Below are 57,435 nucleotides of genomic sequence, written 5' to 3'. Positions count from 1 at the left end.
TTGGGTCGAAGTGTTCAGCCAATCTGTACAGTTGCATGCCACGCCATTATCCGTGGCAGAAGGTTTCAGCAAGCAGCTTAATGCGCAGCCGCGCGCCTGGATATTTACCTCGGCCACATTGGCGGTGAAAAGCGATTTCAGCCATTACCTTGCGCAAATGGGCTTGCAGGAAGCTACCACCGGGCATTGGGATAGCCCATTCAACTATGGGCAGCAGGGCTTGTTTTATGCACCGCAAGGTATGCCGGAACCTAACAGCGCAGGCTATGCCGCTGCCGTGGCTGCCATGGCCCTGCCGGTGATCAAGGCTAGCCGTGGCCGTGCGTTTGTGCTGTGTACCAGCTTGCGTGCGATGCGTGAGCTGCATGCACTGCTGAAGGATGCCTTCTCCAGCGAGGGCCTGGAATATCCGCTGCTTATGCAGGGGGATACGGCACGTAGCGAGTTGCTGGAGCGCTTCCGTCAGCTCGGGAATGCCGTGCTAGTGGGCTCGCAGAGTTTCTGGGAGGGGGTTGATGTGCGCGGTGAGGCGCTTTCTGCTGTGATTATCGACAAGTTGCCGTTTGCGCCGCCGGATGACCCGGTGCTGTCTGCCCGCATTGATAAGATGAATGCCGAAGGCAAGAACGCCTTCATGGAATACCAGCTGCCCTATGCCGTGATCACCCTCAAGCAGGGCGCGGGGCGGTTGATCCGTGATGAGCGCGATAGGGGCGTGCTGATGATTTGCGATCCGCGCTTGATCACCAAGCCTTATGGCCGCCGCATCTGGCAGAGCCTGCCGCCCATGCGCCGGACGCGCAATGTGGAAGATGTAGTAGAATTCTTCACTTCTTCCCCAATAGATCCAGCCTGATATTCCGGCATGAACATTCTCGCCCTCGATACCTCTACCGAATACCTGTCCTTGGCCCTAATGCTTGATGGCAAGCTGTTGGAGCGTGAGCTGCTGGCTGGCCAGACGCACTCCCAGCGTATCCTGCCCTTGCTGCGCGAGCTGCTGGATGAAGCGGGAATAGCGTTGCGTGAGTTGGACGGTATCGCCTTTGGCGCAGGCCCAGGCTCATTCACCGGCTTGCGTATCGCTTGTGGTGTGGCGCAAGGCTTGGCCTTTGGCGCAAATCTGCCTGTGATCGGCGTCAGCACCTTGCTGGCGCTGGCTGAGGATGCGCAGGGTGCTGACAAAGTGATCGCCTGCCTGGATGCACGCATGGGCGAGGTATATCACGCAGCATATGAAAAGACCGCTACTGGCTGGCAAGAGGTGCTAGCTCCAGGCTTGTATGCCCCGGATGGCGTTCCTGCGATAGAAGGCCAGGGCTGGACAGGCATAGGCAGCGGCTGGAAGGCATATGTAGATAGCTTGGATCAACGCTACGGCGCGCAATTATTGCAGCGTTTTCCTGAGGCTTATCCACGGGCTGCCGCGATAGCGCGCCTGACTTTGCCTGGTTTTGAAGCGGGAGAGGGTCGTCCAGCGCATGAGGCTGCGCCGATCTACATCCGCAATAAAGTCGCGCTGACCACAAGCGAGCGCGCAGCCAAGGCGGGCGCATGAGTGCCGTGTTAAAGCCAGAGGCGAGCCTGCGGCCCATGCTGGCAGCCGACCTTGATGCTATCTGCCGCATAGAGCCGACTATTTTTCCTTATCCCTGGACTAGGGGTAATTTCGATGATTCGCTGAAGTCTGGCTACAGCTGCTGGGTGTATGAGCATGCTGGCGAAGTGTTGGGTTATGCTGTCCTGATGATGGTGCTGGATGAAGCGCATTTGCTCAATATCAGTATCGCTGCGCCTTGGCAGGGCAAAGGCTATGGACGTAGCCTGCTGGCGCATGTGATGGATATTGCCCGAGGCCATGGTGCATTGAACATGTTTCTCGAAGTCCGTCCTTCCAATCAGGCAGCGCTTGGCCTCTACGAAAGTATGGGTTTCAATGAAATGGCGATTCGCCGCGGTTATTACCCAGCGCCTAACGGGCGCGAGGATGCCGTGCTCATGGGGGTAGCGTTATGAGGGGCACTGCATGGGCTTGAGTCGTGACGATATGCTGCGCGAACTGGAGTTGTTGCCAGTGTGGCGCTTGCGTCATCCGCCAGCGTTGGCGGCGGAGGAACGTCAGGAGGTTGCTGAATCCAAGCCTGAGCAGCCAGCAGAGATCAAGATTGCGCTTGAGGTTGAAACTGCGGCCCCTGAGAGGGTAGTTGCCAGTGAGCCAGCCCAAGAGGTGGTTCCAGTACCAGTGCAGCAACCCGTTGACTCAATAGCAGTGGATTCAATAGCGCCACAGCAAGAGCCTGCCGAAGAAATGAGCGGTGTTTTGCATGACGCGATGCCGCTGGAAGCAGAATACTTTGAAGCCATGCAGTCATGGCCTGAGTTTGCTGATAGTGTCATGCCCGCTGACATGCAGGCTGAGGTGGCGGTTCCCCAGGGCGACAGGCGTACGGCGATCATGTCCCTGGATTGGCAGGGCTTGCAGCAGAATGTGCAGGAGTGTGAAGCCTGCAACCTGGCGCAGACGCGTACCCAGACGGTGTTTGGTGTTGGCGACCCCAATGCGGAGTGGTTGTTGATCGGCGAAGCGCCTGGCGCTGAGGAAGATAGGCGCGGTGAACCATTCGTTGGTCCCGCAGGTCAGTTGCTTGACAATATGTTGGCAGCGATCGCACTCAAGCGCGGCGAGAATGTCTATATCGCCAATGTGCTTAAGTGCCGCCCGCCTGCCAACCGTGACCCGCATGGCGAGGAGGTGGTGCAATGCGACCCTTACCTTAAGCGCCAGGTGGAGTTGATCAAGCCCAAGCTGATTGTGGCGCTAGGCAAGTTTGCAGCACAGTCATTATTGGCAAGCGATAGCAGCATTGCCAGCCTGCGTGGCAAGTTGCATGATTTTCATGGGGTGCCAGTGATTGTGACCTATCATCCGGCCTACCTGTTACGTAATCTGCCAGATAAAGCCAAGGCCTGGGATGACCTGTGTTTTGCGCGGGAAACCATGCATGGCTTGCAATCTGCGGCTGTGCCCCCATCTGGGACGTAGTTTGGTCATGGGCATGGTGCTCATGACGATCAATGATTGATATTGACTCTTTGGAATGGAGAGATTGAACATGCAAAAAATCTGGTTGAAGTTGGCTGCACTCATGATGGTGCTGAGCTTGAGTGGTTGTGGTTATAACACCTTCCAGACACTGGATGAGCAGGTGAAGGCCGACTGGTCTGAAGTGCTGAACCAATACCAGCGTCGTGCCGACTTGGTGCCTAACCTGGTGAATACAGTGAAAGGCTATGCTTCACACGAAAAGGAAGTGCTGACCCAGGTAGCGGATGCACGTTCCAAGGTTGGCAGTATCCAGGCAACGCCTGAGTTGCTTAATGATGAGCAGGCATTTGCACGCTTCCAGGCAGCACAAGGCCAGATGACCTCGGCGTTGTCCCGCTTGATGGCCGTGGCCGAGAATTATCCGCAACTCAAGGCTGACGCCAATTTCCGTGACTTACAGGCACAACTGGAAGGCACCGAGAACCGTGTGACCGTGGCACGTAACCGTTACATCAAATCTGTGCAGGCATATAACACTGCCGTACGTCAGTTCCCCAATAACCTGACTGCCAAGATGTTTGATTACCAACCCAAGCCCAACTTCTCGGTAGAAAACGAGAGCGAGATTTCCAAGGCGCCTGCCGTCAGTTTCGATAAGTAACAGGGCGTTGGTTGGGTTGTGTTAAATCAACATACATACACTAGGTGGCTGGCGCCCTTGATGATGCTATGGCTGGCATTCGCCAGCCTGGCTCATGCTGATGAAGTGGCGGTGCCGCAGCTGACGGCAAGGGTGACTGACCTCACTGCTACCTTGAGCCAGCAGGAGCAGGCCGCGCTGGAAACCAAGCTTGCACAATTCGAGCAGGAAAAAGGTAGCCAGATTGCCATCCTCCTGGTGCCAACCACGGCACCGGAGGTAATCGAGCAATATTCCCTGCGCGTGGTAGAGGCGTGGAAGCTGGGTCGTGGCAAGGTCGATGATGGCGTGCTGGTACTGGTGGCCAAGGACGATCGCAAGATGCGCATCGAGGTCGGTTATGGCCTTGAAGGCGCAATTCCCGATGTGATTGCCAAGCGCATCGTCTCCGATGTGATGGCGCCTGCATTTCGCCAGGGTAACTTTTATGGTGGCATTGATGCAGCTGTTGGCTATCTCACGCGGCTGATTGCTGGCGAGGGCTTGCCGGCACCACCGCCGCGCAAGGGAGGTCAAGGTGAAGCAGGTTTCGGTGAGATGCTGCCTTTGCTTTTGTTCGGTGGCTTGATCGTGGGTGGCGTGTTGCGTGCCATCTTTGGCAATTTCCTCGGCAGTGCCATTAATGGCAGCTTGATTGGTGGCGCTGTCATGTTGTTTGGCGGCGGCCTGTTGTTTGCCGCTGCATTAGGTTTTGTGGCGTTTTTTATTACCATGGTTGGCTCGGCCATGGGCGGGATTCCTATCGGTGGGGGTGGCTTTGGCGGCGGACGCGGCGGCTGGGGTGGTGGCGGATTCTCCGGCGGTGGCGGTGGTTTTGGAGGAGGAGGCGCCTCTGGCGACTGGTAAAGCATGAAGAAGCGTCATACATTCCTGCGCTTGCTTGCGCATATTTTCAGCACTCCCTGGCATGTGCGTCGGCATTTCTCCAAGGCTGCATTGCACCGTATCGAGCAGGCGATCACTGCCAGCGAGAAAACCCATGATGGTGAAATCCGTTTTGTCGTGGAGGGCGATTTGCATCCCTTGGCGATATTGCGCGGTGTTACCCCACGCCATCGTGCCATTCAGTTGTTTTCACAATTCGGTATCTGGGATACCGAGCAAAACAATGGTGTATTGATCTATTTGCTGATGGCAGACCATGATGTCGAAATACTGGCTGACCGTGGAATCAATCGTCATCTCGGCCAACATGGTTGGGACTGCATTATCAAGGTGATGCAGGAGAAGTTCCGCCAAGGACAGTTTGAGGAAGGTGTCTTGTATGGCATTGCCGAAATCGGCAAGTCATTGCAGCAGCATTTTCCCGCTACGGCAGACGACAAGAACGAATTGCCCAATAAGCCTATCGTCCTGTAAGGCACGATAGGCTTATTAAGTAGCTTAGGTGTAGTTGAGCACTTCGCCGCGCAGTGTATAGCTGGCAACACGGCAGGCTTCCACAATCGGGCGCCATGAGCGCCCATAAATCTCGCTGCATGGTACATGGTCGATATGGTGCTTCATATCCGCAGGCTCTGGCGCAAGCAGGTTGTTTGCGGCCTCGATTTGCGAGAAGATGATCATGACCTGCTCAACGGCGGTAATGGTGCCGAGGTTGTGCAGTGGAATCGCATGCAGTGCTTGCTCAAGGCGTCCTAGCTTGCTGCGGTTGAAGTCACGCATCTGCCGGGTTTCGTTTTTTAAAGGATTGCTGCGCAACTGTTCGATGCTGTGCAGTGTCAAATAAATATCATAGGCAAGTTTGTGGGTCACTGACATCAGCCGTTTGGAGTAGCCGCGTTGCTCCATGCTGCGGCGCCGAGTATCCACATAGTTTTGCCAGGCAGAAATGCCGATGGCAGCGAAAATGGCAATGACGGAGCCGATAGCCTGAGTCCAAGCGGCCCATTCAGATGAGGTAAGTGTTGTCATAGCGGTACGGCGTCAATCTTTCAATGTTATTGGTGCGTACATGCAATAGTCATGCGGCAATAAGGGTATAACAGTTTCTTGTGATTGTGGTGAGTACCCATCAAAAAACAGCAGATAGTAAAAGTGCTGTGGGTTGGTGGGAATGGGCGGATCAAGACCAAAAGTCGAGAGCGCCAGCATGCTGTCTTCAGTTTTTGCAGTGGCATGCCGATATATTAAATGGATACCATCCATAGAAAGGCAATAAAATGAAAGCCTTATTTAGAGGTAGTGTCATCAAGGGAATGAGGCTGGTCGGCGTTTACGAAGACGAAGACCAGGCTGTGATCGAAGAGTACCTGGACCGCGTGGATGGTCCCGTTACTGACAATGCTGAAAAGCAGTTCCACCAGTTTGTCGATCTCATCCCGTCTTCACAATCAACGCAATATGGCGATATTCCCCCGCAGTCTCGCGTGGTGTTGGTATCTGGTAGCCTGACGCGTGGCATCATTGCGCGCGGTCCTTTCCCGGCGCGCTCCATTGCGCTTGGCTATGCCGTGAATCTCAGCTTTGGCCAGACTGCGAATTATTATGTGGTCGACCTTGATCCGGAGTTCGTGCCTTTAAGGGATAAGCTATATAGCTTGGTCGAAAAGACTGCAGCTGTCGCTTGAAGTCATGCATGGCGGCTGACGCGGCGCACGTTTCCCGATAGAATTCGCAGCATCCGAAATTTTGAAGAAGCAATTACATGCGAGCGTCACAGTTTTTCATAGCAACACAAAAAGAAGCACCGCAAGAGGCAGAGCTTCCTAGCCATAAGCTTATGCTGCGTGCCGGCATGATCAAGCGCTTGGGCTCAGGCTTGTATAGCTGGATGCCTTTGGGTCTGCGTGTATTGCGCAAGGTTGAGGCGGTTGTGCGCGAGGAAATGAATCGTGCGGGAGCACTGGAGTTGCTCATGCCGGCTGTACAGCCTAAGGAGTTGTGGGAAGAAACGGGCCGTTGGGCGGTATTTGGCCCACAAATGCTGAAAATCCGTGATCGTCATGAGCGTGATTTTTGCTTTGGCCCTACCCATGAAGAAGTGATCACGGATATTGCGCGCCGCGAGATTCGCTCCTACAAGCAATTGCCGCTGAATTTCTATCAAGTTCAGACCAAGTTCCGCGACGAAATCCGCCCACGGTTTGGCGTGATGCGTGCGCGAGAATTTGTCATGAAGGATGCCTATTCCTTCCATACTAGCCTCGAGTCGCTGCAAGATACCTACGAAACCATGTACCAAGCGTACAGCAATGTTTTTAATCGCTTGGGCTTGAAGTTCCGTGCGGTGCGTGCTGATACCGGTGCGATCGGTGGAGATGGTTCGCATGAGTTCCATGTGTTGGCTGATTCTGGTGAGGATGCGCTGGCGTATTCCGAGAGCTCGGATTTTGCCGCTAACGTCGAGTTGGCTGAGGCATTGGCCCCTGTGGCTGCGCGTGGTGCAGCCAATGAAACCATGCGCGAGGTGGATACTCCCAAGCAGACCAGCTGTGAAGATGTGGCGGCCTTGCTGGGCATCACGCTACAGCAAACGGTGAAGTCGATCGCCGTGGTGGCGACTGATGAAGCAGGCAACACGCAGTTTTACTTGCTGCTGTTGCGTGGCGACCATGCATTGAATGAAATCAAGGCAGCCAAGGTGCCTGGTTTGGCCACCTTCCGCTTCGCTAGCGAGCAGGAGATTCGCGATGCCCTGAATTGCCCACCTGGCTTCATTGGCCCAGTGGGTGTGTCTGATCAGGTCAAGGTGGTGGCGGATCGTAGTGTTGCTGTCATGAGTGATTTTGTCTGTGGCGCGAACAAACCCAAGTTCCACCTGGCGGGTGTGAATTTCGGTCGTGATTTGCCAGAGCCTGTGGCTGTGGCTGATATTCGCAATGTGGTCGCAGGTGATCCCAGCCCCGATGGTAATGGTGTGATCAGCCTTTGTCGTGGTATCGAAGTCGGGCATATCTTCCAGTTGCGCACTAAATATGCGGCAGCCATGGAGGCGACCTATCTGGATGAAAACGGCCAGAAACAGGTCATGGAAATGGGTTGCTACGGTATCGGTGTTTCGCGCATTGTGGGTGCCGCCATTGAGCAGGGCAATGACGAGCGCGGCATTATCTTCCCGCCTGCCATGGCGCCTTTTGCCGTTGCCATTGCACCTATCGGTTATGACAAGAGCGAGGCCGTGCAATCTGCCGCTCATGCACTCTATGACGAACTGACAGCTGCAGGGATTGATGTGCTGCTGGATGATCGTGGTGAGCGCCCTGGCGTCATGTTTGCCGACCTGGAGCTGATCGGTATTCCCCACCGTATCGTCATCGGTGATCGCGGCCTGAAAGAAGGTCAGGTCGAATACCAGCCGCGTACGGCTTCTAGCGCCGAGACTGTCGCCTTGGCCAATATTGTCTCTGTCATCAGGCAGGCGCTGTAATGCGTTGGGCTGGCTTACTTTTGTCAGCCAGCCTGTTATGTATCAGTGTGCTTGCGCATGCTGGTGCACAGAGGGAAGAGCCTCTTGCCAACAGCGTGCGCTCCTTGATGCAGCGCTCTATCAGTGACAGTGCTGCCCCGAGACTAGTATTTGCCAGCCCGGATGAGGGCTTGGCCTGGTTGCAGACGATGTCTGGGCGGCTGCAGAAGCGTATCCCTGATGTGCAGATGCGCGAAGATTTCTTGCGTACCGTACATTATGAAGCAACGCGTGCCGGGCTGGATCCGCAGCTTGTCCTGGCCTTGATTCATGTCGAAAGTGCTTTCAATAAATATGCCGTGTCGTCTGTAGGTGCGCGTGGCTATATGCAGGTGATGCCATTTTGGGTCAAGGCGATTGGTGCAAGTGAGCATAACCTGTTCCATATGCGACTCAACCTTCGTTATGGTTGCACCATCCTGCGACATTACCTGGATATTGAAAAAGGCGATTTATATCGTGCCTTGGGCCGCTATAACGGCAGCCTAGGTAAGCCGGAGTACCCTAATCTCGTCGTCAATGCCTGGCGAAAATCCTGGACGTATCATCCCTCCGCTGTTGTGACGGTCACGGCAACAGCACTCAATTAGTCCCAATGATGGCTGTATCTCGCAGGCAACGTCTGCTGGTGTATATCTCTGGTCATGGCTTCGGGCATGTGGCGCAAATTGCGCCTGTGCTCAATCAATTGGCGCAGGAATATACCCAGCTCGACTTGGTAGTTGCCAGCGCAGTGAGCGAGGCGTTTCTACGATCGCGCATTCACGTGCCATTCTCGTATGTGCAACGACAGGCGGATTTTGGCATGTTGATGCGTTCTGCCTTGGAGGTTGATGTCGCCGCCAGCGTGACGGCTTATCTTGATTTTCATGCGAATTGGCAAGCGAGGGTGGCAGACGAAGCCGCGTGGATCGCCGCACAACATGCCGATGCTGTGTTTTGTAATGTGGCTTACTTGCCACTTGCGGCAGCGTCCATACTGGGCTTGCCCTCTCTGGCGATGTGCTCGCTGAATTGGGCCGATATTCTTCTGCATTATGCTGATGTGCCAGCACTCAACCATGTACAGCGCCAGATTCGTCAGGCTTACGAGAGTGCTCGTGGTTTTCTGCGCATCACACCTGCCATGCAGATGCCTTGGTTGGCGTGCCATGCGGTGGGGCCAGTGGCAGATATGGCGCAGTCGCAGCGAGCAGTCATCCTTGATCGTCTCGACGTGCAGGGCGGTGTTTCGACAAAGTTGGTGCTAGTGGGCATGGGGGGTATCAATACACAGATTAATCCCGCTCGGTTTCCATGCTTGCCAGATGTGCATTGGCTATTGCCTCAGGCTTGGATGCAAGGTGTGGAGCGCGCTGATTTTCATGCGCAAGAACCCTTGCAGCTGCATTTCTCCAGCTTGCTGGCGAGTAGCGACCTAGTATTGACCAAGCCTGGCTATGGCACGTTTGTGGAAGCTGCCTGCCATGGTGTGCCGGTGCTTTATGTGCCGCGCGATGGCTGGCCGGAGCAGGAGTGCCTGATTACATGGTTGCAACAGCATGGGTGTTGCCAGCAGGTGGCTGAAAACCAGTTGTCGAGCGGTGATTTTGCTAGTGAAATGTTGTCGATGCTTGACGCGCCTAAGCCAGCACCTGTGCAGCCACAGGGCAATCAGCAAGCTGCCTGCTGGATAGCCGGGCAGCTTGGTTGGGATATGAAAAACAGCTGAGTTGGTGGTGGATTAAATGAACTGCGAGAACAGCCAGTAAAGCGAGCCAGAAAGCAGCATCGCCATGGGTAGGGTCAGCACCCAGGCCATCAGCAGGTTTCGGATGGTGCCCATTTGCAGGCCAGAGCGATTTGCGGCCATGGTGCCGGCCACGCCAGAAGACAGGACTTGCGTGGTTGATACCGGCAGGCCATAGAGATCGGCAGCACCGATGGTGAGCATGGCGACGGTTTCTGCCGATGCACCTTGTGCGTAAGTCAGGTGGGTTTTGCCGATGCGCTCACCCACAGTGACCACGATGCGCTTCCAGCCCACCATGGTGCCCAGGCCAAGCGCGATGGCCACCGCAATCTTCACCCACAGCGGGATGAATTTGGTGGCCTTGTCGATTTCCTTCTTGAACGCCATGAGGTTGGCCTTGGTGTCGGCATCCAGTTGTATGGTTCCTGGGTTTTTGTCGATCAGGCGGATGGCTTCTGAAGTCAGGTACATATCATTACGCACGTTGGCAACTGCATCTGCCGGGACTTTGGCCAAGCTGCCGTAGCCTTTGACTTGCTGCCCAATACTGCCAGTCACCGCGGCCAATGCTGGCAGGAGCTCTGCTGTGACTTCCTTGGTGCGAATGTACGTGGACAGGGTGTCCAGCGGTTTTGCTGGTGCTGCACCAGGGGCGATCTGTTGCAAGGATGCCTGGGTAACTTGGGCCACTGCGGAAAACTGTATTGCCTGGTCGGCAGGCATGGCGCGGTTTAAAGCATATGCCATGGGAACGGTACCTACCAGGATCAGCATGATGAGGCCCATGCCCTTTTGTCCGTCATTAGAGCCATGTGCAAACGAAACGCCAGTACAGGTCAAGATCAAGATGCCACGGATCCAGGCTGGAGGCGGCTTATTGCCTTTGGGTTCGCGGAACAACTCACGGTTCTTGATGATAGTGCGTAGCGCCAACAACACGAGCGCCGCTGCAATAAAGCCGACCATGGGAGAGAGCAATAGCGAATAGCCCACCTTGCTGGCCTGCGCCCAATCTACGCCGCTGGTACCATCGCGGCCATGCATGAGGGCGTTGGCGACGCCAACACCAATAATGGAGCCAATCAATGTATGTGAGGATGAAGCAGGCAACCCAAGAAACCATGTGCCCAGGTTCCATAAAATGGCCGCAATCAACAATGAGAACACCATGGCGAAGCCAGCGGCAGAGCCGACTTGCAGGATAAGCTCTACCGGCAGCAGGGAGATGATGCCGAATGCCACCGCCCCGCTGGAGGCCATGACACCGAGAAAGTTGAAAAATCCAGACCAGACAACAGCAACATTGGCTGGCAGGGAGTGCGTATAGATGACGGTGGCAACGGCATTGGCGGTGTCATGAAAACCATTGACGAACTCGAACCCCAAGGCAATCAGTAGTGCCACCCCAAGCAGGATAAAGGGCAGCCAAGTGGTAGGCGATGAGTCGGTATTGCTGACATCGTGATTCAGGCTGGCAACAGTAAACAATAGCCCAGCGAGTAGGGTGCCAAAAAACAGGATTTGGGTAATGAGGCTGTGCTTTTTGCTCAGCTCTGGGCGACTACTAATTGATTTGCTTGAGTGTAACGCTTTGGTATTCATCAAGAATTTTGTTTTCGCTGGAAGAGCCAGCATTGTGCTGGTGCATTATGACATATTCGTGACATTCATGTGACATGAATGTCCTCCAGCTTGTTATCCTTAGTCCTGTCGTTCAATCAGCATGGCATCCCCATAGCTGAAAAAACGATAACGCGCAGTTACTGCATGGGCATATGCCTGACGAATGTGCTCTACCCCAGCAAATGCAGAAACCAACATCAACAAGGTACTCTTAGGTAAATGGAAGTTGGTGAGCAGGCGCTCGACAACCTGAAAGCGATAGCCGGGCGTAATGAAGATGTCGGTGTCGCCTTGTCCTGCAAGCAAGGCTCCGCTGCGGGCAGCACTTTCCAGGGCACGCAATGCGGTTGTTCCTACTGCAGTGACTTTTCCACCACGGGCGCGCGTTTGCTCAATGAGGTCCACTGTGGCTTGCGGCACGGAATAAAGCTCACTATGCATTTTGTGCTCGTTGATGTTATCTACCCGAACCGGCTGGAACGTACCTGCACCGACATGCAGGGTGACATAAGCGATGTTGATGCCGAGTTGTTTCAAGTGTTCCAGCATGTCATTGTCAAAATGCAGGCCTGCTGTTGGGGCGGCTACTGCACCGGGTTCGCGTGCATAGACCGTCTGGTAGCGCTCCTCATCAGTGCTTTCCGCATTGTGCGTGATATAAGGTGGTAAGGGTAGGTTGCCATATTGCTCTAGTAAGTCGAGCAAAGGGGTCTCACCGGTAATGCGCAAATGGAACAAGTCATCTTGTCGTCCAATCACTTCAACATTAAACGCATCGGCAAGGCGCAATAGGCTACCCGGTTTCGGGGAGCGTGAGGCGCGGACATGGGCTAGTGCCTCAAACTCGCCCAATACGCGCTCAATGAGCACTTCAACTTTACCGCCGCTGAGCTTTTCCCCATGCAGTCTGGCCTTGATGACACGGGTGTCGTTGAAAATGAAGAGGTCACCTGGTTGCACCAATGTAGGCAGGTCGAGAAACAGGCGGTCTTCCAGTTTTCCGCTATTGCCATCTAGATGAAGTAGGCGGCTGCCTCTGCGTTCCTTGGCTGGAAATTGGGCAATTAATTCGTCAGGTAAGAAAAAATCAAAATCAGTAGTGCGCATTGTCATAATGGTTGCTATAATGCACGCCTTGTTGCCGGGGTGGCGGAATTGGTAGACGCAGCGGACTCAAAATCCGCCGCCGCAAGGTGTGGGGGTTCGAGTCCCCCCCCCGGCACCAATCAGGCAATATTCTCCAAAAAATTCCCTTGTTGTTCCGTAAGTTAGGTATTCGTTTCCGTCCTGACATGCTTGATGTCTAACGGAGGCCGGATTATACCGGAGCTTGTGCTGACGTGCTCCGTTTTCATCTTATTTCCATTCTCTTCTTCGCTATTCTTTCGTTGACTCATGGCCTTATGGACAAGTCATATGCTGACTGTTCTATGTCTTGCTGGGGCTGGCTATAAGATTTTTCTCGGCCAAAGTCTGTTTTTTGAGTGAGATGGTGTTGGGCGTAGTGGAGTGGCAGGTACAGGTCAGTATGATGCCTATACCTGCCATGAGTATAAAAAGCATACCTGGAAAAACGGGGGAGGACGGACAACCCAGGTATGCGTGAGAAAGAGCTTAGTGGTGCATGATTTCCGGTGGAAAAAGCGATTTGCTCCATGCCAGGCTGGGAGCTAGCTCTTCATAGCGTACGATGCGGTTGCGGCCTAGGCGCTTGGCGGTGTAGAGCGCGAGATCGGCTTGGGAAAGTAGTTCACTGACCGAATGATTTTCACCAGGAGTTTCCCAAGTAGCATGGCCGATACTCACTGATACCTTGCCGTGGTCAAGTGATGGAATCTTGAGTTTCTGGATGGCCAAATGCAGTTTCCGCGCCATGGCATGACAACCTTCAGCTGCGGTATAAGGCAGCAACACCACGAATTCCTCCCCACCAAAGCGGGCGACAAAGTCTCCAGGGCGTTGCATCTCCGCCTGGATTGCTTGTGCGATTTTCTTCAGGCATTTGTCACCTTTCAGGTGGCCGTGCTGATCGTTGTATTCTTTGAAATGGTCGATGTCCAGCATCAGAATCGAGATGGAGCTATGGATGCGTTGTGCACGCCGCCATTCGATTTCTGCCATTTCATCAAAATAACCACGGTTATAGATGCCGGTCAGACCATCTTTGTTGGCCTTTTCCAGCAATGCCGAATGCGAAGCTGCTAAGTCACGCGAGAACTGGCTAAGTTGCAGGATCAGCACGGCAAGCAATGTGGTGGTGGAAAACAGGCTGAGTAGTTGTGCCATGTACCAGTTGCTACTAAATGGCGTACTGTCTATCAGCAAGTGCGAGACATGGCATAAGTGCGATAAGGCGGCGATCGACAGGAAAACTGTCACCAGCTTGTTGTCGCCGCCAATTGCACGCACCAGTGCAAATGTTGTGGCCGCCATGATCCAACTGCCCCAGCTTAGCGGTGATGTGACGATAGGGGCACTTGCCATGAGTGCTGAAAACAAGTTGCCTGAATTCAGTGCCAGCATGTAAAGGATGATGCCGATCAATGGCGTCAGCATAAAGGGCACGGTATTCTTGCCCAGGCTGATGCGGTTCAATTGCGGGAATGAGTGGGCAATCTTGCGGAACAGCAGTGCGATAATGATGAAAGCACAGAAACCAAATTGCCAGTATGTGCTCCAGTGGGACATGTTACTGGTAGCCATTGGTGCGCTATTGCCTGATGAGGCATGCAGCGAGATCAGGCTACTGACGGCAGCCAAGGCGTAGATCGCGTAGGCACCAGCCAGCGGCACCAGGAAGAATTGCTTCTGTATCTTAAATTGCAATAACAGGAGCAGTGCTGTGGTAGTTGTGCTCAGCACGACAACGGTCGCGACCACAGGTGCGAATGTGGCTAATTGCGGCCATGGCTGAGTGGCATGCATCATGGCCAGCAGGCTTGCCGCAACCATTAGCGACATCAGCACTCTTGTTATCCAGCTTAGCCGCAGTGATATTGTTTGATTCAGGATGTCGTCCATTGCATCCCCTCGTCTTTAATTTAGCTTTTTAGTCTGGCGCTATATTGCAATAGCGATTGACCTTGTCATAGCGATCTGACAATTGTTGACAATTGCTGGATCAGTTCAGGGCTTATGGTTGTCTGGGGACGAGGATGGAGAAGATGCTGCCTGTGCCGGGCGTACTACTGACGTTGACCTCGCCATGGTGTCGGCTAGCAACGGCGTGGACGAAGGCTAGGCCTAGGCCGGTACCTTCAATTTGAGGGTGGCTGTGCTGGTGGACGCGACTAAAGGACTGGAATAGTTGCGTTTGTGCTTCTGCACTGATGCCAATGCCGAAATCACGCACTGCAATATTCCAGTAGTCTCCCGCGGCGCAAATGCTGCATTCAATCATGGCGTGATCCGGACTGAACTTGATGGCATTGCTCAGCAAGTTCGCGATCGCGCGCTTGAACAGGGTTCTGTCAACCCAGCAATGCGCCTCTGGAGGTGTTTCTGTCATGGTGATGGTGATATCGCGCGTGTAGGCCAGAATCCATGCGTCATCCATGGCCTCATGCAGCAAGTCTGCCAGGTTGACTTCATCCAGCTGGTAATGCCCGGACTTTGCCCTCGTCAGCTGTACAAAGTCATCGGCGAGGGTCAGGGCGTTGTCAGCATGCTGCTCTATCATGCCTAGCCAGCGTTCCCCCATGGTTTCAGGGGAAAGTTTTTGTAGTTCGACCAGTGAAATAATGGATGATAAAGGGGCGCGGATATCATGCGTAATGAAGCGGAATGCTTCGTCACGATCTCGCTCTGCCTGCCATAGCTTGGAAACATCAATGATGCTCAATATCCAGCCGATATGTTGCTCTTTAGCGTCTTTGCATGGGGCGAGCTTTACCAATAGTTCGCGCTGTTTGTCATCACGGGCTTCTAGCTCAATTTCAAGCCCTGCTTGCAGGGTTTCAGTGTGGATGGCGGGTAGATTGTTCTGATGCTCATGGATGTGTTGTAGCAAGGGGATCAGCGGCTGCTGTATCAGGGCAGAGGGGGTGCTGGCACCAAAATAGGCGGCTGCTGCCTGGTTTGCAATGCGGATAATGCCATCGGGATCGCAAATCAGGGTGGGGTCAGGCAGCCCATCCACACTGTCGCTGATGAAGCGGTGCATGCTTTGCAATTGATGGGTGGCTTCATGCAGCGCATTGATGCGTTTATCCAGAAAATCATGAAATGCGGTGGTGGATTGAGGCGTCGACAGCATGGGAAAGTCACGCTTGAAAGACTCAAATTCTGATGTGAGAAATCGGGCTGCAGTATCCAGCCGATGCCAGCTCCAAAGCGGATAGATCAGGATGAGCCCAAGTGCCCCTGCTGATGGGGCAAGCAAGATACCTGAGATAAGAGCCACGGCATAGGTCGTGGCGAGCAGCGCAATGAGGAGGGAAAAGCTGAGCAACAACGCTGACAGTGGGCTCAGTAACATAAAGCCCAGCAACGCCAGGCTGACAAAGGCGAGATTGAGCGTCATATTCTGCCATGCCTGGGCAAGTTGCAGAGTGCGCTGGTTCAATTGCCCTTCTAGTATGTTGGCGAGGATTTCAACGCCGGGCATTAATTGACCATCACGCGAGACCGGGGTGGCATACTGGTCGCCAATACCGGTGGCGGTAGCGCCGACCAGCACTAGGCGATCTGTAAAGATTTTGTCAGGAATCCTGCCCTCGATCACATCAACATAGGAGATGCGGGGAAAGTAGCCAGCCTTGCCTGCGTATGGAATGAGTTGGCTGTCGGTAGAGGGGGAAATCTCAAGTCTTGGTTGATCTGCTGCCTGTAATAAAGCGGTACTGAAGTGAACAAATGGTGTGTCATTGATGAATTGTTGCATGCGTGCAGATCTCACCACGCCATCGTCATCTACCTGGATATGAACATGCCCCAGTTGGGCGGCAGCTTGGGCGAGTGCCGGGGTTGGCGTTTGCACATACTGGGCTGGCCCGGCTTCATTAAAGACGATAGGCAGTGCTACTACACCACTTTGCAGGATGGCATTGGCCAGGAGCGCGTCATCATCAGGGCGTTGCAGATCAGCTTCGCTGAACAGGATATCCAGGCCAATGGCGGCCGGGTGTTGTTCGCTGATGCGTTTGACCAGTTCGGCATGCAGGTTACGACGCCAGGGCCAACGGCCAAAGTGGGCAATGCTGTCGTCGTCAATGGCGACAATCACTACCTTTCCAGTCAGCGGGTGTTGCTGGCTGGCAGTGATAAAGTCCTGGATCAGGTGGTCGACAATTGTCAGCGTACGCTGATGGGAAAGTGCCGCGATGAGGAGGAGTATCACCCCCGAAATCAGCAGCCATGGCAACTTGCTTTGCGAAGGGTAATGCGCAGCTGTTGGTGATGGCAGCGGTTTGGTCATGCGGTGCTTAACAATGCTCAGGACTTGGGTTTGTCAAACCAGGTGCGGTCAATAGCATCGTTTACCTGCTCAACTTCCAGGATGCGGGCATCGGAGAACGGTCCGGTGTATTGCTTGATCCGGGTGGCCAATCTCACGTAATAGCGCCCGGCCGGGAGTGCTTTGAGATCAATCTGGGGATGATCCAGCACTTGTTCTGCGACCAATGATTCAAATTGTGGAGAGCGGCTCACCTGCGCGACATACTGGATACCCTGTTGGGTACTGTTCCAATAAGCCTGGCCGGAGGTGGATCGTGCTGTGGCACCATTTTCATCAAGGATGATATTGGCCGGCTGGCTGTAAGGCCCATGCTGTGCAATACCGGATGCGCTGTCGGTAGTAATGCTGGCTACGCGCCAGTAATATTGCCCTGCTGGCAAGGATGCAAGCGAATATTGGCACTCTTGCAGCTGATCTGCATCTGCCACTACTTGCTGGAAGGCTTGATCGCTGGCGATTTGCAGGTGATAGCCTTGTGCGCCTGCTATGGGCGTACAAAGCAGTCGGCTGTTGCTGCCCACAATTTGTCCTTGCTGGGGGGCTAGTAGCCATGGGCTAGAAGGGTGACTGGCGATCTTGAAGCGGTGCTGGGCTTCATAGCCTGCAATGCCATGCATATCGAGCGCACGCACAGCAAGCAAATATTCTCCATCTTGCAGGCTGGGCAGCATGGCTTCGGCAGTATTGGAAGCCGCATTCCACAACACTTGCTCCATATTGGCATCTTGCGCAATCCGGTATTGATACTCACTGCTGCCATCCAAGGCTGGCCAGTTGAATTGCAAGAGCTCAGGTTCTGGGAGGTGGGTAGGCAGTTGCGATAGATCCGGTGCTGCCAACAATGTTTGCACTTCGCCCAGCCCATTGTCGCTGGCTGCAATACCTTGGCCTGCCTGTAGTACAGCGCCTGGCGCGCGTTTGGCTGGCTTGGCCTGCTTCATTTCCACCTGGCCTTGCGTCACGCTGGTGGTGGATATATTGCCAGTGCCTACACTAAAGCGGGTACCACGGACTGCGGCAACTGCTTGTGGCGTGATCACCCGGAAATGGTTTGGGTTGCGCTTAGGGGCGGGTGTCACGGAGACATCAATATCGCCTTGCTCCAGGTAAATGACACGTTGGCCTTGCGGTACCAAACTGCCCTCCTTGATGCGATCCAAGCGGATGCGAGTGTTGGAGAGAATGCGAGCAATGCTTTTATCGGAAAATTCCAGCGATAGATAACTATTTTCGCTGGTGCGGACAATGTCACCTTCTGCGAGTTGATCGCCATGGGTGATGGCCTTGATGGCATTGCCTGCCGCATCGATGAGGGATACTTCACCATGAACAAAGCTGGCAGTGACAGTGCTACTTACCTTGGGGATCAGCAGGTTAGTGCCTGGCGTTAGATAATGCGCATTGCGAATACGGTTGAGCTTCTGGATTTCGCGCCAGGCATGCGGATTGCCCATATAGTGTGCAGCCAGCTTGTAAAGGTTATCACCTGGTTCAACAGTATGGCTGATGGTATCAGCCTGGGCTGAAGCCTGGAGTGCCAGAGCAACTCCCATCACTAATGCCGGTTGCCAGTGAGGCCGTCCAGGTGATTTCTTCTGCTTGCAGACTGCGATCATGATGTCCCCGATAATGAAATTTAAGAATGTTCTTCCGCGAATGGCAATGCATCACTTTCGAGCCGATAACCCATGCCATAGACGGCAGTGAGTTTGTAGCCATTGTTGGGATGAAGCTTGAGCTTGGAGCGTATTGCTGAAATGTGCGTGTCCAATGTGCGTGTTTGCAAGTCTACTGATTGCATGCCCCATATTTGCTCCTGGATATGCTGTCGCGACAGCAATCGTCCTTGATTCTGGAACAAGAACAATGCCAGTTCGAATTCTTTGTGCTTGAGAGGAATAGCGACCCCATTATATTCAAAGCGTTGCTGAGCCACATGGCATGTGTAGTTGCCCCAGACGAATTCCTGCTGGGTTTGCTGTGGGTACAGCCGACGCAGGAGTGCATTGATCCGGGCATGCAACTCACGCACACGTACCGGCTTGCTCATGAAGTCATCGGCACCGGAGGTTAGGCCGTGCACAACATCTCGTTCGTCACTACGATTAGTGATCATGAGAACAGGGATGGCTTCTTTGAGGTTGGCGCGCACCCATTGCACGATTTCTGGCCCAGAAGTATCCGGTAATTCCCAATCCAGGATGAGAAAGTCGAAAGTTTCGTGCTGCAATGTGCGCAACAAGGACTTGCCATCACTGAACGTATGGCAGTCATGTCCCAATGATACGATGGTTTTCTCGATGAGCTCCAGTTCGGAGTGATTGTCATCCAGGGCGGCAAAACGCATTTATTCTCTTTCCTTTTTTTCATTATAGGCGCGCATGAGGGAAACATGCCAAGCCATTGCGGCAATATCACGCACCACCATAGTCAATCTTATATCGGTCTTGCCTGTATGAATTGTCAACAAATGTGAATCATTCCAGTAGGTAGTCATTGCACCTTGTTGGTGCATTGCGCTGATGTGGTGCATGTAAAACTGTCTGTGTGGTCTCTTGGTACTCTTGGTTTTTTGTAAGTGTCTGAAAATTAATTGTAATTAATGCTGGCACAAGAGTTGCTGAACATCGGCTGTTCTAATGAAACAAATGAATGTGCCAGTTCTCTGGCGATGATCAACAATCTTTGATGCAAGGAGCATGTATGAAATTCATATCCGCTATCATCAAGCCATTCAAGCTTGACGAGGTGCGGGAAGCTCTTTCCGCTATTGGCGTACAAGGCATTACCGTGACTGAAGTAAAAGGTTTCGGACGTCAAAAGGGGCATACCGAGCTTTACCGCGGCGCTGAATATGTGGTGGATTTTCTTCCCAAGGTCAAACTGGAAGTCGCCATTGAAGACAGTTTGCTGGATCAGGTAATTGACGCAATCGAGCAATCTGCCAGCACCGGTAAGATCGGCGATGGCAAGATTTTTGTCTTTGATCTTGAACAGGCTTATCGCATTCGCACCGGTGAAACCGGCGCTGATGCGCTTTAAGGGGAGGGCGTCATGAAGCGATTTTTATCCATTTCCACTTTGCTGGGCGGTATGTTGGCCGCAGGCTCCTGTATGGCAGAAGAAGTTGCCGCAGAAGCGCCAGCAGTCTTGAACAGCGGTGATACCGCCTGGATGATCGTGGCCACCGTGCTCGTCATCATCATGGCAGTGCCTGGCCTCGCGATCTTCTACGGCGGCATGGCACGTGCCAAGAATATGCTCTCGGTACTGATGCAGGTACTGGTCACATTCTCCCTGCTTTCCGTACTCTGGGCAGTCTATGGTTACAGCCTGGTGTTTACAGAAGGCAACGCCTTTATTGGCGGCCTGAGCAAGGCTTTCCTCGCGGGCATCACGCCTGATAGCCTGGAAGGCACTATTCCTGAACTGTTGTTCGTTACCTTCCAGATGACGTTTGCGGCCATTACTCCGGCCCTGATCGTCGGTGGTTTTGCCGAGCGTATCAAGTTCTCTGCCGTGCTGCTGTTCATGGCATTGTGGATGACATTCTCCTACCTGCCCATGGCGCACATGGTCTGGGGCGGTGGCTGGATCGGTGAAATGGGTGCAGCTGACTTTGCTGGCGGTACCGTGGTGCACATGAATGCCGGTATTGCGGCATTGGTTGCCGCAGTGGTACTCGGTAAGCGTATCGGCTTCGGCAAGGAAGCCATGCCTCCACATAACATGGTATTGACCATGGTGGGTGGTTCCCTATTGTGGGCTGGCTGGTTTGGCTTTAACGTCGGTAGCGAACTGGCTGCTGATGGCATGGCGGGCCTGGCTGTCGTCAACACACAACTGGCAACTGCGGCTGCGGTCGTGGGCTGGGTGGTCGTTGAATGGCTGAGCAAGGGCAAGCCTTCCATGCTGGGTGCCATCTCCGGTGCAATTGCTGGCCTGGTTGCCATTACGCCTGCTTGCGGCTTCGTTGGTCCGATGGGTGCAATCGTACTTGGCTTCATTGCCAGCATCATCAGCTACTGGGCTGTTACCAAGCTCAAGAACGCACTGGGTTACGATGACACCATGGATGTATTCGGTGTTCACGGTGTTGCCGGTATCATCGGCGCGCTGGGCACTGGCATCTTCATGGCACCATCCCTGGGCGGTGTCGGCTACGACGAAGGCGTGACCATGGGCCACCAGTTCTATGTACAAGCCGTATCAGTTGGTTTCACCATCGTTTACGTCAGTATCGTGACTTACATCATCCTCAAAGTCGTTGATCTGCTGGTTGGTCTGCGAGTCTCTGAAGAAGATGAGCGTGAAGGCCTGGATACTGCCTCCCACGGTGAGCGTGCTTACCACTCCTAAAAAACGCCTGATGTTTTAGGCAACAAAAAGCCCGGCGAAAGCCGGGCTTTGTTTTTTTATACTGCTGCTATGGAGCCCAAGATTAGGCACAGCTGATTGACTATGTACTTGTCTCGACATCTCCCGTTTGCAAGCGCCAGAGGTCGGCATAAATCCCGCCTGCTTGCAGCAGCGTGGCATGGTTGCCAGACTCCACAATGCGCCCGTGCTCCAGCACATGAATGCAATCTGCATGACGCACGGTGGATAGCCTGTGGGCGATGATAATGCTGGTGCGGCCTACAACCAGCTTGTTGAGGGATCGCTGGATGGCCGCTTCTGTTTCATTATCAACGGCGGAGGTAGCTTCATCAAGGATGAGCACGGGCGGGTTTTTGAGAATAGCGCGGGCCAAGGCCAAGCGTTGTCGCTGGCCACCAGATAGCTTCATGCCGCGTTCACCTACCTGGGTAGCATACCCATCGGGCAGACGCTCAATGAATTCATGCGCCTCGGCAGCTTTTGCGGCGGCGATGATGGCGCTCATATCTGGGTTGGCTTCACCATAAGCAATGTTTTCGGCAATGCTGGCATCGGTGAGGAAGGTATCTTGCGCGACATAGCCAATCGCGCGGCGTAGTTGTTGCAAATCTAGCGTGGCGATGTCATCACCATCCAGCAAGATTTGGCCTTGTTGCGGGTCATAAAAACGCAGCAGCAACTTGGTGATGGTGCTCTTGCCGCCGCCAGTGGCTCCTACCAGTGCGATGGTCTTGCCAGCGGGGATATCCAGATTAAATTGATCTAGTGCGGGTTGCCCTGATTGCGCATCATAGGCAAAGCGTACCTGGGTGAACTGGATATGCCCTTGCACCGAGGCTACGGGTAATGCCTTACCGCCATACTGGATAGCAAGCGGTGTATCCAACAGATTCATGACGCGTTGTATGGAGGCCATGGAGCGTTGGTAAAGGTCGGTCAGCTCTGCGAGGCCAGTCAGTGGCCACAGCAGGCGCTGTGTCAGGTAGACCAGTGCGGAGTAACTGCCAACGCCAAGTTCGCCGTTCAAGGTCATGAAGCCACCATAAAGCAGTGTTACGGTAAACCCGGCTAGAATCGCGATCCTGATCACCGGAGTAATAGCAGCCGAAAGCTTGATGGCCTGGGCGTTGTTCTCGCGGTAGCGATCTGATGCTTCACGGATGTGGTTAGATTCTACTTCTTCGGTGGCGTAAGCCTTGACTGTGGCAATGCCTTGCAGATTGTTGTTGATACGGGCGGTGAGGGCACCTGCCGCCTCGCGCACCGATGTATAACGTGTCGCCAGCCTGCTCTGGAACCAGAACGCGCCATAGAGGATAAATGGCACCGGGATCAAGGCCAGGAAGGCCAGCTCCTTGGTCAGGAAGAAAAACACTCCGCCGACCATGACCGAGCCGAAAAACACCTGGATCAAACTATTGAAGCCACCGTTGAAGAAGCGCTCCATCTGGTTAATATCCTCGTTGAGGATAGCCAACAGATTGCCGCTACGGTTGCGCTCGAAATAGGCCAGCTCCAGCTGTTGCACATGCTGGTAGGCCTCCATGCGCAAGTCGTGTTGCAGGCTCTGCGCCAGGTTGCGCCAACGTACGTCATAGAGATACTGGAACAGGGATTCGCCTAGCCAGATCAATACCGTGAGAATAGCCAGCAGAATCAGTTGATCCTTGGGCTCGACGATACCTAGTCCCGCGAGGAACGAGGCTTTCTGGTTGACGACTACATCGACAGCAACACCGATCAGGATCTCAGGCAAAACATCGAATATCTTGTTGAGCAGGGAGTAAAAGGAGGCAATCCATGCATCGCGGCGATATTGATGAGCATGGCGGAACAAGCGCTTGAGAGGATGCATAAAATCTTGCCAACATGGAGGAAACTGCGATTCTAATGACCCTGCCGCAAAATTTCAGCCATATTCTGACGATGGATTTGTGGGGCAGTAAACCACTGTGCGGAAGAGTAGCATGGCCAAGATCAAGACCAGGGTGAGCTTAGTCAGCCGTGATTTCAACCCCAGACATGATCTTGCGTGCTCCGGCAATGCTCAAGTGGTTATCGTCAAAATAGAGTGCTTGCCCATCTATCACTGCGGGACAGTCACCATGCTGGCATAAGCTGTCCAGAGGCTTGATCGCATGCAAGTGTTGTCCATAAGGCAGGCTGTCTAGCTTGCGCAGGATAAATGCGTGGCGAGCGAGATAAAAAGCTTCGCTGGTCATGCGATGCATGTCATGAGGAGCGCGGGTATGCAGAATGGAGAATGGCGTGATGGCCTTGATGATATCCATCGGTAATTCAGGGATGGGGTAGACAACGTGCACCTGCTTGCCAGCTGCGAGCATGCGTTCGATCAAGGTTTGCAGGTTGTACCAATATTGCTCACGCAACTCAGTTGGGGTTTTGCCTGCATCCGCCGCGGTGAATTTGTTGACCGGGTTTTTATCGGGCAAGGAGGGATAGTTTTCCAGATGGCCGAACAATGCCCGGGTATAGCTGAATCCAACCACAACGTGCTGGATGTCTTGCCGCTGTTCAAGGTAGGTCACGGCTTCTTTCAGCCATGCGCTACAACCAGGTTCTTTCGCCTCGAACAACAAGGCTGGTGGGCATCCACTGAAACTGAGGTGTAGCAGGCCTGCATCTTTCTGCTGTAATTTTTCGCCCAAGGCATAGGCCAACTCGACGGTATGGCTGTCTCCGAGTGAGGCCCAGGTAATACGGCTACCAAAGTATTCACATGATAGTGATGGCTTTAGGTAGTCGGTGCCGCTGGTGTGGCAGGAATCTCGCAGGGGGCTGCCGACAGTGCTTGCCATCAAGGTGGAGTCGACAAAACGTCCGGGAAAGCCTTGCCCTTGCATGCCAGCCAACCCCAGTGCGAGCATGAGGGTGAGCGTCATACCTGAGAGCTGGAAGATACGTCGCCTGGAAAAACGTTGTCGGTGGCGGAAGGGCTGTTCGATATACCAATAACTGAGTGTGGCGAGCAAGAAGGCGAGCGCAATCGTGACAGCAAAAATGATAGCGCTTGGCTGCTGCGTGGTTTTCATGCGCAGGAAGGCAAACAGGGGTTGGTGCCAGAGATAGAGCGAATAGGAAATTAGGCCGATGCCGACCATGGCACGATGTGAAAGCAGCTTGCCAGTGATGCTTGCTGGATCGCAAAAGGCGATGATGAGGCAAGCACCTAACACGGGAATCAGCGCATACAAACCCGGAAATGGGGTGGATTGATCTAGCAGGATGACTGCACCGATGATGAGCATCAATCCTAGCCATGCCAGGCCGTGACGCAGGCGAGCATTGAGGTGGCTCCAGCCTTCTGGCTTGAGCAGTGCCAGTAAGGATCCGGCCAGTAACTCCCAGGCACGACTGAAAATCAGGTAGAAGTTGGCGTCTATGGCCTGTTGGCTGAGCAGGTATTCAGAAAGCAGCAGTGATGCCACTGCCAAGCCCAGCATGACCCAGAAGATAGCAGCACGGCGGGCATACCACAGGCCAGCGAGCAGCAGCGGGAACAGTAGGTAATACTGCTCTTCCACTGCCAGGCTCCAGGTATGCAGCAGAGGCTTTTCTTCTGATGCGGTTGAGAAATAGCCGTTGCTGAAATAGAAATAAATGTTGGAGCCAAAGGCAACGACGGATACCAGGCTACGCGCATAATCGTGCAGCAGCGAAGGTGGCATGAGGAAAAAGGCGGCGATGCTGGTGGCAAGCAGTACCACGGTGAGGGCGGGCAGGATGCGGCGCGCCCGGCGCTCGTAGAATTGGATGATGGAAAAACGCTGCTTTTCTAGCTCGCTCTGCAGGATGGAAGTGATGAGGTAGCCGCTGATGACAAAGAACACATCAACACCAACATAACCCCCACTAAAACCAGAAAATCCAGCGTGGAAAAACACCACGGCCAGCACTGCCACTGCGCGTAACCCATCTATTTCTGGCCTGTATTTCAAATGACTCCCTGTTCACACTTGCTGTTATTACCCAGTGTGACAGTCAGCTGTGCTTGAAATTCAGCCCGATGTGGAACCCTACAAGTAAATGTTACGTGCCTGCAAGCGGGTTGTGTTCCAGCCCAGGTGGTCGTAATAAGCGATGGCGGGCTGGTTATCCATGTCTACCAGCAATTGGGCGCGGGTAGCACCTTGTGCCTTGGCCCAGGCGAGTACGCTATCCAGCAATTGCCTGCCCAAGCCTTTGCTACGATAGTTTGCCTCTACGACCATGTCTTCTATCCAGGCAGCCGGGGTACCTTGCGCGGTGGAAATCACCAATTGCGCACTGACCATACCAATTACCTTTCCACCACCCTGCTGCGCCACCAGGATGGCACCGCGTTCAGGCTGAGCCAGCAGTAACTGCAAACCGGCAGATTGCTTGGCCAGGTCGGGCGTGAAATCCTGCTCTATGCTGAAGAGTTGTTGCAGCAGCTCACACAAGGCGGGAATATCTTCAGCCTGGGCATGACGAATGCGGATAGCGGGATCAGTCATGCTCTACGGGTTCTTCTGCGTCGTAGTGGATGATGGCGAGAAAGCGTATCGGCAGCTTGGCGTGGACTTCCGGGCGGTGTGGAATCTCGCCGCGGAAAGTGAGCGCGTCACCAGGCTGCAGCATGTAGACCTCTTCACCTACGCGGTAGCCCAGCTCACCTTCCAGCATATAAAGAAATTCAGTGCCGCTATGCTCAAAGGAGGGAAACTCCTCACCAGGGTCTTCCAGTGTGATGAGGAAGGGCTCGAATAGCTTTTTTGGCCCTTGGTCATAGGCTAGCAGGTGATAGGTATGCCCATTGCGGGTGCCGCGTCGCACCACCTCCATACCTTGCCCATGCTTGACATGTTGCGCACCACCTTTGCGTTGGTTATAGCCCTGGAATAGGCGGGAGATAGTAACTCCCAGGCTATTGGCGAGTTGTTCCAATGTATCCAGGCTGGTGGAAACCAGGCCATTCTCGATCTTGCTCAGCATGCCGCGGCTGATATTGGCACGCTCAGCAACCTCTGCAATGGTCAGGCCGTGCTGCTGGCGGATATCCTTGATCACATTGCCCAGGTATCTGCCCAGTGATTTGCTCTCACTCTCGTTATTGGCTGGTACCAGCTTTTTCACATTGTCCGCCATACGTTGTCTTTCTCTCTTCTTAACAGCTTGCCTGCAATGTTTTTCAGTAAAGGTAATAAAAGTTTCTTGAAATTAAAAAAAGTTTATTAATAATATCTTCTGGCTGCTATTACAGCAAGGCAATCACTCAACATAACAGGATACAACGCATGAACCCCGTGATGATCGTGCAATTCAGCGCCTCCGAAGGGCCTGGCTACCTGGCGGATTTTCTGGCGAGCCAGCATATCCCATTCCATGTGCTCAGGATAGATAAGGGCGAAGTGCTACCCGCCACCTTGGAAGCATACAGTGGCCTTGCCATGATGGGTGGTACCATGAGCGCCAATGATGATTTGCCTTGGATCCCTCCTTTGCTGGACTTGATTCGCCAGGCCGTGGCTCAAGGCATACCCGTCATTGGTCATTGCCTGGGTGGCCAGCTGCTGGCTAAGGCCATGGGCGGTGCAGTGACGGATAGCCATTTCAGCGAGATCGGCTGGGTGCGTGGCTTGCCGCTTGATGTGCCCCAGGCAGCAGAGTGGCTGGGTTGCCATACTGAGCTGCCCTTGTTCCAGTGGCACTACCAGACATTCTCGATTCCTCCACGCGCAGTGCATATCTTGCGCAGTGAACATTGTGCCAATCAGGCGTATGTACTGGATGACCTGCATATCGGTTTTCAGTGCCATATCGAGATGAACCGCGAGTTGGTGCAGAGCTGGTGTGGTCTTTCGCCGGAGGAGTTAAAAGGCGGTAGCGAAGCCGATCCGGCGCAGCCCATGATTCAGTCTGCCGATGAAATCCTGACTACGTTGGATAAGCGCATCGCTGCACTCAATACCTGGGCCGGGCATGTCTATACTCGCTGGAGCCGAGGGCTGAAGCGGGCTTGAGCACACAAATGTGAGGCGGTCTATCTATACCACCTTGGGAGTACACCTTCGAGAGAATTTTCCCACGCGGGGGTTTTGACTATCGTTGACCTTGAAATGATCACTTTTTTTAAGGATACAGCATGTCAAGGAACTCGATTCTCAACGAACGCCACCGCGCCCTAGGCTCCAAGCTGGATGGGGATACCTGGAATGAGATGCCCATTCCCTGGAGCTATGATAGCGATGTGCATGACGAGGTCGTCGCTGTGCGCTCCCGGGCTGGCCTCTATGACGTATCTGCGTTGAATATCGTCAATGTCAGCGGCCCAGATGCAGAAAAGGCGCTGGATCAACTTGTCGCACGCGATATCACCAAGCTCAAGCCAGGACATTCCCTGCTGGCGGCCGAGGTGGATGAGGCCGGTGCCATCTGTGATGACATCATGGTAATTCGTGATTCCGCGACTGCATTCCGCGTCTCGCATGGCAGCGGCGCTACCAAGACCAATCTCGCCAAGATTGCGGCGGGGCTTAATGTCCAGGTTGAGCCTGATCTGGATGTGCATATTCTTTCCCTGCAAGGCCCGAAGTCGCTGGCAATACTTGATCCATTGCTGGATTTCGACCTGAAGTCGCTGGCGTATTTCCAGCACAAGGCCACCAAGTTATTTGGCAAGGATGTCTATATCGCTCGTGGTGGTTATTCCGGCGAGCTTGGCTATGAGGTGTATTGCAGCGCACAGGATGCTGTTTTGCTCTGGGACGAAATGCTCAAGGCAGGCAAGCCTTTGGGTGCTATCCCCGCCTCGTGGAATTCGCTGGAGCTGACCCGCATCGAAGCTGCATTGCTGTTTTTCCCATTTGAGATGATCGAGGGTGATACCACGCCGTGGGAGGTCAACATGGGCTGGGGCGTGGATATCGACAAACCCGGCGACTACATTGGCAAGGCAGCCGTGCTGGCATCAAAAGGCAAGGAACGTGTGCGCCAGGTAGGCCTGGTGTGCAAGGCTGCCACGGCTGTGGAAGCGGGAGCAGGCTTGTTCATCGATGGCAAGCAAGTGGGTGTGGTCACCAGTGCTGCCTATAGCCGCTATCTCATGCAATCCCTCGCGTTGGCACATATCGCCCCATCGCTGGCGGTTAATGGCACGGCGGTAGAGATCAGGGGCCAGGCCGCGAGCTGGCAGGCATATGTCGCGCCGACGCCTTTCTACGACCCTTTACGTTTGCGTACCCATCCACGGGAGGTCTGAGCCATGGAACACGGATACTGGATCAGGAGCAAGCCGGTCTATAGCAGCCTGGCCTGGCAATATCAGGCCCAGGCACATGTGGTGCTAGCACAAGGCGAGGCTGGGCGTGCCGTGCTGCGCCTCTTCCAGCAGCGCCCGCCTGAACAGGCGGTGACCGTGTTTTACCTGCCTGTGGAAGGCGCTGATTACACCGTGTCGATACAAGCGGTGGCAGGTGCCAGCATGCAGGTATTCAACACTGAGGCGGCGTTGTGGGCGGCGTTCGATGCCATGCTCTCACAAGCCTATATGGGGACGCGCTTGTATGCGGCAGGAGATGAAGAGTTTCTCTGGCAAGCATCTACGCTGGCGGCCAGTCATGGTGTGCTCAATGCCGACATCATGCGTGAGCAGCCTGCTTCGCTGTCGCGCCCGGTCTATTGTGTGCATTGCAAGACCATCACGCCGCATGTCACCACCAATATTGCCGTGTGCAGCGGTTGCCAACGCCACTTATTTGTTCGCGACCATTTCTCGCGCCGCCTCGGGGCCTATATGGGCTTGATGGTGGACGCCGAACAGCCTGGCCAGGTGCCAGCCGCTGAGGAGATTTATCCATGAGTACCTTGAAGGTCATTGTGTCCCATATCGCGGAGGTGGCTGAAGGCATACGCCACTTCACCCTAGTCGACGCCAGTGGCGGCGAGTTGCCGGGCTTCTCCGGTGGTAGCCATGTAGTGGTTTCCATGCCGGCTGGGCCTCGTACCTATCGCAATGCCTATTCGCTGTTGAGTTCGCCATCTGAGCGCAGGCATTACCAAATTGCCGTGCGTTTGCAGGAAAACTCTCGTGGCGGTTCCCGTTTTATGCACGAGCAGGTCACAGTCGGTACTGCGTTGGATATTACCTGGCCCGTCAACTTGTTCGCGATTGCCCGGCTGGGCCACAAGCATATCCTGGTCGCGGGCGGTATCGGCATTACGCCATTCATGTCGCAGGCGCATGAGCTCTTGCGTAGTGGTGCCAATTTCGAGCTGCATTATGGCATCCGTTCTCCGCGCCACGCTGGTTTTATCGATGAACTGCGCGCCCTACTGGGTGACAGGTTGCATTGTTACGACCAGAGCCAGGGGCAGGTGATCGACAGCCAGGCCTTGCTTGCTCGCCAGCCCTTGGGTACGCATGTCTATGTTTGTGGCCCCGCTGGTATGGTCGATGCCGTGGTCGGCAGTGCAAAACGCTTAGGTTGGCCCGACGCTCATGTCCATTATGAGCAATTCCTGGCCCCGCCAGTTGGCGAACCGTTCTCCATTCGCCTCAAGCAATCCGGGCTGGTGGTGGATGTTGCCGCCGAAGAAAGCATGCTGGAAGCGATGGAAGCGGCCAGCGTTGAGGTGCCACACTTGTGCCGTGGCGGAGCCTGTGGTCGGTGTGAGCTTGAAGTGTTGTCTACCGATGGCGTGATCGAACATCACGACCACTACCTCTCCGAGGATGAAAAACGCGCGGGCAACAAGATTTTGCCTTGCGTCTCCCGGGCCAAGTGCTCGTTTATTGAACTCAACCTGTGAGGTCCCATATGAATAACCTTGCCTACAAGCAGGAAACCTTCCGCGACGACTATACCTTCCGTAATTCGCCCGAGGCGATCCGTCGTTTTCCGTTTCCGTTCGACCAGGATCACTACATGTATTCGGTCAACATCGAACCGCATAAGCCTGGTGCGCCTGGCTCGGTTTATGAACATGCGTTCGATATTGACGAGCATTATGTGGCGGAGTGCAAGGACAAGGCGATCACCCTGACTCAGGACAAAAGCCGCTATGCCGCATTGCCACATATGATGGATGCACAATGGGATTTCCTGGAATTCACCATGGAAAGCCTGGCGCGCGATTATCCCGCGCAATTCAAGCTGAGCAAGCAAGGGGATCACTGGACCTGGATCAACTTGCCACTGGGCATTGAAGATAGCTTTGTTTTTGGCGATGTATCGACACTGCCGATGGAGCCGTTTGAATACATGGGCAGGCAAGTGCAGGGTGATTTCGTGTTGCTCGACCAACGCGAAGGTACCTTGTTTGCCGATGCTGGATTTGTCACTAGCCAGGCAGATTGGTCGCTGGCGTTTGATGCGGGCATGGCCTGGCATGAATGGCACGGCCCTGTGCCGCAGATGGAAAAAGTTGGCGTGATGGACCGGGCGCTGAAATTCCTCCTTAGCCTGCAACAAGGCAATCCGGTACGCAGGTTGAACTGGACCATGACCATCAATCCGCGCCTGGATACTTCGCCCGAGCATTATCCGCAATGGGGGCCGGATAGGTTGAAGGTGACCGCAGACAATGCTGGGCAAAAGGCTCACCTGCGTGTCGAGCTGCAGACCTTGTTCCGTCTGCCGCGCAGCAATGCCATCATGTTCAGCATCCGCTGCTACCTCCTCAGCCTGGAAGAAATGACCACCTTCCCGCGCTGGATCAAGCGCTTCCACCGGGTGATCCGCGATTTGCACCCTGACCTCTTGGAGTACAAGGGCATCAAGGTCTACCACGAGCCGCTACTGGCATGGCTGGCGCCGCAGGATGATGGTGAAGTGCTGCCGCCAGGTACCCGGCCAGAGTAGCCGACAGGGGCTAGGCAAGTATTGTGATGTGGAGCTTGCCTGTTAGCGATGCAACATAGGGCACCTGGCCAGTTTGACTGCGCCAGGTGTTTTATTGTGTGGGTTAATGTTCTAGCTGTTGCTGTAGTTGCATGAAAGTCTGAGCTGTATTGGCATGATCGTGACCAATAGCCGTGATAAAGCCTTCCACGGCCAGCAGTTCCCCGGTGCTGGCATAAATGCCATTACCGTGTTCCAGCACCCATTGATAGGAGCCATTCCGTGAATAGAGACGATAGACGGCCTGCAACGCGTGCTGCTGCACTAACTGCTCGCGTGCGTTTTCCCATACCAGGCGATCATCTGGATGCAGTAGCTTCTTAAAGCTGAGCACTGGGCTGGAGATTAACTCATGGGCACCGTAACCGGTCAGGGTGAGGCAACCATCGCTGACGAATTCAAAGTTCAGCCCTTGATCCGCCTTGCGTCGATAGATCATGCATGGCACGTTGTTGATGAGGCTGCTGAGCGAGTGGCGATTGCTTCTCAGGCTTGCCTCCACTTGGCGAGCCTCGGTGATGTCAGTGAGGGTGCCGAGCACGCTGGCGCCTTCGTTCTCCGCCATGGCCGAGCTACGCGCGCGAATGTTGACCCAGCATGGTTCGCCGTTGCGCTTGATGAGGCGTATCTGTTCGTTACAGCGCAGGCGTTTGCCGCGAGCGATCGAGTCCAGGCGCGCAATTGCCAGCGGTTTGTCTTCGGGGTGGATGAAGTCGATCAGCGATTTTCCCAGCGATTCCTCAATCGAATAATCCAGCAGGGTTTCCCAGCTCGGGTTGAGAAAGCTGAGGCGATTGGCGCGGTGCAACTCGAACACGACATCTTCCAGGCGGTTGATGAGGAGGTGGTAGTTGAACTGTTCGTTGAAGCGTACACCCGTGGCTGGGCCGCTGGAAATCAGTGAGAATTGCAGTAGCAGGCGCTGGTGGGTGGTGCCTTGACCCATGGGGGAAAGTGACAGTTTGCTGGGTAGCACGGTGCCATCCAAACAAAGCAGGCGCAAAGTGCTATCCTCCCGGGCGGGAGTATCGATGCTGGCGAGTAGTGAGGCCAGCAATTGGTGGTCTCCGGGGTAGATGACATTGGTGAGTGGCATGCCGACGATTTGGTCTGACATGCCTGCCATGCCCAGCTCGTTGAGAAAGGCCTGGTTAGCGAATACCACGGTATGGTTTTCAACTACCGCTGCGGGGGAGGAGAGGCGCGAGGATACTTCGTGCTCCCAGTTCAGGTTGCGCATGCGCGCTTGCATGCGACCCATGTTCTGGCGTGCCAGGATAGGAGCCAGGGCGGTCATCAACAGCAGGGTGCATAAGACACAGCTGACGATGAGTAGCCCGGTGAGGTGTGTGGTGAACGGTGCCCCTTCTGTCCACCAACTGCTGAATACCAGCAGGAAGATGACACTCAAGATAAGGGTACTGAAAAGATATAAGCTCATGGTAATGGATAAAGGCTAGATACACGTGCAATCGGGAATCACCAACACCAGGTCAGAACAATCGCTTAAGGCGTGGCGTGAGCGATTGTCGCGTCATGCACTTTATTTGCGCTTGGTCCTGCTGTTGTCCTGTGTCGCCATACTCGCCATCATCTTGCAAGCTGGCTCCTTGTTCTTGCTAGATTACATACCTGCCAGCCAATCCGCAATCCAGCAACTGGCGCAACGCAAGCTGGAGTGGAGTCAGTTGTCCGGGCATCCTGATAGTCAGCCACCAGCTATCTGGAGCATAGCTACCTTGATGGGGGATGATACGAATCATCGGTGGTATGCCGAGCAACAGTCGCGCAAGCTGGCAGGCCTGATTGTCAGGCTGCAACGTGATGAGGCGGCCTATGTGGTGGCTGAGCAAGGGCATGCTGCCTCGCTATTGCAAGTGATCCTGGACGACCACGATGTCTTGCTGGATGCCTTGCGTCGCGATGTGGAAGAAAGGCAGACCGTGTTGGTGATGCTGCAACTCATCGGGCTGGTGCTATTGCTGTGCTGCCTGGTGACGGTAGCGTTGATGATCAAGCAGATATTGATAGACCGCGTAGCAAGCCTGCTGGCGATGTTGCCGCGTGAGCAAGTGCTTGCTCAGGATGAGCGCGACTTGGATGAGCTATCGCAATTGGAAGGGATGGTGCAGGCTTTCTCGGCGCAGATGCAGGGCTTCAAATCTGAGTTCGAGTGGTTCAACCGCAACCGTAGCGAGCTGTTGCGTCGCTTGTTGCGTGCGCGTACCTTTATTCATGGGCTGGTGCTCTCGCTCAACGACAGCGTATTGAATGAATCCGTGCTCAAGACCATGCTGTATTCGATGGAAAGTAGCCTGGATTTGCGTAATGTCTCGCTGCGCTTTGTACTTGATGGCGGTGAGACCAAGGGCGAGCGCCTGTTGTTTTCGCAATATGCGCCTGCGGCCTTGCCGGAAGATGTGACGCGTGATCTGGTGACGCAGCGCTCGGCGAGCTTCACCCTGGAGAGTGGCGCAGGCTGTATTGCGGCAACATTTACTTGCCCGGGAGATAACTTCGGTACCCTGATACTGGAAGGCAAGCCCGGCCAGGAGCTTTACGAATCCGACATTACGCTGGCAGAAATCACCGCACAATTGCTATCGCTGGTGTTGGGGGCGCAGAGTCGGGAGGAGCAAGCGCGGCGGCTGGCATTGTTCGAGGAGCGTGCTGCGATTGCACGCGAATTGCACGACTCCCTGGCTCAGTCACTTTCCTATATGAAAATCCAGATCGCGCGGCTGCAAACGCATAAAAGTAGCGATCAAGGTGAGACCCACGAGATTACCAGTGAGCTGCGTGAGGGCTTGGACACGGCCTACCGCGAGTTGCGCGAATTGCTCTTTACCTTTCGCATGCACATGGATGTGCGCGGCTTGGGTTTTGCCATTGAGGCGGCGATTGAGGAGTTTTCCAATCGCTCCTCAGTCTCCATTACCCTCGATAACCGCCTGGTGAATTGCCGCCTCACCGTGAACGAAGAGTTCCACATCCTGCACGTTATCCGCGAGGCGCTTTCCAATATTATCCGCCACGCAGGCGCGCAGCATGTTGTCGTGGCGCTGGCCTATACACCCGGTAGCACTGTGGTCGTGACGATTGATGACGATGGTATCGGCATGCCTGCCAACCCCACTGAGGAGCCAGGGCATTATGGCCAGAGTATCATGCGTGATCGCGCCTATAGCCTGTGCGGTGATATCACCATTAGTGCCAGGCGCCAGGGTGGCACTCGCGTCCGGCTGATTTTTACCCCCAAGTTGTACCAATGACCACAATGTGACGTTTTTTCAAATATTTAGTACGAAAGTAAGTGAACACTATGCTCAAGGTATTCCTGATTGACGATCATGCCCTGTTCCGTAAAGGCGTGAGCCAGATGATAGGGGCCGACCCCATGTTCGAGGTTGTTGGCGAAGCCTCTTCGGGGCTGGAGGGCTTGGAACAGGCACCGATGCTGGCCCCAGACATTGTGCTGATTGATCTCAACATGAAGGGGGTTGATGGCCTGGAAACACTGCGCAGGTTCAAGGCGGGTGATCTCAAGGCGCGTTTCGTCGTGCTGACCGTTTCTGATGCCGAGGATGATTTGCTGGAAGCCTTGCGTGCCGGGGCAGATGGCTATTTGCTCAAGGACATGGAGCCCGAGCAATTATGTGACAGCCTGAAAAAGATTTCAGAAGGCGTAACCGTGATCCAGGATCGCCTCACCGAAGTACTCAAGCAGGCATTGCTGGAGCTTGGCAATAAGTCATCCCTGCCTGCGACACCGGAGCAGGTATCCCTGACTGATCGTGAGCAGGAGATCTTGCAATGCCTGGCAGATGGCCTCAGCAACAAGGCTATCGCGCGCAAGCTGGGAATTTCCGATACCACGGTGAAAGTCCACGTCAAGCACTTGCTGAGCAAGTTGCGGCTGACCAGCCGGCTCGAGGCGGCCGTTTGGGCGCATCGGCACAAATAGCCCGCCTGTCACTGCGCCGCATACTCCCAAAGAAGTAATCCATATTGGGAATTGTGGCGTCTAGCCTCGCTGTTATCCAATGTAGCCTGAAGAATCATGTTTCAGGAGACAATCAAGTGAGTACTACCTCAAGCCTGGATGCCACCTCGGCCCAGATGACCCCTAATGCTGCACAAGCACAGCCTGGCAGCCTGCAACGCAAGATAGGCTGGCAGGGTGCATTCTGGGTGGCTAGCGGCGTGCCAGCCCTGGTACTGTTTTCCATTGGCGCGATTGCCTCCACCGTAGGCAAGCCCGCCTGGCTTGCCTGGATGCTCTCGATAACCTTTGGCTTTATCCAGGCATTTACCTATGCCGAAATTGCCGGCATGTTCCCACATAAATCGGGTGGAGCGTCTGTCTATGGCGCCATCGCCTGGGTGCGCTATAGCAAGTTTGTTGCCCCGGTGTCGGTCTGGTGTAACTGGCTGGCCTGGACGCCGGTGCTGGCCATTGGTTCTGGCCTGGCGGCGGGTTATATTCTGCTAGCCACTTTCCCTGCCGATGCCGTCATCAACACCTGGCAGATTACCTTGATGGACCTTGATTTCATCAAGTCCGGCCTTAGCCTGCGCATCAATGCTACTTTTATTCTTGGGGCTGCCGTCCTGCTGGCAGTGTTCGGTATTCAGCACGGTGGCATATTGCGCTCCTCCCGCGTGACCATGATCCTTGGCCTGGCAGCGTTGATCCCGCTCATGTTGATCGGCCTGGTTCCTATCCTCACCGGTGACATCTCGGCAGCCAACTTCCTGCCGATTGCTCCGCTGGCCTATGATGATGTGGGCAATGTGGTGAATGGTGCCTGGAATATAGAAGGCTGGAAGCTGATGGCAGGTGGCATGTTCATTGCTGCTTGGTCAACCTATGCGTTCGAGACCTCGGTTTGCTACACACGCGAGTTCCGTAACCCCAAGACTGACACGTTCAAGGCTATTTTCTACTCCGGCTTATTATGCCTGGCAGTGTTCACTCTGGTGCCGATTGCCTTTCAGGCTGATCTTGGCCTGGGCCACCTGGTGACGCCTGCTGTGCTTGATGCCGCAGGTAATGAAATCAGCCCTGCGGTTTACGATGGCATGTTGGCGCCAGATATTTACAGCGGCATGGGTGTTGCCAGTGCGTTGGCTGCCATGCTGGGCGGCAGCCAGCAATTAAGTAGCATGATCGTCATCATGCTGGTTTTGGCCTTGTTGCTTTCCATCATGACTTCGATGGCGGGTTCGTCGCGTACCTTGTACCAAGGAGCAGTGGATGGCTGGCTGCCGAAGTATCTTTCTCATGCCAATGAGCACGGTGCGCCCACCACGGCCATGTGGACAGACTTGTGCTTCAATCTGGTGTTGTTGCTGATGTCTGACTATGTATTTGTGCTCGCTGTTTCCAATGTCTGCTACATCATGTTCAACTTCCTCAACCTTAACGCGGGCTGGATACACCGCCTGGATAGGCCAAATTGGGAGCGTCCATATAAGGCTCCGTTGATCCTCATCGTGCTTGGCACCATCCTCAGCTTCGTCAATGTCGCGCTGATGGGCTTGGGAGCAAATATCTGGGGTGAAGGTACCTTGTGGTCGGGTGTGGTCTGTGCGGCCTTCATCATCCCCGTGTTCTTGTATCGGCATTACGTGCAGGACAAAGGCGTGTTCCCCAAATCCATGGTGGAGGATATGCATATGGGCGATGAAAGCGGCGTGAAAAAGCGCGCAGGTATCATGCCGTTTGTCGCGATAGCCATTGCCGTACTGATCGTGATTTATATGCAGCACTTGTAAGGCATCAGATGTGCAATGCAAAAGGCCCCATTTATGGGGCCTTTTGCATTATTAAATATCAGATTGTTGAAAATTCAATATAGAAGTCGCGGATGCCAGATGCGAGGAACTGCACCGCCACGCAGGTGAGCAGGAAACCCATGATTTTGGTGATGGCTTGCATGCCGTGTTCACCCAGCAGTTTTTCGATATAACCTGCCGCTGACAATGCCACATAAGCTATCCCTGCTGTGATGGCGATGCCAGTAATGACGATGGCATCCCCCAGGATTAGTGAGCCTTCGGGGATTTGCGAGCCAAAGCTCATGATGACGGCAATGGAGCCAGGGCCTGCCAGGCTGGGCATGGCCAGTGGTGAGAAGGAATAATCAAGATTGGCATGCTTGATTTCGTCAGGCTCTGAGTCAACGCTGGAAGAGGTGTCGAAACCAGAGAAAATCATGCGTAGAGCCAGAATCAAGATAATAATGCCACCCGCGACACGTATGCCCGGCATGGAAATGCCGAATAGCGAGATGATGCCATTGCCCAGAAGCAGGAATGTTGTGAGTATGCAAAAGGCGTATAGACAGGCCTTGCGTGCCTGTACCTTACGGGTTTCTGGCGTCATGCGCTGGGTGAGTGCCATGTAAAGCGGGATGGTAGTGAGCGGGTTCATGATGGGTAAGAGGCCGAGGACGACGATGGAAACGTATTTGAGAGTTTCGAGTATGGTCAAGACTTAGTCCTTTCGTTGAATGGCCGATGGCATGGTGAATGTCAGGAGTATTGCTGACGATATAACATGACTTGGCCAAAATGTGACATTTGGCAATGTTATCAGGTAGAGTGCGTGAAAACGGTAGTGCACAAACGAACTTCATCATCAAGTGATGCCACTGAAGCCAATCCATGGGAATGACTTGAATTAAAAGGGGAGTGGATTGAGCGGGACTGATGTCGGCCCAGATGCGAATAAACCTGATGCTATGGCGATAGTCTCTGGTTCTGCTATGCATGGCGCGACGACTCCTGTGGCCCATCCTCCCTTGTTGCCATCTTTTTCCCGCGCATTGGTGTTCAGTGTGGTGGGGTTGCTGATTGGCCTAGGTGCAGTGTTGTTGTTTGCCATGACCTGGCAAGCTGTGGAGAGCACTGAAAGCGCGGCCAGGCAGGAAAGCCGTGAGTCACTCAAGCAAATATCACTGCGCTTGCAGCAATTGATCCAGGCCACGGAGATGACCGCACTTTCGTTAGAGCGGATTGTACGCATCCACGATGTACATCTCAGTGGAGCAACATTACGCCCCATGCTGGAGAACTCCCTGTCTGCGTTTGAGCAGCGTCCTGAATTAAGTTACCTCGGTATTGTGATCCCCAGCACAGGGGAATACGGCAATATGGAGCGGGTCAGCTCCAAAGATGTGGTGCTTTGGCAGTTTCCAGAGGTGAAGGCTAGTGCTGCAACAGCGCAGACCTTTAAGCTCACCACGGAGGGTTTTGTTCAGGACAAGGCATATCCTGTTGATGGTTATGACCCACGTCAGCGCCCCTTTTACCAATCAGCATTAAGTGCGCCTAGTGATGGTGCCTGGATGCCGACATATGCGTGGATCGTCCATTCACAGCTCAACACATCGTTGTGGGGGTTGAGCTATGTCAAAGCTATTCGCAATAACAGCGGAAAGCTGTTGGCTGTGATTGATGCAGATTTTGATATTCCTGCATTGAATCGTTTTCTATCGCCATTAATCACGGAATATCACACGGATATCCAAGTGGTTGAGCTAGGGCCGACACCTCGCTTGATTGCTGCATCTGATATCGGCAATACGCCTCTACCGGTTAGTGATGATTGGATGCCTGTGATCCAATTTTCAGGGGATGTATTTGTTGACCGCATGCAGGTGCAAGGAGAGCGCCGATGGGTCGCAGCGCAGCGTCTGCATCTGAAAGGCGGGCTGTCATGGATGGTGATTACGTCACGGCCAGCACCTCTCATTGATACTCCACTCAGGCACCAGTTGTTACAGGTGTTGGGAATGGGGGCTGCGATGGCTGTTGTGCTGGCCCTGGTTTCATTGCGTTTAGCACGCCGCTTTGGTCGGCCTTTAACTGGGCTGGAGCAGCGTGTTGCTCGTATCGGCCAGCCGCAGGCAGAAACACCCGCGGAGAGTATGGAGGAAGCTAGTCAAGGTTTCCGTGAAACCCAGCTACTGGGCACGGCCTTGGATCGCATGGAAGATGCCATCCATCAGCAGGTATTGGCAAAGGAGCAGCAGGCCGCTTCTATTCGCTTGAAGGGCGCGATCTTTGATTCCACTTCTGCTGCCATGTTCAGTCTGGACGAAACCATGGTGATTGTGGAGTGGAATGCCGCAGCTGAGCGTATGTTTGGATTGAGCCGGGATAAGGTGATAGGCCAACAGGTGCAGGAGATGTTGTTGTCCCCGGATGAACCACTGGATTGGACTGCAATCCTGGCGACAGAAGAGACCATGACACTGGAGTTCATCGGCATCGACGGTGCGTTTGATGCAGAACTGCGACAAGTGACCTTAAGTCAGGAGAGTCAGCGCATTCATACCCTGATCCTCAATGATATTACCGAGCGCAAGCAGTATGAGCAGTACATGCATCACTTGGCCATGTATGACGGCTTGACCGGCCTGCCCAATCGCAACTTAATCCGTGAGCGTATTACCAAGAGCATTGCTCAAGCGCAGGAGGATCATTGCCTGGTTTCCTTGCTTTATCTTGATCTCGGGCGCTTCAAGGTGATTAACGAAGGTTACGGTCACGTGTTTGGTAATAGCGTGTTGCGGGAAGTGGGTGTGCAATTGCTCCAATATGTGCGCGAAGGCGATACAGTAGCTCGCCTGAGTGGAGATGAGTTCCTGATCTTGCTGGCTGACGTGATTGCGCCAGTTGAAGTGGAAAGCGTGGCCCAGCGGGTCATTGAACGGTTTCACTCCCCCATTGTGGTGCAGGGGCGTGATATTCATCTCTCGGTCAGCATGGGCGTCAGTATCTTTCCACATGACGGTGAAAGTGCGGATGAACTGATTGATCGTGCCGATATGGCAATGTACCGGGCCAAAGAGCTTGGCCATAATGTGTGCCTGTTTTTTACCCGCGAAATGGGGCTGGCCATCCAGCGTCGCGTAGATATGGAAATCAAGCTGAGGCATGCGGTTGCTAACAATCAGTTGCACATGGTCTACCAGCCCAAGGTAAGCCTGGAAAGTGGTCGTATCAGTGGCTGTGAGGCGTTGTTACGCTGGCAGCATCCTGAGTTAGGTGCCGTGTCTCCCTGCCAGTTTATCCCCGTGGCGGAGGATTCAGGCCTAATTGTTCCTATTGGCGATTGGGTATTGCGTACGGCATGTACCCAGGCGCAAGCCTGGATAGAGGCTGGTTTGCCGCCGGTTTGTGTCGCAGTGAATATTTCTGTGCGTCAGTTCTTGCAGCAGGATGTGGTGGCATGGGTTGCCAATACTTTGCAGGAAACTGGTTTATCGCCTCAATGGCTGGAGCTAGAATTGACCGAAAGCCTGATTGCGCAGGATATCGAGAAGGTAACGGGAACGATCAATCAGTTGAAAGAGCTGGGTATCAAGCTGTCTATTGATGATTTCGGTACCGGCTACTCCAGCCTGAATTATTTGAAAAGCTTCCGGGTAGATACCTTGAAAATTGATCAATCTTTTGTGCGCAACATGCTGACAGAACGAGAGGACTCTGCGATTGTGCTGGCCGTGATTGCCTTGGCGCAGAGCCTGGGGTTCAAGGTGATTGCTGAGGGCGTGGAGGAGGAGGCGCATTGCCAATTCCTGCAACAGCATGCTTGCGATGAGATGCAGGGTTATTATTTCAGCAAGCCTGTGACGGCCGTAGAGTTTGGGTACATGTTGCGTGACGACAAGCGCCTGCCATCTTCTTATTCTTGATCCATTTCCTTATCAATGTCCCCCGCCGTACACAGTCCCTGGGCTGGTTGTTTGTGCAATCCTGCTTATTCACTATTTATCCGCGTATTTTCCTGATCCTCTGTTGCAATCCAGGCGCTCTCTTGCCTAGCTAGGGCAATGACTTAGCCGCTAAAAAGTCTGGCATATCCCGTGCTTGCCCTTGGGGCAATACTCCTGCATGACACATGGCGTTGTCGCTATCGACATGTGCAGATTTTTCCGCATACAAGCTGCTCTTTTTGTCGCGATCTACTCCCTTAGGAGTATTGACGGAAATTCAATGTTTCCTATTATGAAAAAAAGTTTCATAAATGTGTTGACGCTGTTTTTTTGCTTCGGTATAAATGCAATAAAGTTTCTTTTAAAGAAAAAAAGTTTACTTAAAGTGCAGTTTTTGGATGTGATGATTAATCCGTTGGAGCCACAATAAATGCCGTTGAGATTGCTGAAATACGCCTTGAGCAAGGAATATCCGGGAACACGGTTTTTCCAGGCGCATACCACGCCGAAGAAATCCTATGATGTCGTGATCATCGGCGGCGGTGGCCATGGCCTGGCGGCAGCGTATTACCTTGCCAAGCATCACGGCATCACTAATGTGGCGGTGCTGGAGAAAGGCTATATCGGCGGTGGCAATACCGGGCGTAACACCACCATCGTGCGTTCCAACTACCTGACACCAGAAGGCGTGAAGTTTTACGACGCCAGCGTCAAGATTTATGAAGATCTCTCCGAAGAGCTAGACCTTAACCTGTTCTACTCCACCCGCGGTCATTTCACGCTAGCACATACTGAATCTGCCATGCGCACCATGCGCTGGCGCGCCGAGGTCAATAAGCATGTGGGTGTGGAAAGTTATGTCGTGGGCCCGGATGAGATCGGCAAGGCCTGCCCGCAAATGGATCTGAGTTGTAGTGGCAAGGCGCCCATCGTTGGTGCGCTCTATCATGCGCCAGGCTCGGTGGCACGCCATGATGCCGTGGCCTGGGGCTATGCCCGTGGTGCGGATCGCCTGGGCGTGGAAATTTTCCAGAATACCGAAGTCACCGGCATTGATGTGCAAGGTGGCCAGGTGGTCGGCGTGAACACCAATAAAGGCTACATCGCGACTAATAATGTCTTGTCTGCCGTTGCTGGCTTCACACCAAGAATCTGCGAGATGGTCGGTGTAGAAACCCCTATCGTCATCCATCCGTTGCAAGCCTGTGTCACCGAGCCGATGAAGCCATGGCTGGACACCATCCTTGTTTCCGGCAGCTTGCATGTGTATGTCAGCCAGTCCTCACGTGGTGAGCTTGTCATGGGCTCCTCGCTCGACCCTTATGAGGTGCACTCCACACGCTCTACCCTGGATTTCGTTGAGGGCCTTACCTCGCACATGCTGGATATGTTCCCTTTCCTTTCCAATATCAAGGTGGTGCGTCAATGGGCGGGCATGGCGGATATGACGCCCGACTTTGCTCCCGTGATGGGCAAGACGCCAGTGAAGGGCTTTTACCTGGATGCGGGCTGGGGTACCTGGGGTTTCAAGGCAACGCCGATCAGCGGCAAGACCATGGCCGAGACCATTGCACGCGATCAGGCACCTGACCTCATCCATTCCTTCCGTCTGTCGCGTTTTGAGGATTACGAGCTGACCGGCGAAAAGGGTGCTGCCTCTGTCGGGCATTGAGCTAGGTAAATAAGGAATAAGCAATGAAATTACTGACCTGTCCCGTGAATGGAACAAGACCGCTAAGCGAGTTCACCTACGGTGGCGAATTACGCCCCCAGCCTGCTGCTGATTGCAGCGACAAGGAGTGGGCTGATTACGTGCATAACCGAAATGGTGCGCCTGGCCTTAAACAAGAGTGGTGGTACCACGGCCCTAGCGGCACCTGGTTCATCGCAGAGCGCAATACATTAACCGACCAAGTGATTCGTACATATCTGAAAGGGCAGGAGGGCAGCAAATGAGTGCACGTTTGACCAAACAAGCAGGTGAGTGGATCAACCGTGCCGCTGTCGTCAAGTTCAGCTTTGAGGGCAAGGATTACAGCGGTTTCGAGGGTGACACCATTACCAGCGCATTGTGGGCCAATGGCGAAAAAGTGCTGGGTCGCAGTTTCAAGTATCACCGCCCACGCGGCATCCTCAGCCTGGCCAACCATGACGTCAACGTCATGCTGACCGACGGCCTGGATACCAACATCCGCGGTGATGTGGTGCCCGTGAGCAATGGCGCAGTGCTTGAGGCGGTGAATACCGATGGCGGCGTGCGCAAGGACAAGAGCCGCATCATCGATAGCATCGCTCCGCTATTGCCTGTGGGCTTTTACTACAAGGCATTCCATACGCCCAAGAAAATTTTCCCGTTCTGGGAAAACGTCATCCGCAAGGCGGCTGGCCTGGGTGTGGTCAATTTCAACTATCCGCGTATTACCAAGCCCAAGCAGCATATCCACTGTGATGTGCTGGTGATCGGCGCAGGTGCATCTGGCTTGGCTGCGGCCATTGAGGCGGGCAAGCAGGGCTTGCGCGTGGTGCTGGTGGATGAGAATGCCGAGTTGGGTGGTAGCCTTGGCTTCGATTGGGGCGGTAGCCAGGAGTCCAGCAAACTGCTTGGCGACCTAGTGGCAGAAGTGCAGGCCTTACCGAATATTCAGGTGATCACTGGCGCTTATGCCGCTGGCTATTATCCTGATCACCTGATCCCCGTGGTGACCAAGGACGGTATGGTCAAGGTACGCGCCGGGGCCGTGGTGATGGCGAGCGGTGCTTTCGAGCAGCCGCCTGTGTTTCGCAACAACGATATTCCCGGTGTCATGCTCGGCTCTGCTGCGCAGCGTCTGCTGCATCGCTATGGCGTGAAGCCTTTCGAGCATGGCGTGGTATTTACTGCTAACGACTATGGTTATCGTGTCGCACACGATCTGCTGGAATCTGGCGTGAAAGTGGCGGCATTGATCGATTTGCGGGCGACAGCAGGTGATAGCACATTGCCAGCTGCACTGGCACGCCGTGGCGTGAAAACCCTGCATGGCAGCGCGATTTATGAAGTAGAGCACAGCCGCGACAAATTCAGCGTCAAGGCTGTGATCGTGGCACCGTATGATGCCGATAGCGCAGAGGCTGACTTGCGCGGCAAAACCCGCATCGAGTGCGATGGTGTGGCAATGTGTGCAGGCTGGGTGCCAGCCGCTAACCTGCTATACCAAGCAGGTACCGCCATGCGCTATGACTACAGCGTGCACCAGTTTGTCCCCAACAAATTGCCGTCTGGCATTTTTGCCGCAGGGCGCGTCAATGGTGTCTATGCCTTGGCCGATAAGCTGGCGGATGGCCAGCGTGCCGCGATTGCTGCCATGCGCCATATTGGCCGCGAGCTACCTGAGCCTGCGACTGTGGCGGTGAGCGCTAGCGCCCAAAGCCATGCGTATCCGATAGTCATGCATCCCAAGGGCAAGAACTTCGTCGATTTCGACGAGGATATCCAGGTGAAGGATTTCATCAATGCCGCGAAGGAAGGCTTCGACAACATCGAGTTGATGAAGCGCTTTACCACCGTGGGCATGGGTCCCAGCCAGGGCAAGCACTCCAACATGAATGCGATCCGTATCCTCGCGCGCTTGCGTGGCGTGCCGGTGGAGCAGATCGGCACGACGACTTCGCGCCCGTTCTTCCACCCCACGCCGATCGGGCATCTGGGTGGCCGTGGTTTCCATCCGCACCGCACGACGCCGCTGCATGATGTCAATGCAGCCTTGGGCGCGGTGTTTACCGATGTCGGCCCCTGGAAGCGTGCTGCCTACTATGCAGTGCAAGGCCAAAGCGTGCAGGACACTATCCTCGCCGAAGTCGAGGCCGTGCGTAGCAAGGCTGGCATTATCGACAGCAGCTCCTTCGGCAAGATTGAGGTGCGCGGCCCCGAGGCTGGCTTGTTCCTCGAACGCTTCTTCACTGGTCGTTATGCCGATCAGGCACTAGGCACATCACGTTACACCATGTTGCTGGATGAAGCTGGCGTAGTGGTAGATGACGGCCTGGCACATCGCCTGGGTGATGAACTCTTCTACCTGACTTCCGGCACCTCCAACGCTGCCGCAGTCTATCGCGAGATGCAGCGCTGGCAGCAAATCTGGCAGCTCGATATTGGCCTGGTCAATGCCACTGGCTCTTATGCCTCCATCAATGTGGCAGGCCCGCTGGCGCGCCAGGTATTGTCGGGCTTGCTTGATTTCAAGCTGGATGAGCAGGCGCCACATAGCGCGCGTGAGGCAATGCTGGCAGGTGTGCCTGTGCGCTTGCTGCGAGTGGCTTTTGTCTCTGATCACACTTATGAATTACATGTGCCTACGCCACAAGCCGCCTTCGTCTGGGAGCAAGTGATGCGTGCAGGCTCCAGCATGGGGCTCAAGCCTTTCGGCACCGATGCCCAGCGCATCTTGCGCCTGGAAATGGGCCATGCCATGCCTGGCATTGATACCGATGGTTTAACGAACCCCCTGGAAATTGGTGCAGAGCATGCCCTTGCCATGGATAAGCCTGATTTTATCGGTAAGCGCAGCTTGCAGATCATCGCCAAGCGTCCGCTGAAGAAATCCCTGGTGGCCTTTGTGCTTAATCCTAGCTATGCCGGTGAGATGCCGTTCGAGTGCAACCTGGTGATCCGCAACGGCGAGATCGAAGGCCGCGTCACCAGCATTGCCTACTCCAAGACGGTAGGCCGCGTGATCGGCTTTGCATATGTGGCACCGCAATATAGTGCCGTAGGGGCAGGCTTTGAAATCCGCACTGATAGCGGTGCCTTGGTACCCGCGACTGTAGTGCCTTCCCATTTCCTGGTTAGTCGATAGTGAGGCAATGAACGTGATGCAGACAGAACAGCCGATGTTCACAAAGTTAGTTACCCCAGTCGCGCATGCGCTCCATCATGAGCAGGGCGCTTGGGGCGTCATTGATCAGATGCAAGTCGTTACTCACTTTGCGGACAAGACCCTGGAAGAGGGCAGAAAAAAGAATTTGGGAATCGCTGATGCGAGCCTGCTGCGCAAGTTTGGCGTCAAGGGCCCACAGGCTGCCCAGTGGTTAGCCGAGCAAGGCGTGACTATTCCGCCGCGTGCCAATAGTTGGGTACGCAGTGAGGAGGGCAGCTTGGTGTTGCGGCTGGGCAATAGCGAATTCCTGATTGAGGATGCGCCGGGAGGCACAAGCTGTGAAAGGCTGGCACAAGCCTATGCAGGGGCCAAGGGTGTATATCCAGTACCGCATGTTGAAGCGTCATTCGCGATCAGCGGCGCTGCGGTGCAGGTGTTGTTTTCAGAAGTTTGTTCCATTGATTTAACTCGCGTAGCCCTAGGCGCACAAGACGTCGTCATGACGCAATTCGCCGGGGTCAGCGTAGTCCTGATGCACCAGGACCTGGAGGAGGAGAGCCATTTCAGGCTGTGGTGCGATAGTTCGTACGGTCCATATTTGTGGGAAGTGATTGCAGGCATCGCTCACGAGCACAACGGCGGACCCGTCGGGATAGGGCGCTATTTCGCGGCCTATCCATAAAATTCAATCGGACTCGGAGAGTTAGTTTATGAAGACAGTAGATGGAAAATTCACGTATCAGCCCAGCACGCCCGTGCAGGATTTGGCAGCTGCGAAGCAGTTCCTGGCTGATCACAACGTGAAATACGTGCTGGCGCAGTTCGTGGATATCCACGGGGTCGCCAAGGTGAAGTCGGTGCCTGCAGCCCATCTTGAATCCATCCTCAAAGGAGGCGCGGGGTTTGCTGGTGGTGCGATCTGGGGCATGGGCATCTTGCCGAACGGGCCGGATTACATGGCGGTGGGCGATTTATCTACCTTGAGCCTCATCCCCTGGCAGCCAGGCTATGCGCGCATTATTTGCGATGGTCATGTTGAGCAGAAGCCTTATGAATATGATTCGCGCGTGGTGCTCAAGAAGCAAGTCGAGCGCCTAGCCGCACATGGCTGGACGCTTTATACCGGTTTGGAGCCAGAATTCTCGTTACTCAAGCGTGATGACAAAGGTGGCTTGCACCCCTGTGACGAGAGCGATACCTTGCAAAAGCCTTGCTACGACTACAAGGGCATGACGCGTCAGGCGGTGTTCCTCGAGAAACTGACTGAAGCATTGATCGCGGCCGGGCTGGATGTGTACCAGATTGATCACGAGGATGCCAACGGCCAGTTCGAGATCAACTACACCTATGCCGATTGCCTCAAGAGTGCGGATGACTACATCCTGTTCAAGATGGCAGCCAGCCATATTGCCAACGAGCTTGGCATGACCTGTTCCTTTATGCCCAAGCCTTTTGGCAACCGTCCTGGCAACGGCATGCACATGCATATGTCGATCGGCGACGGTAAGAAAAGCTTGTTCCACGACGATGGCGATAGCACAGGTCATGGCCTTTCCCAGCTGGCGTATCACTTCCTGGGCGGCATCTTGCACCATGCCCCGGCATTGACTGCCCTTGCTGCGCCTACGGTGAATTCGTACAAACGCCTGGTAGTGAGCCAATCGCTCACGGGCTCTACTTGGGCACCTGCCTATATTTCCTACGGCAACAACAACCGCTCGACCATGGTACGCATTCCCTATGGTCGCCTGGAATTGCGCCTGCCTGATGGCAGCTGTAACCCGTACCTGACAACCGCTGCGGTGATCGCGGCTGGCCTGGATGGCGTGGAGCGCAAGCTTGACCCTGGCGCTGGTCATTCGAGCAACCTGTTCGACCTCAGCCTGGCCGAGATGAAGGAGCAAGGTATCGGCATCCTGCCGCAAAACCTCAACGAATCACTGGACAAGCTTGAGGCTAACCAGGTGTTACGCGATGCGTTGGGCCATGCGTTGACGGATGAATTCATCAAGCTCAAGCGTGCAGAGTGGATTGATTACCAGCGCCATGTCTCGGATTGGGAAATCAATCGCTATATCGAGTTCTTTTAAGCGAATTTTTAATGTGCATTGTAACCAGATGCTGAATTCTGGATTTTTGTAAGGAGAAACAACATGTGTGGAATCGTGGGATTACTGGTGAAGAACCAGAAAATGCGGGCCAATATCGGTGAGTTGATGCTGCCCATGCTGATCGGCATGACAGAGCGCGGCCCGGATTCCGCTGGCCTAGCGATTTTTGGCGCCCCGGTAGGGAGCAGCGAGCGCAAGTTCAGCCTCTATTGCGCTGCGCCTGAGTTTGACTGGGCCAAACTCAGTGTAGACCTCAACAACGGACTGAAGGCTGATGCCAAGGTGGAAGTGAAGGTGAACCACGCTGTGGTGACCACGGGTATTAGCCCAGACACACTCAAGGCTTGGCTCAAGGAGCATTACCCCCAGGTGCATTTGTTGTCTGTTGGTCAATTGATGGACATCTACAAGGACACCGGCACACCAGCCCAGGTTGCCAGCCGCTATGACTTCTCCAAGTTGTCCGGCAGCCACCTGGTTGGCCACACCCGTATGGCGACAGAGTCTGCGATTACCCCATCGCACGCTCACCCGTTCACTGCAGGTGAAGACTGGTGCCTGGTGCACAACGGCTCCCTTTCCAATGCGCATAGCATTCGCCGCAAGCTGGAGCACGAAGGCATCTCCTTCGAGACCGACAATGACACCGAAGCTGCTTGCCGCTTCCTGCAATGGCGCATGCGCGAGGGCGATGACCTCAAGACAGCGCTGGAACATGGTTTTGACGAGCTGGATGGTTTCTACACCCTGCTGATGGGTACCAAAGACCAACTGGCGCTGGTGCGCGACCCGTTTGCTTGTAAGCCAGCGATCGTAGCTGAGCATGATGACTATGTGGCGATTGCTTCCGAGTTCCGTTCTTTGGCTCACTTGCCTGATATCAAGAATGCCAAGGTATTCGAGCCTGCACCAAAGGAGATGTACGTATGGAAACTTTAACATTTGACCTGGAAAAAACCGCGCTACGCGAGGTAAACCAGTATCTGCATAGCGATGCAACCGAGCTGGATGGCAAGACAGTCACTATCACCAACCCGGGCGGCACCCACAATATCGCGGTTGGCCTCAAGGCCGACGTGAATGTGGTGATTGAAGGCCATGCGGGTTATTACGCAGCAGGCATGAACCAATTTGCTAATGTGGTGATTGAGGGCAGTGCTGGTACTGGTGTGGCTGAGAACATGATGTCTGGCCGCGTGCATGTGAAGGGCTTTGCCTCTAACGCTGCTGGGGCGACTGCCAATGGCGGCCTCTTGATCATTGATGGCGATGCAGGCTTGCGCTGCGGCATCTCCATGAAGGGTGTCAATATCGTAGTGGGTGGCTCAGTGGGTAGCTTCTCTGCTTTCATGGCACAAGCCGGTAATTTGGTGATTTTGGGCGATGCTGGCGAAGCGCTCGGTGATTCGCTCTACGAGGCCCGTATTTTCGTACGCGGCACTATCCAGAGCCTAGGTTCTGATTGCGAAGTGAAAACCATGGATGCCGAGGCGCGCCAGATATTGGTTGACCTGTTGAAAGAATCCGGTCATGCCGATGTTGACCCTGACAGTTTCACGCTGCTGGGCTCCGCCCGCAAGCTGTACAACTTCCACGTAGATAACGCAGGAGACTACTAATCATGAGCGATACGCCAAAAATCCCGCAAACTGAACCGCGTTTTTCTGCGACCTTTGACAAGAACACCATCTCGGAAATCCGCCGTGCCTCAGCTACCGGCATTTATGACATCCGTGGTGCTGGCACCAAGCGCAAGCTACCGCACTTTGATGACTTGCTGTTTCTCGGTGCTTCCATCAGCCGTTATCCGTTGGAAGGCTATCGCGAGAAATGTGGTACAGATGTCATTCTCGGCAACCGTTTTGCCAAGAAGCCTATCCACCTCAAGACGCCAGTGACCATCGCTGGCATGAGCTTCGGTGCCTTGTCCGGCCCCGCCAAGGAGGCCCTGGGCCGTGGTGCAAGCGCTGTAGGTACCAGCACAACGACGGGCGATGGCGGCATGACGCCAGAAGAGCGTGGTCAATCCTCCATTCTGGTGTATCAATACCTGCCGTCACGTTATGGCATGAACCCGGACGACCTGCGCAAGGCCGATGCCATCGAAGTGGTGATTGGCCAAGGTGCGAAACCAGGTGGCGGTGGCATGTTGCTGGGCCAGAAGATCAGTGATCGTGTTGCCAAGATGCGCTGCCTGCCTAAAGGCGTGGACCAGCGTTCCGCTTGTCGTCACCCTGATTGGACAGGCCCGGATGACCTGGAAATCAAGATCGCTGAAATCCGTGAAATCACCGATTGGGAAAAGCCTATCTACGTGAAGGTTGGCGCAACTCGTCCTTACTTCGACGTGGCTTTGGCGGTGAAGGCCGGTGCCGATGTTGTGGTGCTGGATGGCATGCAGGGCGGTACTGCGGCTACGCAGGAAGTATTCATCGAGCACGTGGGTATCCCCATCCTCGCAGCCATCCGCCCGGCGGTGCAGGCTTTGCAGGATCTAGGTATGCATCGCAAAGTGCAGCTGATCGTCTCAGGTGGTATCCGCAACGGTGCTGATGTGGCGAAAGCCCTGGCACTGGGTGCAGATGCTGTAGCCATCGGCACGGCGGCACTGATCGCGCTCGGTGATAACGATCCGCACCTGGAAGAGGAATACAACAAGCTAGGCACCACTGCTGGCGCTTATGACGATTGGCACGAAGGCAAGGACCCGGCTGGTATCACTACGCAGGACCCTGAGCTGATGAAGCGTGTTGATCCGGTCAAGGCAGGCCGCAGATTGGCGAATTACCTTTCCGTGATGACGATGGAAGCGCAAGTCATTGCACGCGCATGCGGAAAATCGCACCTGCACAACCTGGAGCCGGAAGATCTAGTGGCGCTGACGCTGGAGGCTTCTGCCATGGCCAAGGTGCCATTGGCAGGTACTAGCTGGATTCCTGGAGTCTCCCAGTTCTAGTTTCCCCCTTGTGTTGTACTGACGTGGTCCCTCGCCAGGCTTCATCACTCCCTGTGATGGCCTGGCATTTTTTATCAGCCGGTCTGATTGGCCGCGAAGGTGTTGTTCTACTCCCAATGGAGTAGCCCTTCAGGAGAATGGTGCGATCAATGAGGCTTCAGGCACAATGGCATCAGCTTTTTATGAGCGATGCCTGCTCCTCATGCAATCATGGAGCTTTTTCAAAGAGTCATCACCCAGTGGGTGTATGACTCTTTTTTTATGGTTGTGCCAGGTTTTCGTGGTGAGTGTAAAAGCGAGAGGGCTCGAATTGCTGCAACCCTGGATGAACATTCGCGCCGACAATACGGGCAAGCCTAGCCTGGTCAGGCAAAGTCAACTCTTTGGAAAGATTGAGATTGGGATAAGTGCCGTGAATCTCGGGGTGTAGCTCAGCTGCCACGATAATGTCAGCGTACATGACTAACGCACCTCCCCAAGAGCGAATCAGGCCGCGCTGGCTGACCGGGACTTCTCGCAGATTGGCGGTCTTGGTTTGGGCATCCAGCCATGCATAGGCGATCCTGATGCAGTCATTATTCTGGTGTACAGGCACAAAGCCCGCATAATTAGCCCTTTCTTTGGCTAAGCTAATAGTTTCGTCTGATAACTCTGATGGCATGGCTGGTTTTTCTTATTGATTATGTTGTTTACTCCCGATTCTGCCACAGCTTCAATACTCACTTCAATTTTCAATCTACAGTGAATGCGCGACATGATGCACAGCGCAAACGCATTCAAGGTAGATCAGGCTATTTCACTAGAAGATGGCTATGTGCCCTGGGATGATGCTCCATTTTGCCGTAGTTAAGGTGCTCGTATATTGATCTTAACTGCTGCAAGTCATTGGTGTAAGGCAACTCAAAGCAAGGGAATGGCTGGTGGTAGAACCTGCGCTCACGCGTTAATTCATCCAAATCATCATGAAAAACACCATTGAAGATACTGACCTTGTTTGCCACAAAGTCACGTATGGCGGTGATCCTGTTGGTGCCATCCAATAACCACCCTGACATCGGCTTGACGCCACTGGTGCGCCATTGCGGAGCATGAATCACGTAATAACCAATCGGTACGCCAAGAAAAATATTCTCAATAAAACGTGCCTGCCTATCCTTGTCCCAGTCAGTCTCCTTGCTCCAGGGAGGCAAAACAAAATGTACCAAGGTTTTCTCGCTTTCCAGGCAAGGAAGCTGTGGTGCAATCCCAAAAATATGCTCGATAGGGTGATGATGTGGCGTGCCGTGCAATAGCCGATCTGGCAATAACGGGGATTGTTGATGTGGCACATCAGCCATGATCAATCTCCTTTTTATTGTGTAGAGGTTGGGTGAAAGGGTATTCAAAAATTAAGATAGGCCAGATGGGTAATAGTTCAACGGTGTGAATCATCCATCTACAGGCGTTTGTGTCATTCACCGACAGAATGCGAATGCACTTAGAACATGTTGGCGCTGCTCTGCCAAAGAGGGGGAGAGATATTATTACTTTGACTCTGCTTAGGAACGTCGCTGGAAAGTATCCAACAAGATAACCACTGGAAGTGGATAGCATTCCGAGAGGCTAGGTTTTTATGAAATCAAAACCTTATGGGTGTTGGTGCGCCCGACAGGAGTCGAACCTGTGACCTTTGGCTTCGGAAACCAACACTCTATCCAACTGAGCTACGGGCGCATTTTGATTAGGAGGCGGATTATAGCAAATGAATACATGCTTGTCCTTGTATAACCTTTTCCCGGACGGGGCTTATTGAGTATAATCCTTGGCATTTTCCCTGTTTTAAAGATAGGTTTGGTTGGTATGAGCGCGCACGAATACGATTTCCCGAAAACAACGAAGAAGCAATTCATCCTGGCAACACTGGGCACTTTGTTTGCGCCATTGTTGGTGCTGTTCCTCGTGGCGCGTTTGTTTTTTGGTATCCAGTCTGGCTTGGTTGATGATCCTGTTGTGGAGCAAAAGCCTGAAGCTGCTGCGGCTGCCAAGTCTGCTGATAGTGAAGATGATGCTGATGATGAGGCACCAGCTGCGCCAGCGGCAGATGATGAAAAGAGCGAGTAATCGTTGTATTGTTCTTCAAGTATTTTTCACTTCAATAGCAGCTCATGGCCACATATGCGATAGGTGATATCCAGGGCTGCTATCACTCCTTTCTCTCCCTGCTGGACCTGATCCAGTTTGACGCTTCCAAAGATCAGCTCTGGCTCGTGGGTGATCTGATTAACCGTGGTTCTGGTTCGTTGGAAACCCTGCGTTGGGCCAAGGCAAATGAATCTAGCCTGGTGATGGTGCTAGGCAACCATGATTTGCACACATTAGCTGTCGCTGAGGGCTTTGTACGCGCCCATCGTAGCGATACTGTACAGCCTATTTTTGATGCTCCCGACCGAGCAGAGTTGCTGGATTGGCTGCGTTTGCGCCCGATGATACATGCTGATGGTGAGTTGGTGATGGTGCATGCTGGTTTGTTGCCGCAATGGGAGGCTGGGCAGGCACTGGAACTAGGGCAAGAGGTTGAGGCTGCTTTGCGTGGAGATGGCTACCATAGCTTTCTCGCACACATGTACGGCAATTATCCATTGCGCTGGGATGACGGCTTGCAAGGGATGGATCGTCTACGCATGATTACTAATGCGATGACACGCTTGAGAGTATGCAAGCGGGACGGCGAGATGGATTTTCATTTCAAGGGTGAGCTGGTGGATATGCCCGCCGACACCATGCCGTGGTTTGATGTGCCTGCGAGGCAGTCGGCGGACTCTACCGTGATTTTCGGACATTGGTCTGCGCTGGGTTTGCAGCAGCGTGACAATCTTTATGCCTTGGATACGGGATGTCTGTGGGGCGGTCAGTTGACAGCGCTCAGGCTGGAGGACCGCAAAACGTTTCAAGTGCCATGCCACCCTGCCGACGGCCCACGAGCCATCAAGGGCAGTTGATCGTTGGCACTAATCCAGGTTTAACCTAGCGGCAATCGCTTGCCTGGCCATCAGGCATAGCCCGCGCCTTTCATGTCCTGCACTTTCAATCGGGGCAGCAAAATCCAACTCCACCACCGCCTGCTTTTGTGACAGTACCATGCGTAATGATTGCCACAGGGTGGTTTCTCCATGATAAGCCATGGCGGTATTGATGCTGCCATCAGGGTTGGGGTATCGCACGGAGAATGGGCGAATGCTGGTATCGGTATCAATAGTGGCTTGCATGAGGCTGCCCTTGAATGGCCTCAGCTCAGTGCCATCCGTTGTTGTCCCCTCAGGGAAATAGCATAGGCAGTCTCCCGCGAGGATGCTCTCTGCCACGGTGTTCACCATACGGCTGGCATCTTGTCTTTTTTCGCGGTCAATAAACAAGGTGTTCGCTTGTGCTACTAACCAGCCGATGACTGGCCAGGCGCGGATATCCGATTTAGCAATGAAGCGTACCGGGCGAATGCTGTTGAGTGCGTGGATATCCAGCCAGGAAATGTGGTTGGCAACAAACATCGTGCCATGCACATCCGCGTTGGGGATATGACCCTTGGCAATCACCTTGAGATTGAGGATATCCAGGAACTGCTGGCTCCAGCGACGTATGATGCTTTCGCGTTTGATGCCGCTGACGCCAGGCAGAATCGTTGCCGCAACGACAACGCCGTAAAGCGTGTGCAGCGCGAGGCGCGTGAGGCGGAATAGCTGCGTGGGCAGGGACGTCTTTTTTTCAGGCAAGCAGGTACTGGTTGGCAGCTTATTTGAAAAAGTGAGCTGCATAGCGTTTGTTGAGTCGCGACAATGGTAGCATAACCAGCATATCCGCTGTGTTGAAGTCAGGGTCCCAGGCCGGTGCGCCGCAAATATAGGCGCCCAGTCGCAAGTAGCCCTTGATGAGCGGCGGGCAAGTGACTTCCAAGTCATTGCGCAGTGCTTCCAGTGGCAACGGGCAATTCGGGAAAACGCGATATTCCACTGGCGATAGGTGATCTTGCTGTAATTGGTGATACAAGCTAGCTGCCATGTGACCACCGTCTGCCATGCCGATGCTGCCGCAACCAATCATGTACTCGTAACGGTGTACCTTCATATAATTGGCAAGGCCAGCCCACAGCAGGGTGATGGTGCCGCCCATGCGGTAGTCTTTGTGCACGCAAGCACGGCCAACTTCTACCATGCTGGGTGCGAGGTGGCGCAGACGTGAGAGGTCGAATTCCCCGGCAGAGTAATAACCGCCAGCTTCATTCGCCATGGCAGGGCTCAGGATGCGGTAGGTGCCGACCACCTCACCTGTTTCGTGATTGCGTACCAGCAAGTGGTCGCAAAAAGCATCAAAACCATCTTGGTCCAGTCCTTCGGTACCAGCGACATTGGCCCCCATTTCCTCTGCAAATACTTTGTAACGAAGGCGTTGGGCCTCGGCAATTTCAGAGGCATTACGAGCGAGGCTGACGTATAACTGGCTGGCACCGTTCTTGGTGCCTAGGGAAGGCTGCCGGTCAAGCATAGGGCTAATCCTGACTATTAAGATAGCCCACACTCTAAAAGTGCTGAATGACGGAAGGGTTAAAACGGGGTGAAGCTTTTATGACAATGCCGGGCATGCCCGGCATTGTTGAAATCAATAGAGATGATGTGAGATAGATACTTAATGGGTGACGCGGGTAACACCGCCGCTCTCTACCAATCGAACCTTATCTCCGGGGTTGAATTGCACGTCGGCCTCTTGCACCACAGCAATCAAGTTTCCACTTTCAAGTTTTACCGTAATTTCCAGGCCATCTTTGCGTGTAATGCCTTCTTCCGCTGCAGCACCTGCAAGCCCGCCCACAAGCGCGCCTAAGACAGTGGCAATGGCTTGGCCCTTGCCACCACCGACTGAGCTGCCTGCGATGCCACCGACTACGGCACCTGCACCACCGCCGATCGGAGTTTTTGTGCCTTCCAGTTTTACATTACGTACACTTTCCACCACGCCCAGGCGTACAGTCTGGGTTTTACGTGCTTCATCTCGGCTATATACATCGCCAGAGTTCGAGCTCATGCAGCCACTCAGGGTGAGTAGAATACCGGCTGCTACCAATAATGACGTCATACGCATGTTTTGCTCCTTAAGCAGTTTGTCCTTCAACATATTGCGACAGGGTTTCGTCCACTAGCACCTGCCTGTAAAAATCCTGTATTTCCTCGCGGCTGATCTTGTGGTTTTGTGCTCCGCGGCTGGCAATCTTGATTGCCCCCATCACCGACGCCAAGCGACCACTTACATCCCAATCCCAGCCCTGCGAAATGCCATAGAGCAACCCAGCACGGTAAGCATCGCCACAGCCTGTTGGGTCGACCACTTGCTCGGCTCTTGCGCATGGAATCTTGTATTGTTTTCCATCGGCATAAATCGTTGAGCCTTGAGCACCTTCCGTAACAATCAGTGCTTTGACTTTTTCTGCCACCTGTTCGAGCGTAAGACCTGTTTTTTCCTGTAATAGTTGCGCTTCATAGTCATTGACGGCGACATAGGTAGCAAGCTCAATGAAATGCAGCAACTCCTCGCCATTGAACATGGGCAAACCCTGCCCAGGATCGAACATGAAGGGGATGCCTTTATCGTGGCACTCCTTGGCGTGCAGGAACATGCCATCACGCCCATCAGGTGCAATGATTGCCAGGCCAATATCCTGTGCATCGTGCACACTGTTTTGGTGACATTCACTCATTGCACCTGGGTGGAATGCGGTGATCTGGTTATCGTCCTGATCGGTTGTGATAAAAGCCTGTGCAGTGAACGTGCCAGGGATGGTCTTGATGTGGTTGGTGTCCAGCTGATGCTGTTCGAGCCAGCGGGTATAGCCCGCAAAGTCATCCCCCACGGTTGCCATAATGACAGGCTCACCTTGCAGGAGTTTGAGGTTGTAAGCAATGTTGCCTGCAGTGCCGCCAAATTCACGACGCATTTCCGGCACGAAGAAGCAGATATTCAGCATGTGGATTTTGTCTGGCAGGATATGGTTCTTGAACTGGTCGCCAAAAACCATGATGGTGTCAAATGCCATGGAGCCGCAAATCAATGTCCGCATGTCTAACCTATTGCTATTGTATGTAAAACCGCATTATCCAAGGCCTGCAGGCTGACTGCAAGCATGAAAAAGCCCGCAGGCTTGCGGGCTGGGTATTGAGTGGGGTGAGCAGGCTGCGTTTAAGCTGCCTGTTTCTCCAATGAGTTCTCAATCAGGATTTTGGCTGCCTTCTTCGCATATTTAACAGCGCCTGAACCACGCTTGATCTGCTCTGCCTGTATGGCTCCCTCGATCAGGATGGAAAGTTGCAAGGCCAGGCTATCCGGATCGCGTGCGCCTGCATCGGCAGCAAGCTCTACCAGGAACTGGCGGAACTGGCGCGATTGCTCTGCTGAAAGGCGGTGTACGGGGTTTTCCTCATTGGGGAATTCCGCTGAAGCCTTGAGGAACGCCATGCCGCGAAAATCGGGAGCGGTGACCCATTCCTCAATAAAATCGAATAGCTTTTGCAAGCGCTCGGAAGGTTTTTTT

53 protein-coding genes and 2 tRNA genes (2 of these 55 running past the window's edge) are annotated in these 57,435 nt (G+C 54.1%); 33 read left to right on the top strand and 22 right to left on the bottom strand.

What is annotated here, in order from left to right:
* From ACIKP9_RS07775 to ACIKP9_RS07745, 7 genes are all read left to right on the top strand, one after another.
* A protein-coding gene (locus ACIKP9_RS07775; protein WP_400881214.1) for an ATP-dependent DNA helicase crosses the window boundary here: on the top strand, positions 1-856 show its final stretch. It extends 1,085 nt beyond the left edge of the window; 856 of the gene's 1,941 nt are visible here — the last part of the coding sequence; the start codon falls outside the window, past its left edge; it ends in the stop codon at positions 854-856.
* Between the two features lie 9 nt (positions 857-865).
* Positions 866-1,558 carry a tRNA (adenosine(37)-N6)-threonylcarbamoyltransferase complex dimerization subunit type 1 TsaB gene (tsaB, locus tag ACIKP9_RS07770; protein WP_400881212.1) on the top strand — a complete coding sequence of 231 codons (693 nt, stop codon included), beginning with the start codon at positions 866-868 and terminating at the stop codon, positions 1,556-1,558.
* Positions 1,555-2,016, top strand: a complete 462-nt coding sequence (rimI, locus tag ACIKP9_RS07765; RefSeq protein WP_400881210.1) for a ribosomal protein S18-alanine N-acetyltransferase — start codon at positions 1,555-1,557, stop codon at positions 2,014-2,016. The genes tsaB and rimI overlap by 4 nt, the downstream gene beginning before the upstream one ends.
* Before the next feature lie 10 nt (positions 2,017-2,026).
* Positions 2,027-3,043, top strand: coding sequence for a uracil-DNA glycosylase (locus ACIKP9_RS07760; RefSeq protein WP_400881208.1), 1,017 nt, complete (start codon positions 2,027-2,029; stop codon positions 3,041-3,043).
* 70 nt (positions 3,044-3,113) lie between these two features.
* The gene (locus ACIKP9_RS07755; protein ID WP_230346492.1) at positions 3,114-3,707 is read left to right on the top strand and encodes a LemA family protein; all 594 of its coding nucleotides are present in this window, start codon (positions 3,114-3,116) and stop codon (positions 3,705-3,707) included.
* 60 nt (positions 3,708-3,767) lie between these two features.
* On the top strand, positions 3,768-4,592 hold the full coding sequence (locus ACIKP9_RS07750) for a TPM domain-containing protein (protein ID WP_400881206.1): 825 nt from the start codon (positions 3,768-3,770) through the stop codon (positions 4,590-4,592).
* A gap of 3 nt (positions 4,593-4,595) precedes the next feature.
* Positions 4,596-5,105: a TPM domain-containing protein gene (locus tag ACIKP9_RS07745; RefSeq protein WP_400881204.1), complete on the top strand. Its 510-nt coding sequence runs from the start codon at positions 4,596-4,598 to the stop codon at positions 5,103-5,105.
* Between the two features lie 24 nt (positions 5,106-5,129).
* Here ACIKP9_RS07745 and ACIKP9_RS07740 read toward each other — a convergent pair whose 3' ends face one another.
* Entirely contained in the window at positions 5,130-5,660 is a 531-nt protein-coding gene (locus ACIKP9_RS07740) for a hypothetical protein (RefSeq protein ID WP_230346489.1), read from the bottom strand.
* 248 nt (positions 5,661-5,908) lie between these two features.
* Between ACIKP9_RS07740 and ACIKP9_RS07735 the strand changes: the two genes are divergently transcribed.
* The 4 genes from ACIKP9_RS07735 (at position 5,909) to ACIKP9_RS07720 (ending at position 9,865) form a co-directional block, all read left to right on the top strand.
* The gene (locus tag ACIKP9_RS07735) at positions 5,909-6,316 is read left to right on the top strand and encodes a hypothetical protein (protein ID WP_400881202.1); all 408 of its coding nucleotides are present in this window, start codon (positions 5,909-5,911) and stop codon (positions 6,314-6,316) included.
* 77 nt (positions 6,317-6,393) lie between these two features.
* Positions 6,394-8,115, top strand: a complete 1,722-nt coding sequence (locus ACIKP9_RS07730) for a proline--tRNA ligase (protein ID WP_400881200.1) — start codon at positions 6,394-6,396, stop codon at positions 8,113-8,115.
* Entirely contained in the window at positions 8,115-8,744 is a 630-nt protein-coding gene (locus ACIKP9_RS07725) for a lytic transglycosylase domain-containing protein (protein WP_400881198.1), read from the top strand. The genes ACIKP9_RS07730 and ACIKP9_RS07725 overlap by 1 nt, the downstream gene beginning before the upstream one ends.
* 5 nt (positions 8,745-8,749) lie before the next feature.
* Positions 8,750-9,865: a hypothetical protein gene (locus tag ACIKP9_RS07720; RefSeq protein ID WP_400881196.1), complete on the top strand. Its 1,116-nt coding sequence runs from the start codon at positions 8,750-8,752 to the stop codon at positions 9,863-9,865.
* A gap of 12 nt (positions 9,866-9,877) precedes the next feature.
* Here ACIKP9_RS07720 and ACIKP9_RS07715 read toward each other — a convergent pair whose 3' ends face one another.
* On the bottom strand, positions 9,878-11,488 hold the full coding sequence (locus ACIKP9_RS07715) for an inorganic phosphate transporter (RefSeq protein WP_400881906.1): 1,611 nt from the start codon (positions 11,486-11,488) through the stop codon (positions 9,878-9,880).
* Between the two features lie 99 nt (positions 11,489-11,587).
* On the bottom strand, positions 11,588-12,616 hold the full coding sequence (gene queA, locus ACIKP9_RS07710; protein WP_400881904.1) for a tRNA preQ1(34) S-adenosylmethionine ribosyltransferase-isomerase QueA: 1,029 nt from the start codon (positions 12,614-12,616) through the stop codon (positions 11,588-11,590).
* Between the two features lie 33 nt (positions 12,617-12,649).
* Between queA and ACIKP9_RS07705 the strand changes: the two genes are divergently transcribed.
* Positions 12,650-12,734, top strand: a tRNA-Leu gene (locus ACIKP9_RS07705).
* Positions 12,735-13,123: 389 nt separating this feature from the next.
* On the opposite strand, the gene ACIKP9_RS07700 is transcribed toward ACIKP9_RS07705, so the two are convergent.
* From ACIKP9_RS07700 to ACIKP9_RS07680, 5 genes are all read right to left on the bottom strand, one after another.
* Positions 13,124-14,470, bottom strand: coding sequence for a sensor domain-containing diguanylate cyclase (locus tag ACIKP9_RS07700; RefSeq protein ID WP_400881194.1), 1,347 nt, complete (start codon positions 14,468-14,470; stop codon positions 13,124-13,126).
* Between the two features lie 172 nt (positions 14,471-14,642).
* Positions 14,643-16,925 carry a CHASE2 domain-containing protein gene (locus tag ACIKP9_RS07695; protein WP_400881192.1) on the bottom strand — a complete coding sequence of 761 codons (2,283 nt, stop codon included), beginning with the start codon at positions 16,923-16,925 and terminating at the stop codon, positions 14,643-14,645.
* A 17-nt stretch (positions 16,926-16,942) separates the two neighbouring features.
* Positions 16,943-18,583 (bottom strand): FecR family protein, encoded by a 1,641-nt coding sequence (locus ACIKP9_RS07690; protein ID WP_400881190.1) that lies wholly within the window; start codon positions 18,581-18,583, stop codon positions 16,943-16,945.
* Between the two features lie 20 nt (positions 18,584-18,603).
* Complete coding sequence (locus tag ACIKP9_RS07685) at positions 18,604-19,314, bottom strand: response regulator transcription factor (protein WP_400881188.1); 711 nt, start codon at positions 19,312-19,314, stop codon at positions 18,604-18,606.
* On the bottom strand, positions 19,315-19,500 hold the full coding sequence (locus ACIKP9_RS07680) for a hypothetical protein (protein WP_400881186.1): 186 nt from the start codon (positions 19,498-19,500) through the stop codon (positions 19,315-19,317).
* Positions 19,501-19,670: 170 nt separating this feature from the next.
* Between ACIKP9_RS07680 and glnK the strand changes: the two genes are divergently transcribed.
* Positions 19,671-20,009, top strand: coding sequence for a P-II family nitrogen regulator (glnK, locus tag ACIKP9_RS07675; RefSeq protein WP_230346479.1), 339 nt, complete (start codon positions 19,671-19,673; stop codon positions 20,007-20,009).
* Between the two features lie 12 nt (positions 20,010-20,021).
* Positions 20,022-21,326 (top strand): ammonium transporter, encoded by a 1,305-nt coding sequence (locus tag ACIKP9_RS07670; protein ID WP_400881183.1) that lies wholly within the window; start codon positions 20,022-20,024, stop codon positions 21,324-21,326.
* Positions 21,327-21,426: 100 nt separating this feature from the next.
* Here ACIKP9_RS07670 and ACIKP9_RS07665 read toward each other — a convergent pair whose 3' ends face one another.
* The 4 genes from ACIKP9_RS07665 to ACIKP9_RS07650 all read right to left on the bottom strand — a co-directional run bounded on the left by ACIKP9_RS07665 (position 21,427) and on the right by ACIKP9_RS07650 (position 26,477).
* Positions 21,427-23,202, bottom strand: coding sequence for an ABC transporter ATP-binding protein (locus tag ACIKP9_RS07665; RefSeq protein ID WP_400881181.1), 1,776 nt, complete (start codon positions 23,200-23,202; stop codon positions 21,427-21,429).
* Between the two features lie 139 nt (positions 23,203-23,341).
* Positions 23,342-25,306 (bottom strand): acyltransferase family protein, encoded by a 1,965-nt coding sequence (locus ACIKP9_RS07660; protein ID WP_400881179.1) that lies wholly within the window; start codon positions 25,304-25,306, stop codon positions 23,342-23,344.
* Positions 25,307-25,384: 78 nt separating this feature from the next.
* Positions 25,385-25,846, bottom strand: coding sequence for a GNAT family N-acetyltransferase (locus tag ACIKP9_RS07655; protein WP_400881177.1), 462 nt, complete (start codon positions 25,844-25,846; stop codon positions 25,385-25,387).
* A complete protein-coding gene (locus ACIKP9_RS07650) occupies positions 25,839-26,477 on the bottom strand; it encodes a helix-turn-helix domain-containing protein (RefSeq protein WP_230346474.1) in 639 nt (212 codons plus the stop codon). The genes ACIKP9_RS07655 and ACIKP9_RS07650 overlap by 8 nt, the downstream gene beginning before the upstream one ends.
* A gap of 149 nt (positions 26,478-26,626) precedes the next feature.
* Between ACIKP9_RS07650 and ACIKP9_RS07645 the strand changes: the two genes are divergently transcribed.
* The 5 genes from ACIKP9_RS07645 (at position 26,627) to ACIKP9_RS07625 (ending at position 31,192) form a co-directional block, all read left to right on the top strand.
* A complete protein-coding gene (locus ACIKP9_RS07645; RefSeq protein WP_400881175.1) occupies positions 26,627-27,352 on the top strand; it encodes a type 1 glutamine amidotransferase in 726 nt (241 codons plus the stop codon).
* Between the two features lie 122 nt (positions 27,353-27,474).
* Positions 27,475-28,590, top strand: a complete 1,116-nt coding sequence (locus tag ACIKP9_RS07640; protein WP_400881173.1) for an aminomethyltransferase family protein — start codon at positions 27,475-27,477, stop codon at positions 28,588-28,590.
* 3 nt (positions 28,591-28,593) lie between these two features.
* The gene (locus ACIKP9_RS07635) at positions 28,594-29,190 is read left to right on the top strand and encodes a dimethylamine monooxygenase subunit DmmA family protein (RefSeq protein ID WP_400881171.1); all 597 of its coding nucleotides are present in this window, start codon (positions 28,594-28,596) and stop codon (positions 29,188-29,190) included.
* Positions 29,187-30,140, top strand: a complete 954-nt coding sequence (locus ACIKP9_RS07630) for a PDR/VanB family oxidoreductase (RefSeq protein WP_400881169.1) — start codon at positions 29,187-29,189, stop codon at positions 30,138-30,140. The genes ACIKP9_RS07635 and ACIKP9_RS07630 overlap by 4 nt, the downstream gene beginning before the upstream one ends.
* An 8-nt stretch (positions 30,141-30,148) precedes the next feature.
* Positions 30,149-31,192: a heme-dependent oxidative N-demethylase family protein gene (locus ACIKP9_RS07625; protein WP_400881167.1), complete on the top strand. Its 1,044-nt coding sequence runs from the start codon at positions 30,149-30,151 to the stop codon at positions 31,190-31,192.
* A 103-nt stretch (positions 31,193-31,295) separates the two neighbouring features.
* On the opposite strand, the gene ACIKP9_RS07620 is transcribed toward ACIKP9_RS07625, so the two are convergent.
* A complete protein-coding gene (locus ACIKP9_RS07620) occupies positions 31,296-32,672 on the bottom strand; it encodes a PAS domain-containing protein (RefSeq protein ID WP_400881165.1) in 1,377 nt (458 codons plus the stop codon).
* Between the two features lie 25 nt (positions 32,673-32,697).
* Here ACIKP9_RS07620 and ACIKP9_RS07615 point away from each other — a divergent pair, with 25 nt between their 5' ends.
* From ACIKP9_RS07615 to ACIKP9_RS07605, 3 genes are all read left to right on the top strand, one after another.
* Positions 32,698-34,503, top strand: a complete 1,806-nt coding sequence (locus tag ACIKP9_RS07615) for a histidine kinase (protein WP_400881163.1) — start codon at positions 32,698-32,700, stop codon at positions 34,501-34,503.
* A gap of 50 nt (positions 34,504-34,553) precedes the next feature.
* Positions 34,554-35,195 (top strand): two-component system response regulator NarL, encoded by a 642-nt coding sequence (gene narL, locus ACIKP9_RS07610; protein ID WP_400881902.1) that lies wholly within the window; start codon positions 34,554-34,556, stop codon positions 35,193-35,195.
* Between the two features lie 155 nt (positions 35,196-35,350).
* Positions 35,351-37,009, top strand: a complete 1,659-nt coding sequence (locus tag ACIKP9_RS07605) for an APC family permease (RefSeq protein WP_400881900.1) — start codon at positions 35,351-35,353, stop codon at positions 37,007-37,009.
* Between the two features lie 58 nt (positions 37,010-37,067).
* Here the strand turns inward: ACIKP9_RS07605 and ACIKP9_RS07600 are convergent, their stop codons facing one another.
* On the bottom strand, positions 37,068-37,727 hold the full coding sequence (locus tag ACIKP9_RS07600) for a MarC family NAAT transporter (protein ID WP_400881161.1): 660 nt from the start codon (positions 37,725-37,727) through the stop codon (positions 37,068-37,070).
* A gap of 205 nt (positions 37,728-37,932) precedes the next feature.
* On the opposite strand from ACIKP9_RS07600, the gene ACIKP9_RS07595 reads away from it, so the two are divergent.
* From ACIKP9_RS07595 to ACIKP9_RS07555, 9 genes are all read left to right on the top strand, one after another.
* Positions 37,933-40,938 carry a bifunctional diguanylate cyclase/phosphodiesterase gene (locus ACIKP9_RS07595; protein ID WP_400881159.1) on the top strand — a complete coding sequence of 1,002 codons (3,006 nt, stop codon included), beginning with the start codon at positions 37,933-37,935 and terminating at the stop codon, positions 40,936-40,938.
* Positions 40,939-41,389: 451 nt separating this feature from the next.
* Positions 41,390-42,631, top strand: a complete 1,242-nt coding sequence (locus tag ACIKP9_RS07590) for an FAD-dependent oxidoreductase (protein ID WP_400881157.1) — start codon at positions 41,390-41,392, stop codon at positions 42,629-42,631.
* 23 nt (positions 42,632-42,654) lie between these two features.
* The gene (locus tag ACIKP9_RS07585) at positions 42,655-42,915 is read left to right on the top strand and encodes a sarcosine oxidase subunit delta (RefSeq protein ID WP_400881155.1); all 261 of its coding nucleotides are present in this window, start codon (positions 42,655-42,657) and stop codon (positions 42,913-42,915) included.
* Entirely contained in the window at positions 42,912-45,794 is a 2,883-nt protein-coding gene (locus ACIKP9_RS07580) for a 2Fe-2S iron-sulfur cluster-binding protein (RefSeq protein ID WP_400881153.1), read from the top strand. Before ACIKP9_RS07585 ends, ACIKP9_RS07580 begins: the two co-directional genes overlap by 4 nt.
* Positions 45,795-45,828: 34 nt before the next feature.
* On the top strand, positions 45,829-46,497 hold the full coding sequence (locus ACIKP9_RS07575; RefSeq protein WP_400881151.1) for a sarcosine oxidase subunit gamma: 669 nt from the start codon (positions 45,829-45,831) through the stop codon (positions 46,495-46,497).
* A 28-nt stretch (positions 46,498-46,525) separates the two neighbouring features.
* Entirely contained in the window at positions 46,526-47,905 is a 1,380-nt protein-coding gene (glnT, locus tag ACIKP9_RS07570; RefSeq protein WP_400881149.1) for a type III glutamate--ammonia ligase, read from the top strand.
* Positions 47,906-47,968: 63 nt separating this feature from the next.
* Positions 47,969-48,865: a class II glutamine amidotransferase gene (locus ACIKP9_RS07565; RefSeq protein ID WP_230346459.1), complete on the top strand. Its 897-nt coding sequence runs from the start codon at positions 47,969-47,971 to the stop codon at positions 48,863-48,865.
* On the top strand, positions 48,853-49,545 hold the full coding sequence (locus tag ACIKP9_RS07560) for a GltB/FmdC/FwdC-like GXGXG domain-containing protein (RefSeq protein WP_400881147.1): 693 nt from the start codon (positions 48,853-48,855) through the stop codon (positions 49,543-49,545). The genes ACIKP9_RS07565 and ACIKP9_RS07560 overlap by 13 nt, the downstream gene beginning before the upstream one ends.
* Before the next feature lie 2 nt (positions 49,546-49,547).
* Positions 49,548-50,882, top strand: coding sequence for an FMN-binding glutamate synthase family protein (locus tag ACIKP9_RS07555; RefSeq protein ID WP_400881145.1), 1,335 nt, complete (start codon positions 49,548-49,550; stop codon positions 50,880-50,882).
* Positions 50,883-51,141: 259 nt separating this feature from the next.
* On the opposite strand, the gene ACIKP9_RS07550 is transcribed toward ACIKP9_RS07555, so the two are convergent.
* The 3 genes from ACIKP9_RS07550 to ACIKP9_RS07540 form a co-directional block, all read right to left on the bottom strand.
* Positions 51,142-51,543, bottom strand: a complete 402-nt coding sequence (locus ACIKP9_RS07550) for a hypothetical protein (RefSeq protein ID WP_400881143.1) — start codon at positions 51,541-51,543, stop codon at positions 51,142-51,144.
* A gap of 130 nt (positions 51,544-51,673) precedes the next feature.
* Positions 51,674-52,219, bottom strand: coding sequence for a DUF262 domain-containing protein (locus ACIKP9_RS07545; RefSeq protein ID WP_400881141.1), 546 nt, complete (start codon positions 52,217-52,219; stop codon positions 51,674-51,676).
* A gap of 299 nt (positions 52,220-52,518) precedes the next feature.
* A tRNA-Arg gene (locus tag ACIKP9_RS07540) sits at positions 52,519-52,595 on the bottom strand.
* 126 nt (positions 52,596-52,721) lie between these two features.
* Between ACIKP9_RS07540 and ACIKP9_RS07535 the strand changes: the two genes are divergently transcribed.
* The gene (locus ACIKP9_RS07535; protein WP_400881139.1) at positions 52,722-52,982 is read left to right on the top strand and encodes a hypothetical protein; all 261 of its coding nucleotides are present in this window, start codon (positions 52,722-52,724) and stop codon (positions 52,980-52,982) included.
* 44 nt (positions 52,983-53,026) lie between these two features.
* On the top strand, positions 53,027-53,860 hold the full coding sequence (locus tag ACIKP9_RS07530) for a symmetrical bis(5'-nucleosyl)-tetraphosphatase (RefSeq protein ID WP_400881137.1): 834 nt from the start codon (positions 53,027-53,029) through the stop codon (positions 53,858-53,860).
* Positions 53,861-53,869: 9 nt separating this feature from the next.
* Here the strand turns inward: ACIKP9_RS07530 and ACIKP9_RS07525 are convergent, their stop codons facing one another.
* From ACIKP9_RS07525 to ACIKP9_RS07505, 5 genes are all read right to left on the bottom strand, one after another.
* Positions 53,870-54,628 (bottom strand): lysophospholipid acyltransferase family protein, encoded by a 759-nt coding sequence (locus tag ACIKP9_RS07525; protein WP_400881135.1) that lies wholly within the window; start codon positions 54,626-54,628, stop codon positions 53,870-53,872.
* Between the two features lie 19 nt (positions 54,629-54,647).
* Positions 54,648-55,397, bottom strand: coding sequence for a GNAT family N-acetyltransferase (locus ACIKP9_RS07520; protein ID WP_230346450.1), 750 nt, complete (start codon positions 55,395-55,397; stop codon positions 54,648-54,650).
* A 141-nt stretch (positions 55,398-55,538) separates the two neighbouring features.
* On the bottom strand, positions 55,539-55,991 hold the full coding sequence (locus ACIKP9_RS07515) for an outer membrane lipoprotein (RefSeq protein ID WP_400881132.1): 453 nt from the start codon (positions 55,989-55,991) through the stop codon (positions 55,539-55,541).
* Between the two features lie 10 nt (positions 55,992-56,001).
* Positions 56,002-56,964, bottom strand: a complete 963-nt coding sequence (locus ACIKP9_RS07510) for a carbohydrate kinase family protein (RefSeq protein WP_400881130.1) — start codon at positions 56,962-56,964, stop codon at positions 56,002-56,004.
* Positions 56,965-57,083: 119 nt separating this feature from the next.
* Positions 57,084-57,435: the 3' portion of a TetR/AcrR family transcriptional regulator gene (locus tag ACIKP9_RS07505; protein WP_400881128.1), read on the bottom strand. Its footprint extends 221 nt past the window's final position; 352 of the gene's 573 nt are visible here — the last part of the coding sequence; the start codon falls outside the window, past its right edge; the stop codon is at positions 57,084-57,086.

This window comes from Methylobacillus methanolivorans (assembly GCF_044751345.1).
In the GTDB taxonomy this organism is placed as follows: Bacteria; Pseudomonadota; Gammaproteobacteria; order Burkholderiales; family Methylophilaceae; genus Methylobacillus; species Methylobacillus methanolivorans.
Note: the sequence above shows the minus strand (reverse complement) of the source record. Positions and strands in the feature narration are given on the sequence as shown.

Coding starts and splice junctions, on each gene's coding strand:
- ACIKP9_RS07530 (WP_400881137.1), top strand. CDS start 53,027: ATGGCCACATATGCGATAGGTGATATCCAGGGCTGCTATCACTCCTTT.
- ACIKP9_RS07730 (WP_400881200.1), top strand. CDS start 6,394: ATGCGAGCGTCACAGTTTTTCATAGCAACACAAAAAGAAGCACCGCAA.
- ACIKP9_RS07670 (WP_400881183.1), top strand. CDS start 20,022: ATGAAGCGATTTTTATCCATTTCCACTTTGCTGGGCGGTATGTTGGCC.
- ACIKP9_RS07630 (WP_400881169.1), top strand. CDS start 29,187: ATGAGTACCTTGAAGGTCATTGTGTCCCATATCGCGGAGGTGGCTGAA.
- ACIKP9_RS07740 (WP_230346489.1), bottom strand. CDS start 5,660: ATGACAACACTTACCTCATCTGAATGGGCCGCTTGGACTCAGGCTATC.
- ACIKP9_RS07725 (WP_400881198.1), top strand. CDS start 8,115: ATGCGTTGGGCTGGCTTACTTTTGTCAGCCAGCCTGTTATGTATCAGT.
- ACIKP9_RS07625 (WP_400881167.1), top strand. CDS start 30,149: ATGAATAACCTTGCCTACAAGCAGGAAACCTTCCGCGACGACTATACC.
- ACIKP9_RS07685 (WP_400881188.1), bottom strand. CDS start 19,314: ATGCGTTTTGCCGCCCTGGATGACAATCACTCCGAACTGGAGCTCATC.
- ACIKP9_RS07605 (WP_400881900.1), top strand. CDS start 35,351: ATGACCCCTAATGCTGCACAAGCACAGCCTGGCAGCCTGCAACGCAAG.
- ACIKP9_RS07755 (WP_230346492.1), top strand. CDS start 3,114: ATGCAAAAAATCTGGTTGAAGTTGGCTGCACTCATGATGGTGCTGAGC.
- ACIKP9_RS07695 (WP_400881192.1), bottom strand. CDS start 16,925: ATGACCAAACCGCTGCCATCACCAACAGCTGCGCATTACCCTTCGCAA.
- ACIKP9_RS07560 (WP_400881147.1), top strand. CDS start 48,853: ATGGAAACTTTAACATTTGACCTGGAAAAAACCGCGCTACGCGAGGTA.
- ACIKP9_RS07565 (WP_230346459.1), top strand. CDS start 47,969: ATGTGTGGAATCGTGGGATTACTGGTGAAGAACCAGAAAATGCGGGCC.
- ACIKP9_RS07520 (WP_230346450.1), bottom strand. CDS start 55,397: ATGCTTGACCGGCAGCCTTCCCTAGGCACCAAGAACGGTGCCAGCCAG.
- ACIKP9_RS07720 (WP_400881196.1), top strand. CDS start 8,750: ATGATGGCTGTATCTCGCAGGCAACGTCTGCTGGTGTATATCTCTGGT.
- ACIKP9_RS07750 (WP_400881206.1), top strand. CDS start 3,768: ATGATGCTATGGCTGGCATTCGCCAGCCTGGCTCATGCTGATGAAGTG.
- tsaB (WP_400881212.1), top strand. CDS start 866: ATGAACATTCTCGCCCTCGATACCTCTACCGAATACCTGTCCTTGGCC.
- ACIKP9_RS07700 (WP_400881194.1), bottom strand. CDS start 14,470: ATGTCGCTAATGGTTGCGGCAAGCCTGCTGGCCATGATGCATGCCACT.
- glnK (WP_230346479.1), top strand. CDS start 19,671: ATGAAATTCATATCCGCTATCATCAAGCCATTCAAGCTTGACGAGGTG.
- ACIKP9_RS07760 (WP_400881208.1), top strand. CDS start 2,027: ATGGGCTTGAGTCGTGACGATATGCTGCGCGAACTGGAGTTGTTGCCA.
- ACIKP9_RS07510 (WP_400881130.1), bottom strand. CDS start 56,964: ATGCGGACATTGATTTGCGGCTCCATGGCATTTGACACCATCATGGTT.
- ACIKP9_RS07735 (WP_400881202.1), top strand. CDS start 5,909: ATGAAAGCCTTATTTAGAGGTAGTGTCATCAAGGGAATGAGGCTGGTC.
- ACIKP9_RS07655 (WP_400881177.1), bottom strand. CDS start 25,846: ATGACTGATCCCGCTATCCGCATTCGTCATGCCCAGGCTGAAGATATT.
- ACIKP9_RS07575 (WP_400881151.1), top strand. CDS start 45,829: ATGTTCACAAAGTTAGTTACCCCAGTCGCGCATGCGCTCCATCATGAG.
- ACIKP9_RS07535 (WP_400881139.1), top strand. CDS start 52,722: ATGAGCGCGCACGAATACGATTTCCCGAAAACAACGAAGAAGCAATTC.
- ACIKP9_RS07635 (WP_400881171.1), top strand. CDS start 28,594: ATGGAACACGGATACTGGATCAGGAGCAAGCCGGTCTATAGCAGCCTG.
- queA (WP_400881904.1), bottom strand. CDS start 12,616: ATGCGCACTACTGATTTTGATTTTTTCTTACCTGACGAATTAATTGCC.
- narL (WP_400881902.1), top strand. CDS start 34,554: ATGCTCAAGGTATTCCTGATTGACGATCATGCCCTGTTCCGTAAAGGC.
- ACIKP9_RS07640 (WP_400881173.1), top strand. CDS start 27,475: ATGTCAAGGAACTCGATTCTCAACGAACGCCACCGCGCCCTAGGCTCC.
- ACIKP9_RS07715 (WP_400881906.1), bottom strand. CDS start 11,488: ATGAATACCAAAGCGTTACACTCAAGCAAATCAATTAGTAGTCGCCCA.
- ACIKP9_RS07555 (WP_400881145.1), top strand. CDS start 49,548: ATGAGCGATACGCCAAAAATCCCGCAAACTGAACCGCGTTTTTCTGCG.
- ACIKP9_RS07580 (WP_400881153.1), top strand. CDS start 42,912: ATGAGTGCACGTTTGACCAAACAAGCAGGTGAGTGGATCAACCGTGCC.
- ACIKP9_RS07545 (WP_400881141.1), bottom strand. CDS start 52,219: ATGGCTGATGTGCCACATCAACAATCCCCGTTATTGCCAGATCGGCTA.
- ACIKP9_RS07650 (WP_230346474.1), bottom strand. CDS start 26,477: ATGGCGGACAATGTGAAAAAGCTGGTACCAGCCAATAACGAGAGTGAG.
- ACIKP9_RS07590 (WP_400881157.1), top strand. CDS start 41,390: ATGCCGTTGAGATTGCTGAAATACGCCTTGAGCAAGGAATATCCGGGA.
- ACIKP9_RS07665 (WP_400881181.1), bottom strand. CDS start 23,202: ATGCATCCTCTCAAGCGCTTGTTCCGCCATGCTCATCAATATCGCCGC.
- ACIKP9_RS07680 (WP_400881186.1), bottom strand. CDS start 19,500: ATGCACCACATCAGCGCAATGCACCAACAAGGTGCAATGACTACCTAC.
- ACIKP9_RS07690 (WP_400881190.1), bottom strand. CDS start 18,583: ATGATCGCAGTCTGCAAGCAGAAGAAATCACCTGGACGGCCTCACTGG.
- ACIKP9_RS07550 (WP_400881143.1), bottom strand. CDS start 51,543: ATGCCATCAGAGTTATCAGACGAAACTATTAGCTTAGCCAAAGAAAGG.
- ACIKP9_RS07745 (WP_400881204.1), top strand. CDS start 4,596: ATGAAGAAGCGTCATACATTCCTGCGCTTGCTTGCGCATATTTTCAGC.
- rimI (WP_400881210.1), top strand. CDS start 1,555: ATGAGTGCCGTGTTAAAGCCAGAGGCGAGCCTGCGGCCCATGCTGGCA.
- ACIKP9_RS07585 (WP_400881155.1), top strand. CDS start 42,655: ATGAAATTACTGACCTGTCCCGTGAATGGAACAAGACCGCTAAGCGAG.
- glnT (WP_400881149.1), top strand. CDS start 46,526: ATGAAGACAGTAGATGGAAAATTCACGTATCAGCCCAGCACGCCCGTG.
- ACIKP9_RS07620 (WP_400881165.1), bottom strand. CDS start 32,672: ATGAGCTTATATCTTTTCAGTACCCTTATCTTGAGTGTCATCTTCCTG.
- ACIKP9_RS07515 (WP_400881132.1), bottom strand. CDS start 55,991: ATGCGTATGACGTCATTATTGGTAGCAGCCGGTATTCTACTCACCCTG.
- ACIKP9_RS07645 (WP_400881175.1), top strand. CDS start 26,627: ATGAACCCCGTGATGATCGTGCAATTCAGCGCCTCCGAAGGGCCTGGC.